Origin of the sequence: Chitinophaga barathri, from assembly GCF_003807585.1 — a bacterium.
GTDB lineage: Bacteria > Bacteroidota > Bacteroidia > Chitinophagales > Chitinophagaceae > Chitinophaga > Chitinophaga barathri.
Genome location: NZ_RMBX01000002.1, coordinates 576,543 through 634,213, shown reverse-complemented (window position 1 = coordinate 634,213; position 57,671 = coordinate 576,543). Strand labels below are relative to the sequence as shown.

Annotated in this window: 50 protein-coding genes (1 of these 50 only partly in view); 31 read left to right on the top strand and 19 right to left on the bottom strand. The window is 52.5% G+C overall.

Going from position 1 to position 57,671, the window contains the following annotated elements; all coding sequences use genetic code 11:
* On the bottom strand, nucleotides 1–1,117 hold the 5' portion of the coding sequence (guaA, locus tag EG028_RS05715) for a glutamine-hydrolyzing GMP synthase (protein WP_120515182.1). Its footprint begins 422 nt before the window's first position; the window shows 1,117 of its 1,539 coding nt (coding positions 1–1,117); the start codon lies at nucleotides 1,115–1,117; its stop codon lies beyond the left edge, outside the window.
* A gap of 134 nt (nucleotides 1,118–1,251) precedes the next feature.
* Between guaA and EG028_RS05710 the strand changes: the two genes are divergently transcribed.
* From EG028_RS05710 to EG028_RS05665, 10 genes are all read left to right on the top strand, one after another.
* A complete protein-coding gene (locus tag EG028_RS05710; RefSeq protein ID WP_162946265.1) occupies nucleotides 1,252–1,968 on the top strand; it encodes a head GIN domain-containing protein in 717 nt (238 codons plus the stop codon).
* A 57-nt stretch (nucleotides 1,969–2,025) separates the two neighbouring features.
* Nucleotides 2,026–2,952 (top strand): dialkylrecorsinol condensing enzyme DarA, encoded by a 927-nt coding sequence (locus EG028_RS05705; protein WP_123864580.1) that lies wholly within the window; start codon nucleotides 2,026–2,028, stop codon nucleotides 2,950–2,952.
* Nucleotides 2,953–3,136: 184 nt separating this feature from the next.
* A complete protein-coding gene (locus tag EG028_RS05700) occupies nucleotides 3,137–4,273 on the top strand; it encodes a beta-ketoacyl-ACP synthase III (protein WP_120515184.1) in 1,137 nt (378 codons plus the stop codon).
* A 103-nt stretch (nucleotides 4,274–4,376) separates the two neighbouring features.
* Nucleotides 4,377–4,799, top strand: a complete 423-nt coding sequence (locus EG028_RS05695; protein ID WP_120515185.1) for a hypothetical protein — start codon at nucleotides 4,377–4,379, stop codon at nucleotides 4,797–4,799.
* 9 nt (nucleotides 4,800–4,808) lie between these two features.
* A complete protein-coding gene (locus EG028_RS05690; protein WP_120515186.1) occupies nucleotides 4,809–5,807 on the top strand; it encodes a BtrH N-terminal domain-containing protein in 999 nt (332 codons plus the stop codon).
* A gap of 8 nt (nucleotides 5,808–5,815) precedes the next feature.
* Nucleotides 5,816–6,562 carry an ABC transporter ATP-binding protein gene (locus tag EG028_RS05685; RefSeq protein ID WP_241559057.1) on the top strand — a complete coding sequence of 249 codons (747 nt, stop codon included), beginning with the start codon at nucleotides 5,816–5,818 and terminating at the stop codon, nucleotides 6,560–6,562.
* A gap of 9 nt (nucleotides 6,563–6,571) precedes the next feature.
* A complete protein-coding gene (locus EG028_RS05680) occupies nucleotides 6,572–7,867 on the top strand; it encodes an ABC transporter permease (RefSeq protein ID WP_120515187.1) in 1,296 nt (431 codons plus the stop codon).
* 80 nt (nucleotides 7,868–7,947) lie between these two features.
* Nucleotides 7,948–8,205 (top strand): phosphopantetheine-binding protein, encoded by a 258-nt coding sequence (locus EG028_RS05675; protein WP_120515656.1) that lies wholly within the window; start codon nucleotides 7,948–7,950, stop codon nucleotides 8,203–8,205.
* Between the two features lie 18 nt (nucleotides 8,206–8,223).
* Entirely contained in the window at nucleotides 8,224–9,438 is a 1,215-nt protein-coding gene (locus EG028_RS05670) for a beta-ketoacyl-[acyl-carrier-protein] synthase family protein (protein WP_120515188.1), read from the top strand.
* The gene (locus EG028_RS05665; RefSeq protein WP_162946266.1) at nucleotides 9,428–10,447 is read left to right on the top strand and encodes a beta-ketoacyl synthase chain length factor; all 1,020 of its coding nucleotides are present in this window, start codon (nucleotides 9,428–9,430) and stop codon (nucleotides 10,445–10,447) included. The genes EG028_RS05670 and EG028_RS05665 overlap by 11 nt, the downstream gene beginning before the upstream one ends.
* A gap of 86 nt (nucleotides 10,448–10,533) precedes the next feature.
* On the opposite strand, the gene EG028_RS05660 is transcribed toward EG028_RS05665, so the two are convergent.
* The 7 genes from EG028_RS05660 to rpsT all read right to left on the bottom strand — a co-directional run bounded on the left by EG028_RS05660 (nucleotide 10,534) and on the right by rpsT (nucleotide 15,162).
* On the bottom strand, nucleotides 10,534–10,758 hold the full coding sequence (locus EG028_RS05660; protein WP_206614378.1) for a helix-turn-helix domain-containing protein: 225 nt from the start codon (nucleotides 10,756–10,758) through the stop codon (nucleotides 10,534–10,536).
* A 65-nt stretch (nucleotides 10,759–10,823) separates the two neighbouring features.
* On the bottom strand, nucleotides 10,824–11,291 hold the full coding sequence (locus EG028_RS05655) for a hypothetical protein (protein ID WP_120515190.1): 468 nt from the start codon (nucleotides 11,289–11,291) through the stop codon (nucleotides 10,824–10,826).
* The gene (locus EG028_RS05650; RefSeq protein ID WP_123864578.1) at nucleotides 11,288–11,752 is read right to left on the bottom strand and encodes a hypothetical protein; all 465 of its coding nucleotides are present in this window, start codon (nucleotides 11,750–11,752) and stop codon (nucleotides 11,288–11,290) included. The genes EG028_RS05655 and EG028_RS05650 overlap by 4 nt, the downstream gene beginning before the upstream one ends.
* Before the next feature lie 12 nt (nucleotides 11,753–11,764).
* Nucleotides 11,765–12,250, bottom strand: coding sequence for a hypothetical protein (locus EG028_RS05645; RefSeq protein WP_120515192.1), 486 nt, complete (start codon nucleotides 12,248–12,250; stop codon nucleotides 11,765–11,767).
* Nucleotides 12,247–12,489: a hypothetical protein gene (locus tag EG028_RS05640; protein ID WP_120515193.1), complete on the bottom strand. Its 243-nt coding sequence runs from the start codon at nucleotides 12,487–12,489 to the stop codon at nucleotides 12,247–12,249. The genes EG028_RS05645 and EG028_RS05640 overlap by 4 nt, the downstream gene beginning before the upstream one ends.
* Nucleotides 12,490–12,513: 24 nt before the next feature.
* Nucleotides 12,514–14,247, bottom strand: a complete 1,734-nt coding sequence (locus EG028_RS05635; RefSeq protein ID WP_120515194.1) for a M14 family metallopeptidase — start codon at nucleotides 14,245–14,247, stop codon at nucleotides 12,514–12,516.
* A gap of 660 nt (nucleotides 14,248–14,907) precedes the next feature.
* Nucleotides 14,908–15,162, bottom strand: a complete 255-nt coding sequence (rpsT, locus tag EG028_RS05630) for a 30S ribosomal protein S20 (RefSeq protein WP_120515195.1) — start codon at nucleotides 15,160–15,162, stop codon at nucleotides 14,908–14,910.
* 347 nt (nucleotides 15,163–15,509) lie between these two features.
* Between rpsT and EG028_RS05625 the strand changes: the two genes are divergently transcribed.
* Nucleotides 15,510–18,257, top strand: coding sequence for a 2-oxoglutarate dehydrogenase E1 component (locus EG028_RS05625; protein ID WP_120515196.1), 2,748 nt, complete (start codon nucleotides 15,510–15,512; stop codon nucleotides 18,255–18,257).
* A 37-nt stretch (nucleotides 18,258–18,294) separates the two neighbouring features.
* Entirely contained in the window at nucleotides 18,295–19,881 is a 1,587-nt protein-coding gene (gene odhB / locus EG028_RS05620; protein WP_120515197.1) for a 2-oxoglutarate dehydrogenase complex dihydrolipoyllysine-residue succinyltransferase, read from the top strand.
* A gap of 86 nt (nucleotides 19,882–19,967) precedes the next feature.
* Here the strand turns inward: odhB and EG028_RS05615 are convergent, their stop codons facing one another.
* The 7 genes from EG028_RS05615 to EG028_RS05585 all read right to left on the bottom strand — a co-directional run bounded on the left by EG028_RS05615 (nucleotide 19,968) and on the right by EG028_RS05585 (nucleotide 30,661).
* Nucleotides 19,968–21,377: a serine hydrolase domain-containing protein gene (locus EG028_RS05615; protein WP_162946267.1), complete on the bottom strand. Its 1,410-nt coding sequence runs from the start codon at nucleotides 21,375–21,377 to the stop codon at nucleotides 19,968–19,970.
* 213 nt (nucleotides 21,378–21,590) lie between these two features.
* On the bottom strand, nucleotides 21,591–22,991 hold the full coding sequence (locus EG028_RS05610; RefSeq protein WP_120515199.1) for an IPT/TIG domain-containing protein: 1,401 nt from the start codon (nucleotides 22,989–22,991) through the stop codon (nucleotides 21,591–21,593).
* A 24-nt stretch (nucleotides 22,992–23,015) separates the two neighbouring features.
* On the bottom strand, nucleotides 23,016–23,915 hold the full coding sequence (locus EG028_RS05605; protein ID WP_120515200.1) for a DUF4397 domain-containing protein: 900 nt from the start codon (nucleotides 23,913–23,915) through the stop codon (nucleotides 23,016–23,018).
* A gap of 3 nt (nucleotides 23,916–23,918) precedes the next feature.
* Nucleotides 23,919–25,478, bottom strand: a complete 1,560-nt coding sequence (locus EG028_RS05600) for a hypothetical protein (RefSeq protein ID WP_120515201.1) — start codon at nucleotides 25,476–25,478, stop codon at nucleotides 23,919–23,921.
* An 18-nt stretch (nucleotides 25,479–25,496) separates the two neighbouring features.
* Nucleotides 25,497–28,847, bottom strand: a complete 3,351-nt coding sequence (locus EG028_RS05595; RefSeq protein ID WP_162946270.1) for a TonB-dependent receptor — start codon at nucleotides 28,845–28,847, stop codon at nucleotides 25,497–25,499.
* 196 nt (nucleotides 28,848–29,043) lie between these two features.
* Complete coding sequence (locus tag EG028_RS05590) at nucleotides 29,044–30,000, bottom strand: FecR family protein (RefSeq protein WP_123864577.1); 957 nt, start codon at nucleotides 29,998–30,000, stop codon at nucleotides 29,044–29,046.
* Nucleotides 30,001–30,070: 70 nt separating this feature from the next.
* Complete coding sequence (locus tag EG028_RS05585) at nucleotides 30,071–30,661, bottom strand: RNA polymerase sigma factor (RefSeq protein ID WP_120515204.1); 591 nt, start codon at nucleotides 30,659–30,661, stop codon at nucleotides 30,071–30,073.
* Nucleotides 30,662–30,779: 118 nt separating this feature from the next.
* Between EG028_RS05585 and EG028_RS05580 the strand changes: the two genes are divergently transcribed.
* Both EG028_RS05580 and EG028_RS05575 read left to right on the top strand, forming a co-directional pair.
* The gene (locus tag EG028_RS05580; protein ID WP_162946272.1) at nucleotides 30,780–31,925 is read left to right on the top strand and encodes an RsmB/NOP family class I SAM-dependent RNA methyltransferase; all 1,146 of its coding nucleotides are present in this window, start codon (nucleotides 30,780–30,782) and stop codon (nucleotides 31,923–31,925) included.
* 27 nt (nucleotides 31,926–31,952) lie between these two features.
* Nucleotides 31,953–32,231, top strand: a complete 279-nt coding sequence (locus tag EG028_RS05575) for a hypothetical protein (protein WP_120515206.1) — start codon at nucleotides 31,953–31,955, stop codon at nucleotides 32,229–32,231.
* A 6-nt stretch (nucleotides 32,232–32,237) separates the two neighbouring features.
* Here the strand turns inward: EG028_RS05575 and msrB are convergent, their stop codons facing one another.
* From msrB to mnmA, 3 genes are all read right to left on the bottom strand, one after another.
* Complete coding sequence (gene msrB / locus EG028_RS05570; RefSeq protein ID WP_120515207.1) at nucleotides 32,238–32,690, bottom strand: peptide-methionine (R)-S-oxide reductase MsrB; 453 nt, start codon at nucleotides 32,688–32,690, stop codon at nucleotides 32,238–32,240.
* A 75-nt stretch (nucleotides 32,691–32,765) separates the two neighbouring features.
* Entirely contained in the window at nucleotides 32,766–33,377 is a 612-nt protein-coding gene (locus EG028_RS05565; protein ID WP_120515208.1) for a DUF4291 domain-containing protein, read from the bottom strand.
* 36 nt (nucleotides 33,378–33,413) lie between these two features.
* The gene (mnmA, locus tag EG028_RS05560; RefSeq protein WP_120515209.1) at nucleotides 33,414–34,505 is read right to left on the bottom strand and encodes a tRNA 2-thiouridine(34) synthase MnmA; all 1,092 of its coding nucleotides are present in this window, start codon (nucleotides 34,503–34,505) and stop codon (nucleotides 33,414–33,416) included.
* A gap of 513 nt (nucleotides 34,506–35,018) precedes the next feature.
* Between mnmA and EG028_RS05555 the strand changes: the two genes are divergently transcribed.
* Genes EG028_RS05555 through EG028_RS05535 form a run of 5 tightly spaced genes read left to right on the top strand, consistent with a single transcriptional unit; the run spans nucleotide 35,019 to nucleotide 40,891 of the window.
* The gene (locus EG028_RS05555) at nucleotides 35,019–36,485 is read left to right on the top strand and encodes a tagaturonate reductase (RefSeq protein ID WP_241559058.1); all 1,467 of its coding nucleotides are present in this window, start codon (nucleotides 35,019–35,021) and stop codon (nucleotides 36,483–36,485) included.
* Between the two features lie 11 nt (nucleotides 36,486–36,496).
* A complete protein-coding gene (uxaC, locus tag EG028_RS05550) occupies nucleotides 36,497–37,891 on the top strand; it encodes a glucuronate isomerase (protein WP_120515211.1) in 1,395 nt (464 codons plus the stop codon).
* Nucleotides 37,891–38,889, top strand: coding sequence for a sugar kinase (locus EG028_RS05545; RefSeq protein WP_120515212.1), 999 nt, complete (start codon nucleotides 37,891–37,893; stop codon nucleotides 38,887–38,889). The genes uxaC and EG028_RS05545 overlap by 1 nt, the downstream gene beginning before the upstream one ends.
* Nucleotides 38,890–38,893: 4 nt before the next feature.
* A complete protein-coding gene (eda, locus tag EG028_RS05540) occupies nucleotides 38,894–39,556 on the top strand; it encodes a bifunctional 4-hydroxy-2-oxoglutarate aldolase/2-dehydro-3-deoxy-phosphogluconate aldolase (RefSeq protein ID WP_120515213.1) in 663 nt (220 codons plus the stop codon).
* A gap of 39 nt (nucleotides 39,557–39,595) precedes the next feature.
* Nucleotides 39,596–40,891: an MFS transporter gene (locus EG028_RS05535; RefSeq protein ID WP_120515214.1), complete on the top strand. Its 1,296-nt coding sequence runs from the start codon at nucleotides 39,596–39,598 to the stop codon at nucleotides 40,889–40,891.
* A 181-nt stretch (nucleotides 40,892–41,072) separates the two neighbouring features.
* On the opposite strand, the gene EG028_RS05530 is transcribed toward EG028_RS05535, so the two are convergent.
* Nucleotides 41,073–42,719, bottom strand: a complete 1,647-nt coding sequence (locus EG028_RS05530; protein WP_120515215.1) for a UxaA family hydrolase — start codon at nucleotides 42,717–42,719, stop codon at nucleotides 41,073–41,075.
* Nucleotides 42,720–42,971: 252 nt separating this feature from the next.
* Here EG028_RS05530 and kduI point away from each other — a divergent pair, with 252 nt between their 5' ends.
* The 12 genes from kduI to EG028_RS05470 all read left to right on the top strand — a co-directional run bounded on the left by kduI (nucleotide 42,972) and on the right by EG028_RS05470 (nucleotide 56,962).
* Nucleotides 42,972–43,814 carry a 5-dehydro-4-deoxy-D-glucuronate isomerase gene (gene kduI / locus EG028_RS05525; protein WP_120515216.1) on the top strand — a complete coding sequence of 281 codons (843 nt, stop codon included), beginning with the start codon at nucleotides 42,972–42,974 and terminating at the stop codon, nucleotides 43,812–43,814.
* Nucleotides 43,815–43,976: 162 nt separating this feature from the next.
* A complete protein-coding gene (locus EG028_RS05520) occupies nucleotides 43,977–46,148 on the top strand; it encodes a glycoside hydrolase family 88 protein (RefSeq protein WP_123864576.1) in 2,172 nt (723 codons plus the stop codon).
* A 16-nt stretch (nucleotides 46,149–46,164) separates the two neighbouring features.
* On the top strand, nucleotides 46,165–46,935 hold the full coding sequence (locus tag EG028_RS05515) for an SDR family oxidoreductase (RefSeq protein WP_120515217.1): 771 nt from the start codon (nucleotides 46,165–46,167) through the stop codon (nucleotides 46,933–46,935).
* A 14-nt stretch (nucleotides 46,936–46,949) separates the two neighbouring features.
* Nucleotides 46,950–47,996, top strand: a complete 1,047-nt coding sequence (locus EG028_RS05510) for a LacI family DNA-binding transcriptional regulator (RefSeq protein ID WP_120515218.1) — start codon at nucleotides 46,950–46,952, stop codon at nucleotides 47,994–47,996.
* A 52-nt stretch (nucleotides 47,997–48,048) separates the two neighbouring features.
* Entirely contained in the window at nucleotides 48,049–49,236 is a 1,188-nt protein-coding gene (locus EG028_RS05505; RefSeq protein WP_206614379.1) for a glycoside hydrolase family 88 protein, read from the top strand.
* 145 nt (nucleotides 49,237–49,381) lie between these two features.
* On the top strand, nucleotides 49,382–51,631 hold the full coding sequence (locus EG028_RS05500) for a cation:proton antiporter (RefSeq protein WP_120515219.1): 2,250 nt from the start codon (nucleotides 49,382–49,384) through the stop codon (nucleotides 51,629–51,631).
* Between the two features lie 135 nt (nucleotides 51,632–51,766).
* Entirely contained in the window at nucleotides 51,767–53,983 is a 2,217-nt protein-coding gene (locus EG028_RS05495; RefSeq protein WP_120515220.1) for a heavy metal translocating P-type ATPase, read from the top strand.
* Nucleotides 53,984–54,004: 21 nt separating this feature from the next.
* Nucleotides 54,005–54,214 (top strand): heavy-metal-associated domain-containing protein, encoded by a 210-nt coding sequence (locus tag EG028_RS05490; RefSeq protein WP_120515658.1) that lies wholly within the window; start codon nucleotides 54,005–54,007, stop codon nucleotides 54,212–54,214.
* 344 nt (nucleotides 54,215–54,558) lie between these two features.
* Entirely contained in the window at nucleotides 54,559–55,083 is a 525-nt protein-coding gene (locus EG028_RS05485) for a hypothetical protein (protein WP_120515221.1), read from the top strand.
* A gap of 1 nt (nucleotide 55,084) precedes the next feature.
* Entirely contained in the window at nucleotides 55,085–55,465 is a 381-nt protein-coding gene (locus EG028_RS05480; protein ID WP_123864575.1) for a hypothetical protein, read from the top strand.
* Between the two features lie 34 nt (nucleotides 55,466–55,499).
* Nucleotides 55,500–55,745 (top strand): hypothetical protein, encoded by a 246-nt coding sequence (locus tag EG028_RS05475; RefSeq protein WP_120515223.1) that lies wholly within the window; start codon nucleotides 55,500–55,502, stop codon nucleotides 55,743–55,745.
* Between the two features lie 176 nt (nucleotides 55,746–55,921).
* A complete protein-coding gene (locus EG028_RS05470; protein ID WP_241559059.1) occupies nucleotides 55,922–56,962 on the top strand; it encodes a LacI family DNA-binding transcriptional regulator in 1,041 nt (346 codons plus the stop codon).
* Nucleotides 56,963–57,671 lie beyond the last annotated feature (709 nt).

Genomic DNA, 57,671 nt, shown 5'->3' with positions numbered 1-57,671 from the left:
GGCGCACCTCGTCTTTGAAGAGGAAACGGAGGGGCTCCACGAGTCCCATCTTCATCTTTTCAGGCAGGCCGCCCACATTGTGGTGGCTTTTGATGGTGGCGGAGGGGCCGTTTACCGATACGGATTCGATCACGTCCGGGTAAATGGTGCCCTGGCCCAGGAAGGCGATATCTTTCAGTTCGGCGGATTCCTGCTGGAATACCTCGATAAAGAGGCGGCCGATGATCTTGCGTTTTTCTTCAGGGTCCTTTATGCCGTTCAGCTGGCCGTAAAAAAGGTCTTTGGCATTTACGCCTTTTACGTTGAGACCCATGTGTTTATAGGAGTCCAGCACGGTTTCGAACTCGTCTTTCCGCAGCAGGCCGTTGTCCACAAACACACAATACAGGTTGGGGCCGATGGCTTTGTGGATGAGTTCCGCCGCTACCGTGGAATCCACGCCGCCGCTGAGAGCCATCACCACTTTTTTGTCACCCACCTGTTCTTTGATGCGGGTAACGGTTTCCTGCACAAACGCAGCGGGCGTCCATTCCTGCCGGATGCCGCAGATGTGTACGAGGAAGTTGCGGAGGATTTGTTTGCCTTCGAGGGAGTGCGTTACTTCCGCGTGGAACTGGATGGCAAGCAGCGGGTTCTTAGCCAGGGTATGGCTTTTGAAGGCCGCCACCGGGATATTTTCGGTGTGCGCGATGGGGATGAAGGATTCGGGCAGACGGGTAATTGTGTCCGCATGGCTCATCCACACCTGGCTTTTAAGAGAAATGTCGAAAAAGAGGGGCTCTTCCTTGTCGCTGTGCTCCATAAATGCACGGCCGTACTCGCGGTGGGCGCTTTTGGCCACTTCGCCGCCAAATACCTTGGCCATCAGCTGGGCGCCATAGCATACGCCGAGCACGGGTACTTTGTCGCCCATGGCTTTGATGTCCACTATGGGAGCCTGGGGATCGTTCACGGAAAAAGGAGAACCGGAGAGGATAATTCCTTTAATACTGTCTTCCCATTGGATGGGTTTGGTACATGGCTGTATTTCACAATAAACGTTCAGTTCCCTTATGCAGCGCGCAATCAACTGGGTATACTGGGAACCGAAATCGAGGATCAATATCTTTTCTGTCATGGTGGTGCAAAGATAAAGGAATTTCGGACTTTGGTTTTTGCTTTCGGCAGATATCACGCAAAATAGCGATGGACTTTGGTTTGCGGAATTCTTTGTATTTTCCGCCCCAGAACCGTACCCAAATTGACCTAAATATGAAAACGCAATTAAAATATCTCTTATCGCTTATGTTATTTGTCCCCTTCCTGGCAGCCTGCGATGGCGTGAGCGGGAGCGGCAATGTGACCAAAGAAACCCGTGAAGTAAGGCCTTTCAGGCAACTGGAAGTGTCCGGCTCCATGGATGTGTATGTGACCCAGGGCGGCAGCACCACCGTTACCCTGGAAGGCGAGGACAATATCCTGCCGATGATTGAGCTGGTGGAAGACGGCGACAAGCTGGAGATCCGCTATAGAAGGAATACGAACATCCGCACCCACAGGGACGTGAAAGTGTTTATTTCCGCCCAGGTGCTGGAAGGCGTGGAGCTTTCCGGCTCCGGCAACGTGGAGCTGACGGGCATCTATAACTCACCCGCCCCCGTGCACATCGGCCTGTCCGGCAGCGGGGACCTGAAAGGGGTGTTTAATGCGCCGGAGATCAGTATAGACCTTGCCGGCAGCGGCAATATCGAGCTGAAGGGCGAAACCCGTGATGTGGACATCAGCCTGGCTGGCAGCGGCAATTGCGACGCGAGTGCTTTGCTGGCGGAAACCGCCGAAGTGAATATCGCCGGGAGCGGGAACGTAGAGCTCCATGCAAGCCGTGCATTGAAAGCCAATACGATTGGCAGCGGAGACATATATTATAAAGGAGAACCGAGCCTGACAGTGAGCAAGATCGGCTCCGGCAGCGTAAAGAAGAGGGATTAACAAATTCGGAATCTTTCGTATGTTTACAGTTTTTATTGGAGTATCCGATACCTGAATATGAGTCAACTACCGAAGATATTAGTGGTGTATTACACACAAACGGGCCAGCTGAGGAGGATAATTGATCATGTGACCGGGCCCTTGAAAGGAAAAGCAGAGATTACGTTCGAGGAGCTGGTGCCGGTTCAGCCGTTCCCATTCCCCTGGTCCAAGCAGGAGTTTTTTGACGCCATGCCCGAAACCGTTCTGGCAAGGCCGCGCCACATCATGCCGCTGAAGGTGGACCCCTCAGCGGAATTCGACATGGTGCTGCTGGCTTACCAGCCCTGGTTCCTGAGCCCTTCCCAGCCTATAGCGGCTTTTCTTCAGAGCGAAGAAGGCAAAAAACTGCTGAAAGGCAAGCCGGTAGTGACCCTGCTGGGCTGCCGCAACATGTGGATCAATGCACAGGAAAAGGTAAAACGGTATCTCCAGCAGGCCGGGGCAAACCTGGTGGGGCATATTGCGCTGGTGGACAAACATCCGAACCTCGTATCGCTCATCACCATCCTGCGCTGGGCCACCAAAGGGAAAAAAGACGCATTTTTTGTCTTCCCGCCGGCCGGGGTACAGGAAAAGGAGATCAAGGAATCCGTGAAGTTCGGCGAGCCGATCCTCCAGGCGGTGGAGAAGAAGGAATATGACGGTCTGCATACACAATTACTGGCGCTGGACAGCGTTGAAATAAATCCGGGGCTGATCGTGCTGGAAATGAGAGGGGTAAAGCCTTTCCGCTTCTGGGCCAGCTATATCAGCGAAAAAGGCGGCCCCGGGGAAAGCATCAGGCAGGGCCGCGTGAGCATGTACCGGACCATACTGCTGCTGGCCATACCGGTGCTGACACCGTTCACGCTCGTAGCTTCCTGGCTGAAGCTGCTGCTGGGCCGGAAACAACTGAACAGAGACGTTACTTATTATAAAGGAATACAACTCCGTGAAGGATGATGAGCCTGAATCTGCGTAGATTTGTTACGGGAATGAATATCGACAGCACGACGTTATTTTAACGCTATCTGCCCGTCTATGTCATTTGATTATCCATGCAAAATTCTATATTTACGGCCGCTTAAACTTTTTGAAAAACATAAGTGTTGCATCAACCCAATAAAGGATAAACTATAACTGAATAATGAAAGAAGTATATATTACGAGGCTCTCCAAGTTTTTGCCGAACGAGCCGGTAGGGAATGATGAAATGGAAAGCATCCTCGGAATGGTGGACGGCAAGCCATCCAGGGCCAGAACTATGATCCTGGGTAACAATAAGATCAAGACCCGATATTACGCACTGGACAAAGAAGGAAAAAGCACGCACACCAATGCTGAAATGACGGCCGTAGCCGTAGAAAGCCTGTTCGACGAGAAGTTCCCCATCAACAAAATGGAGCTGCTCGCCTGTGGCACCACATCCCCCGACCAGTTATTGCCCAACCATGCCGCCATGGTGCATGGCATCCTGAAATGCCAGCCCGTGGAGCTCATAGCCGCCACCGGCGCCTGTGCGGCAGGTATGCAGGCATTTAAATACGCTTACATGTCCGTAAAATGCGGCAACACCGCAAACGCTGTAAGCACCGGTTCCGAAAAGTTCTCCGCGTGGATGCTCTCCCGCAAGTTTGAGCCCGAAACCGAAAACCTGAAATCCCTCGCGGAAAATCCCATCATCGCTTTCGAAAAAGACTTCCTCCGCTGGATGCTGTCCGACGGGGCCAGCGCCGCGCTGTTCCAGGACAAGCCGAACGAAGAAGGCCTCAGCCTCCGCGTTGACTGGGTAGAGATCGCTTCTTATGCAAACGACCTGGAGACCTGCATGTACGCCGGCGCGGTTAAAAACGCGGATGGCAGCACCAAAGGCTGGCCGGACATGACGCCCGAAGAATGGGGCGCAAACAGTGTGTTCTCCTTCAAACAGGACACCCGCCTGCTGGGCAAAAACATCGTGCCCTCCGGCGCGCAGATGTGGAAAGACATGGTGGAGAAACACAATATCGACCTGGATAAGATCACCTACTTCCTGCCTCACCTGTCTTCCGAATATTTCCGTTTTAAGATAGATGAGGAGATCAAAAGGCTGGGCGTATACATCCCGCAGGAGAAATGGTTTACGAACCTCACCCGCGTGGGCAACGTAGGTACCGCTTCCCCTTACTTTATGCTGGAAGAACTGCTGAACCAGGACCTCCTGAAGAAAGGGGACACGATCGTGATGATGGTGCCGGAAAGCGCAAGGTTCACCTACGCTTACGCACAGGTCACGGTGGTGTAAACGCCTGTCACATACACATTATTTCCATGCAGCAGAGGCCGTTCAATGCCGGTTCCTGCTGCATTTCAATAATAGGGACCCGTTCCTTTCAAAACTGCAAAACATGAAAAAAGATGAAGTTCCGCAGGATGGAGACAACCTGCATCACGGTACATTCAAACAGTTGTTCTATGCAGTGGATAACTCCGGCGACTACACGACCGCTTCCAGCGTAGGCTGGGAACCGGAGAACGTAGCGCTGGACCAGGCCTGGGAAGAAGTGGAAAAAAGAGTAGCTGAAACCCGCGCCAAAGTTGAGGCCGGTACCGTAAGCCCCATCGCGTATTATATGGAAAGGACCCTGCTGGACCTTCCGCTGCTGGCCAGTAAAGCCGGTAAATGGGGCTGGCAGGTAAAAAGGCATATGCAGCCGGGTGTATTCAAAAACCTCAGCACCACTATGATAGCGCGTTATGCGGACATCTTCGGGATATCCCCGGAAACGCTGCAAAAGGGAGAATTGCTGCCATTCCAGCGGCCCCAATAAATAAAAACAATGACACAATTCAGTCACACACAAACCGCCCATTGCGAAAGCGGCGTTATTTCCAACATGTTCCGCCACTATGGCCTTGAGATCAGCGAGCCGATGGCATTCGGCATCGGCGCGGGCATCTTTTTCGGCCACCTTCCTTTTGTGAAAGTGAACGGAGTGCCGGGAACTACCTACCGCATCTGGCCGGGCGCCATCTTCTCCCGCGTGTGCAAACGCCTGGGCGTAAAGATGGAATCGCACAAGTTCGGCAGTCCCGACAAAGCCATGCAGGCGCTGGACGAAGTGATCGCCAAAGGCATTCCCGTGGGCATGCAAAGCAGTGTGTACTACTTACCATACTTCCCGGCATCGTATCGTTTTCACTTCAATGCGCACAACCTCGTGGTGTACGGCAAAGAAAACGGCGATTACCTGGTGAGCGACCCCATCATGGACACCGTGACCACCATCGATCACGAAAATCTCGTGCAGGCGCGTTTTGCCAAAGGTTTTCCCGAACCCAAAGGGAAAATGTACTACCCGGTAAGCGTGCCCAAACAAGTGGATTTCAGGGGACCGATCAGGGCCGGTATCAAACAGGCCTGTTATTATATGCTGAAGATCCCCATGCCGATGTTCGGCGTGAAAGGTATCCGTTTCCTCGCCAAAAGAGTAAAGGATTACCCCGCCAAAGTGGGTGACCGCCGCGCGGGGCTTTACCTCGGGAATATCATCCGTATGCAGGAAGAGATCGGCACCGGCGGCGCGGGATTCCGTTTTATGTACGCCGCCTTTTTACAGGAAGCGGGCTTGCTGCTGAAAAATGAAGAGCTGAAGGCGATCGGGAAAGAACTGACCGCTGTGGGCGACCTCTGGCGAAACTTCGCATTCTCCGCCGGCAGGGTATGTAAGGCGCGCGCGGCGGACAATATGTCCTACGGCGACCTCGGCAATATGCTGCTGCACATCGCCGATGAAGAAGAAAAAGTGTTCCGCCGTTTATCCAAAGTAAAAATCTAAGCAGGGATATGAACAGCATTGCCGTGAATGATCTCCACAAAACTTACGCAGGCGCGCTTACGCCCAGCCTGCGGGGGCTGTCGTTTTCATTCCCGGAAGGTAAGATCGCGGGATTGCTGGGGCCTAACGGCGCGGGCAAAACCACGACCATCTCCATTCTCTGCGGGCTGGTGAAACAGGATGCGGGCAAGGTGCGGATATTCGATATTCCGCAGGAAGCCGGGCGCAGGGAGCAGATCAAACGTGTAGTAGGCATCGTGCCGCAGCAGATCGCACTGTTCCCGCAGCTCACGGCGTTGGAGAACCTCGTGTATTTCGGCAACCTGTACGGCTTTAAGGGCAAAGCCCTCAAAGATAAAGTGATGGGCCACCTGGAAGCATTCGGGCTTGAAAAGGCCGCCAATAAAGAAGTTGGGCGGTTTTCCGGGGGCATGAAAAGAAGAACGAACATTATCGCCGCCATCCTGCACGAGCCGGAGCTGCTGGTGCTGGACGAGCCCACCGCCGGTGTGGATGTGCAAAGCCGCAGTATGATCCTGCAGTTCCTGCGCGAATACAATGCAAAAGGCAACAGCGTGCTGTATACCTCGCACCTGCTGGAAGAAGCGCAGCAGATCTGTGAAGATGTGGCGATCATGGACGAAGGAAAACTGGTGGTACAGGGCAGCCCGGCGGACCTGATCAATGGGCTGGATGACTGCCGCAACCTGGAAGATGTATTCCTCCATTATACCGGCCACGCCGTGAGGGATTAAAAAGAAAGCATGTTAAGGCTCATTGCAACGATACGAAAGGAATGGTTACTGCTGAGGCGCGATAAAGCCGGGCTGACGCTGCTGTTTGCCATGCCGCTGGTGCTCATCACGGTAATGGCCCTCATACAGGACGCGCCTTTTAAGGATTACCAGGAAGTAAAATTCGATATACTCACCGTGGACAACGACCAGGGCCGCCTGGGCCGTTATATCCGCGAAGGGCTGGGCGCCAGCGGCCAGTTCAACGTGATAGATTCCTTCGGGCAGCAGCCGCTCACGGAAGAAAAAGCCCAAAGCCTCATCGCGGAAGGCGCGTACAAAATAAGCATCACCATCCCGAAAGGCGCTACGGCGGAGATCGTCAGCAATGCGAACAAGATCGTGAACGACATTTCCAAACGCATGGGCCTGGCCTCGCAACTGCCCGTAAAGGCCGTTGTGGCGGACTCGCTGGCCGTGCAGCTGTACTTCGACCCCGCGTCCAAAAAAGCATTCAAAAGCGCCATCCAGCAGGCATTGGATAATTTCCTGACACAGGTGCAGACGGACCTGCTGCTGGAACGGATCCAGATGCAGCTCAAAAGCAAAGACAGCGCCGCCGCACAGGATACCTTCCCCGCCATCAAACTGAAAGCTGTGGGGCTGAAGGAAACCGGCGTGGGAGCGGGAAAACAGATAGACGTGATCTCCAATTCCGTACAGCACAACGTACCGGCCTGGAGCATCTTCGCAATGTTTTTTATCGTTATTCCCATTGCGGGCAACATGATCCGTGAGCGGGAAGACGGCAGCCTGGTGCGCATGAAACTCATTCCCGGCAATTACGGTTCCATCCTTTCGGGAAAACTGCTGTTTTTTGTCGGCATATGCGTGGTGCAGTTTTACCTGATGATGCTCGTGGGCATTTACATCCTGCCGATGCTGGGCCTGCCGCGGCTGCAGCTGGGGGGGGACCATGCGGCGGGATTGCTTACGGCCGCCAGCATTGGCGTTACAGCCACCGCCTACGGCATCCTGATAGGCACATTGTTCAAAACGCCGAACCAGGCGCTTAACTTCGGCGCCATTTCCATCGTGATCCTGAGCGCCATCGGCGGCATATGGATACCGCTGGAGATCATGCCGGACACGATGCAAAAGATAGGTCGACTGTCCCCGCTCAGCTGGGGACTGGACGCCATCAATGATATTTACCTGCGCAACGGTAATGTCGGGTACATACTGCCGGACATTGCGAGGCTGCTGGGATGCGGCGCCATTATGCTGGCAATTGCCGCCATCGTGGAGCAGCGCAGGATCGGATAGGAAAACATTTTCTAAACAACCTTAAAACAGTTATTTTTACTCCCCTGGAATGCGCCTTGGGCGTAAAACCTACAACAATTATGGAAGCGTTAAAATTGAAACTGAAACAGCAGATCATCGAAGCCCTTAACCTTCAGGACACCAAACCGGAGGATATTGACGACAATGCCCCGCTGTTTGGCGAAGGTCTGGGCCTGGACAGCATCGATTCACTCGAGCTGATGGTGCTGCTGGAAAGAAACTACCAGATCAAAGTGGAAGATCCGCGTGAAGGCCGCAAGATACTTCAGAGTGTTCAGACCATGGCCGAATTCATCACGAGCAAACAAGTAGCTTAATTAGCTGTAAAGAACGGGATGGCTGAACGTGTGTTTATAACCGGCATGGGTATGATCTCCGCCATTGGCAACAATGTGGAGGAAAACTTCCGAAGCCTGCGTGCGCAACAAAGCGGGCTGGGCCATACCCGGTATATTGAAACCATCCACCGGGAAGTATTGCCGGTAGGAGAGGTGAAGCTGAGTACGGAAGAACTGGCGGAACGGGCCGGTAAACCCGGCTCTCCTGAATTTACCCGCACCACTTTACTGGGCCTCGCTGCCATGCAGGAGGCGCTGATGTCCGCCGGCATCAGCGATCCCCGCGAATTGCCTGCTGCATTTATCAATGCCTCCACCGTAGGCGGCATGTGCGATACGGAAAAAGTTTATTTCGATATACTGGACCCGGAGAAAGAAGGCACCTTCCTTAAATACATCGATACGCTGGATTGTGCGGACTGTACCCAGCGCATTGCCGATGAAACCGGCATCCGCGAGTACGTGACCACCATCAGCACCGCCTGCTCGTCTTCCGCCAACGCGCTGATGTACGGCGCCAGGCTTATTCAGCAGGGATTGGTGCAAAGAGCCGTTTGCGGCGGCACGGAAGCGCTCACGCGTTTTACCATCAACGGATTTAATTCCCTCAAAAATATCGACAAACAATTCTGCCGTCCTTTCGACCAGCAGCGCAACGGCCTCAACCTCGGAGAAGGCGCAGCGTACCTGGTACTGGAAAGCGAATCGCTGGTGCGTGCGCGCAAAGCGAGGGTAATGGCGGAGCTCAGCGGGTGGTGCAATACCAACGAGGCATTTCACCCTACCGCCCCTTCCCCGGAAGGAGACGGCGCTTTTGAAGCTATGCGCAAAGCGCTGGCCATGAGCGGCAGGGCCATTGCCGACGTGCAGTACGTCAATGTGCACGGCACCGCTACGCTCAACAATGATGCGTCCGAAGGCAAAGCGCTGGAGCGTTTATTTGGTACGGAAGTGCCGAAATTCAGTTCCACCAAACCTTTCACCGGCCATACCCTGGCAGCCGCGGGTGCTATCGAAGCGATCTTTTCCGTGCTGGCTATCAACCGGCAGATGATATTTCCCAATCTTAATTTCTCAGAAAAAATGGAAGAGCTGGGCATTACACCCGAAACCAAACTGCTGGAAGAGTATCCCGTGCGCAACGTGATCTCCAATTCCTTCGGTTTTGGCGGGAACAATGCCTCGCTGGTGTTCAGCAAATATGAAGGCTAAGTGTTACATAAGGGGTTGTGCCGCCATCTCTCCGCAGGAGAGTTTTGCAGGCCATTTTGCACCGCAGCTGCTCACGCTGGAGGGCAAAAGCATGATGCGCGTGAAAGAGCCTGACTACAGCGGTTTTATCCCGCCAAACAGCCTGCGCCGTATGAGCCGCGTGCTCAAAATGGGACTGGTGGCTGCTTTACAATGCCTTCGTAATAGCAATACTAGTGTACCCGGCGCCATCATCACCGGCACAGGCCGCGGCAGCCTGCAGGACACTGAAAAGTTCCTGCACAACATCCGCGACTACGCAGAAACCGCGCTGAATCCCACTCCCTTCATTCAATCGACGTACAATTCCGTGAATGGCCTCATCGCCCTGCAGCAGCAATGCACGGAATACAACAATACTTTCGTGCACCGCGGCTTTTCGTTTGAGCACGCCGTGCTGGACAGCATGATGCAGCTGGCGGAAGGCAATGCCACCGAAGTGCTCACAGGCGCTTTCGATGAAATGACGGATGAACATTTTTATATCAAAAGCCGCATCGGCTACTGGAAAAACGAACTGACGCAACCCGCGGAGCTGCTCGATTCCAATACCACGGGTTCTATATCCGGAGAAGGCGCCACCTTTTTCCTGTTTTCTTCAAAACCATCGGACATTTGCCTGGAAGGTATTAAGATGGTGTACAAACCATCTGGCGAAGAGCTGCAGCAGGCGCTTCAGGCGTTCCTGTCCTCACAGGATATCGCGGCGGAGGAAATCGATTTGCTGGTATCAGGCCGCAACGGCGATACGCAGTACGGTCATTTTTATGACGGGGTGGAAGGGGAGTTTTCCGATGCCCGCGTATTTTACTTCAAGCCTTATTGCGGGGAATACGATACCGCAGGGGCTTTCGGTTTGTGGGCGGCTGTGAAGGAGCTGGAGATCGGGCCGGCGAAAACTGTTTTGTTGTACAACAATTTTTATGGGGAGCAGCATACGTTTATGCTGTTGAGGAAAGCTGCGATTTAAGTGGTATACGTTCATGCTGATGGAGAAATAAATTCTGATGTAATTACAAGCTGATTGAAACCTTAACTCTGCCGCCTAACCCTATTTCAACTATTCTTTGTAAAGTGGAAGGATTTATTCTTCCCTACTTTCGCTGCAAGTTCTTCTTGTGTTAAGCCCTTAGCTAATCTTGCTTCGTGCAATATTGAGCCAAGTTTAAAAACCTCATATCCTGCCTCGAAATCTTCACGCTTTTTAGTTCCGCGTTTGCCATATTCTTTTTCAATAAACTGATCAAGATCTGTAAGATTATTATTTTTTGCCTTTTTCATATCAATAAGATACGGAAGTTTCCTCAAAAGGGCGACTATTTAATTGCGATTTAATACAGGCATATCTATCCTGTTGCTGGAAAATGATAGTTAAAAAACTGCACAGTCTCTTCAACTTTTTGCCCTGCCCAATCACTGGTCGGGTACTGCTGTAATATCAGTTTCCCTTTGTAATGAACTTTCAACTTATACATCATCCCCTCATTCGAATTTGTCCACGTCTGATAACTGAATTCGAAATATTCAGGACGGTCTGTTATATATTTCTCTTCGCCTTTTTTTAGATACCGGATCTCCACTTGCTCTGCCGTGATGCGGAGGTGGGTGATGTAATATTGGCTCCACTGTAAAATCATAGATGCAAAGCCTAAAACGATCGCTCCCATCAGGATGGTACCCTGCCAGGCGCCGAATACCAGTGGCAACCCAACGGGAATGAGGGCAACAATAAACGTCACCAGCCATACTTCCTGCCTGACATGCTTATAGCTTCTGCGCGGCGGAACTTTTATTTCGTAAGTGGCATTTGTCATGCAGGTATATTGTTAAGTAACTCCTTAAAATGCCGCTCCGCATTCAAAATCATCAATTCCGTCCAGTCCCGGTTGTGGTATTGCTGGATCTTTTCCCCGTTATGATAAATGACCAGTTTATATTTCCTGCCGGTCCGGTAGCCGTACCACGATTCTCTTGTGATCTCGATATGTTGGGGCACTTCTTCGATATATTTTTCCTCATCTTTTTCCAGGTAACGTATCCTGATCTTCTGCGGGGTTATGGTAAGCGAAGTAATAAAATACCGTTGTTTCCGTATGTCCCATATGTAATGCAAGAGGATGATCAGTGCTGCCGGTAGTACCAGTTTCCAGGAGCCACTCATGAGAGGGATAACTGCCAGTAAAGCAAAACCAATGAAGTACGCCGTTGGTACAGCGCGTTTTCTTTTCCGGTGATTGGCGGCGGATACATTTATTTCATAAAGAACATCTGTCATGCAATCATAGTATTAGTTGAGTGACCGATCACTCCCCACCTTCACAGAAAACGGCACCTGCGGCCCGTACCTGAAAAGGTCCAGCAGTTTCGGCCGGAAGTTCGATTCATAATGTTCGGATACCAGCACCCTGCAATATTGCCCGTGCTGGTCAAAAAACTCGCAGAGGAAAAGATTGTAGGCTGATTTCGTCACCGTGAAAGTATATTCTCCTTCTTCTGTTTCTTCCGGATCAGTTAATCTTTTTTTCAGATAGGCATAGTTCTCCGGGTTATATTCCACGCAAAGCAACACCGTCAGCTCCCGGACTTTGGTGACCGTATTGGTTTGTTTCCGGAGGGCTTTCAGCATGCCTTCTTCGTACAATGACTGGTTCGTCTCCTTGTGCCGGAGCAGTACCCGCACGATCAGTAGTGCTACTATCACGTAAAGGACCACCAGTGCTATGGCTTCGGGCGGGAATTCCTTCGGGACTTCATATGTATAGGTTTCCGTCATGATTTATTTTTCCCATTCTTCCGCATCACCCAATCCCCCAGGTACCCCACCAGTATACCCGGAAGTACCAGCACCATAGAACCTCCAATGACCAGTACCAAAGCGCAGAAACCCACTATCTGCTTCATGGTGGGCTCATGCAGCCGGTTGGGTTTTTTCTCCCGGGCGTCCACCGTGAGCAGGCGGGTGATCACAACCAGGTGAAACACGATCAGTGCGAGAGTCAGGAGTGTTATCATAGGTACAGGATATAAAAATTATCATCACTTCACCACCCTGTACACCGGGTAACGCATAAACCCCGGTTCGTTCCAGGGGGAATTGCGGTATACAAAGTTCAGCTGGGCGGACGCGCTTTTGGCAAAGGCGCTGTCTTTTGCGCGCTGCTGTTCCAGTTCTTTTTTCAGTTCGGGATGTTCCTTCAGGTAGTCCCCGGCCGTATCTTCGAACACATAGGTGGAATACCCTTCTTTCTGGCCGAGTATGGCGTCAAAGAAATTCCAGGCAAAAAAGGAATCGCCGCCCGTGGGTTCCAGCGTTTCCACCAGGTAACGGTTGGCCGTCTGGTTCATCGGGATGTAATAATCGCCTTTGAGGAACTTCAGGGTTTGTTTATTGCTGCTCACTTTTACGCCGTTGTGCAGGTAATGTTTTTCATACGGGCGCTGCGGCGTTTTATAATCTTCGATGCGGTAGGCTTCCACGGTAATGCTGGTATCCTGTGTGAAGCGGCGCATGGCCACGCGGTTGTTCTGCAACAGTTCTATCACGGCCCACCAGCCCTGCGGGATGATGTAGGCTTCGGGTTTGGTCACGAAGTCCGCGGGGAGGAAGGTGTTGAAGATCCTGATCTGTTTTTCGTAAGGTTTGGACCGGTCGTAAAAAAGACGGGGCAGGCCGGATATTTCGCTGGGTTTGTACCCGGCGGTGTATCCTTTAAAGGTGTACAGCTCGTGCTGGTTCATATCCGGGTTCCAGGCGAGCGGGAATTTGTCCTGCGATTTGACGGTGGCTTTCGTCTGCTCTCGCAGCTGCCGGATCTTTGCGCTGTTTTCGCTGGTAAAACGGATAAAACATTCCATGAGGGCATAAGTGGCTTCCACGCGTTGTTTGTAAGGCTTCAGCATATGCGTTTCCGGCACGAAACCGAAGGTGTGGAACAGCGTCGTGTAGCCGCTGGAATAACGGGGGCCGTCCACATAGGCTACCCAGCCGCTGTCCGGCGTGTTGCCGTAGTGGTTCACGTAGGGGAGAAGGTCGTAGCCTTTTTCTTTCATGAGGCGGTACAGTCCCGGCTCGAAGGTATCGTGGATAAAATCGCCCATGGGGCCGCCCATTTTGCCGTGCTGGGTGGTGAGCAGGGTCATAATGTGCTGGTAGTCAGCACCGTTGCTCACGTGGTTGTCCACGAACACGTCCGGGTCCGTAAGATGGTAGATCTGCTGGAAGGCGCGGGCGTTGCGGGAATCGGCTTTGATAAAATCGCGGTTGAGGTCCAGGTTCTGGGCGTTGCCGCGGGAGCCGAATTCGTCCGGGCCGTTTTGATCCACCCGGTAAAAAGCGCTCCGGTTCAGGGAGCCGCCGATGTTGTACAGGGGGATGATGGCGAGAACGATATTGCCGGGGAGTTTCTTTTTACCCTGGAGGATGTCGCGGGCGAGCATCATGCTGGCGTCCACACCGTCCGGTTCGCCGGGGTGGATGCCGTTGTTGATGAGTATCACGCGTTTATCTTTCTTTTTGAGGCTGGCGAAGTTAAAATCCTTGTCCTGGGAGAGGATGACGAGGTGAAGGGGATACCCGGCATCCGTAATGCCGATTTCGGTCATTTTAAGCTGCGGAAAACGTTTGGTGAGCATTTTCCAGTAAGCAATACATTCCTGGTACGTAACGGTCTCCTTGGTGCCGGTACGTTCGTATTTGGTGGTAAGGTCCTGGGCAGAAAGGGAAAAAACGGCGCAAAGCAGGAGCAGGATAACCTGGAGGGTCCTCGTCATTTGGTTTAAATTGTTGTAAATCAATGATATTTGGCTGAAATAAGCGGTTCAGGGGATAAATGTAAGAATTTAGGGCTGCCGGTGCAAGGGGCGACATATGGGCCCGGATCGGCATCCGTTCCTCCTGCAACCTGGCAAAAATCATTTTCTAACCGGCCTCTAACCTACGTCTAACCTAGGTAAAAACCCGGTCTAACCGGCCTCTAACCTACGTCTAACCGGCCTCTAACCTAGGTCGCCTTTTTTTCGTACAATCCCGGTCTTGTCCTGTTATAGGTTTACACTCGTTGTTAGAAAATACTGATATTGGTTTACAGTGGGTCCCGTCCTAAAATAGGTTTACAGTAGCCTGATAGTACCGAAACAGTATTAATACAGTAGTCTTACAGTAGTGATACAGTAGCCTAACAGTAATGACAAAGCAGGGTAAAAGCGTTCTAACAGTATAGTAAAAGCGTTCCAAAAGCAGGGTAAAAGCGTTCACACAGTAGTGGAGGGGTAGTTTCACAGGTATCAGCCGGGCAGACGGGAAATGAGATCGCCGGGCGCGTTATGCCGAGGAGATCGTGGCTGATAATCAACCACTTATTACTGAATCGAAATAAAAAAAGCCCTTCCCTTTTACAGGGAAGAGCCGAAAAATATTAAAACCAGCCAGGTTTACGCCAGGGTGTTCACCTTCTTGGAGAGCTTGCTCTTCAGGTTGGCTGCTTTGTTTTTGTGGATAATGTTACGTTTCGCCAGTTTGTCAATCATGGAGATTACTTCCGGTAAATTCTCAGAAGCTGCTGCCTTATCGGTCAGTTTCTTCAGATCCCGTATGGCATTACGGGTAGTTTTACCGTAGTAACGGTTACGCTCATTACGCTTTCTGCTCTGACGTACGTCTTTTTTCGTTGCTTTATGGTTTGCCATTGTATAAATTTCAAGTTTCGGACGGCAAAGGTATGTTTTATCTTTTTATAAACAAAAATAAAAAGCAGGTATTTGCAGGCGGACTAAATTTTTAGCCAGCTCAAAGATAACAAATTATACACATATTATACATGGGAAACCACGGGTTAAATCATAAAACAGCCGTGCTAAATACCTGAAAATCCCAAATCTTTATCGATATTTGCAATCCCGATTAACTCAAAATGAGTTATAAAAGCGCAGATTGAGTTATAAGGACAAGAGAATCAAAGATTTTAAGATCCCGGCACCCTTTTTTGGTGTTATTAGGGAATGAGAATCAAAGACCAAGCTTAAATTCGTTGTAAATGAAGGACTTTTCGTTTGTCACCAACTCGCACCCGGCGTATATTGAATCGTTGTACCAGCAATACCGCGCAGATGCTTCCTCCGTGGATCCTGAATGGATCAAATTTTTTGAAGGTTTCGATTTCGCGGTAAGCACTACCAACGGTAAAGCGGCGGCCCCGGCCTCCGGCGCCTCTTCTTTACCGGTGAGCAGCGATCAGCTAGTGAAGGAACTGGGTGTGTTCCGCCTCATCCAGGCATATCGCAAAAAAGGGCACCTGATTGCCAAAACAAACCCCATCCGTGAAAGGAAAGACCGCCAGCCAAACCTGGACCTGAAGTTTTTCGGCCTCGCCGACGCGGACCTGAAAACAGAATTTTTTGCCGGCCAGGTGATCGGCCTCGGCAAAGCCCCCCTTGAAAAGATCGTGCAGCACCTCCAGGAAGTATACGCTTCCAAAGTAGGGCTGGAATTTACCTATATCAACGACGCGGCCCGTATGGAATGGCTCCAGAAAGAAATGGAAACCACCATCCGCAAGCCCCTCACCGTGGACCAGAAAAAACGCATCCTGAGCAAACTGAACCAGGGCGTGATGTTCGAAAAGTTCCTCCACACCAAATACATCGGTCAGAAGAGATTTTCCCTGGAAGGCGGCGAAACCACCATTCCCGCACTGGACGCCATGATCAGCACCGCAGCCGAATACGGTGTGCAGGAAGCCGTGATAGGCATGGCCCACCGCGGCCGCCTGAACATCCTGGCGAACATCCTGGGTAAAACATACGAACAGATATTCTCCGAATTTGAAGGCACCGCCATCCCGGACACTACCATGGGCAGCGGCGACGTAAAATACCACCTCGGTTTCCGCGCCAGCATCCAGACGCCGGCCGGCAAAGAAGTGAACGTGCAGCTCACGCCGAACCCTTCGCACCTCGAAGTAGTAGACCCCGTGGTGATCGGGTTCTCCCGCTCCAAGGCAGACGTGATCTATAACAGCGATTACGACAAGATACTCCCCATACTCATCCATGGCGACGCCGCCGTGGCAGGCCAGGGTGTGGTATATGAAGTGGCGCAGATGAGCAAACTCAAAGGGTATTACACCGGCGGCACCATGCACTTCGTGATCAACAACCAGATCGGTTTTACCACGGACTTTGAAGACGCCCGTTCCTCCGATTACTGTACCAGCGTAGCTTCTATCGTGCAGGCGCCGGTATTCCATGTGAACGGGGACGATGTGGAAGCCACGGTGAAAGTAGCCGAGATCGCCACCCGTTACCGCCAGGAATTTAACTCCGATATTTATATCGATATGGTTTGTTACCGCAAGCATGGACACAACGAAGGGGATGACCCGAAGTTCACCCAGCCGAAGCTGTACTCCGCCATCGACAAACACCCGAACCCGCGCGAAATATATTCCCAGCAGCTGATCGCCAACGGCGATGTGGATGCCGCCCTTGCCACCGAAATGGAAAAAACCTTCTGGGCGGACCTCCAGGAAAGACTGGACGATATCAAACAGCACCCGCTTCCTTACAAATACCAAACACCGGACCTCTGGTGGAAAGAACTGCGGAAAAGCACACCGGAAGATTTTGCGGCATCACCCGCCACCGCTATTCCGCAGGCGGACCTTGACCAGCTGTTTGCTGCCATCATGGCCATCCCGCAGGGTTTTAAGCCGCTGCGTAAAGTGGAGAAGCTGTTGCAGGACAAACAAAAGCTGTTTACCGAACAGGGCTTGCTGGACTGGGCTTCAGGTGAACTGCTGGCTTACGCCAGCATCCTGAAAGACGGCCGCGACGTGCGCCTCAGCGGGCAGGACGTGAAAAGGGGAACTTTTTCCCACCGCCACGCCGTGCTGCGCAACGAAGAGACGGACGAAGAATACAGCCGCCTCAGCAATCTCAGCGACACACAGGGTAAATTCAGGATCTACAATTCCCTGCTCAGCGAATTTGCTGTGCTGGGCTTTGAATACGGATATTCCATCGCCAATCCTTACGCGCTCACCATCTGGGAAGCGCAGTTTGGTGACTTTATGAACGGCGCGCAAACGCTCATCGACCAGTTCATCACTTCCGCCGAAACCAAATGGCAGAAGCAGAGCGGCCTGGTGCTGCTGCTGCCGCACGGTTACGAAGGCCAGGGCCCCGAGCACTCCAGCGCCCGCCTGGAAAGATTCTTACAGCAGTGCGCGGAGCAGAACATCTTTGTGACGAACTGCACCACCGCCGCCAGTTTCTTCCATGCATTGCGCCGCCAGCTGGCATGGCCTTTCCGCAAACCGATGATCAACTTCTCGCCCAAAGCGAACCTGCGTCACGTACGCAGCTACAGCCCCGTGGCGGATTTTGTACAGGGAGGGTTTAAGGAAGTGCTGGACGATCCGTTTATCACAGACGCATCGCGCGTGAAAAAAGTACTGCTGTGCAGCGGCAAAATGTACTTCGACCTGAGCGAGAAACAAATGAAGGAAGACCGCAAAGACGTGGCGATCGTGAGAATGGAGCAGCTGTACCCGCTGCCGGTTGGGCAGCTGGAAGCTATCCAGCAGAAATACAAAGGCGCCACCTGGTTCTGGGTGCAGGAAGAGCCCCTGAATATGGGCGCTGCCGGTTTCCTCCAGATGAACCTCAAACAGTTCAACTACGGCGTGATCAGCCGGAACCCGAGCGCAGCCACTGCTACCGGGTATTCCAAAGTACACGCGCAGGAACAACAGGAAATAATTGATACGGCTTTTAATATTTAATTTTTAACTACTTACTTTTCACGGGAGGGTAATACTCATGATAATCGAAATTAAAGTTCCTACGGTAGGAGAATCCATCAGCGAGGTGTCCATTGCAAAATGGCTGAAGAAAGACGGCGATATTGTGAAGCAGGACGAAGTATTGTGTGAAATGGAATCAGAGAAGGCCACATTTGAACTGAATGCTGAGAAGGCAGGCGTTTTAAAGATACTGGCTCCCGAAGGCGCCACCCTGAAGATCGGGGATGTGGCCTGTACTATTGATACCGAAGGCGCAGGCGCCGCGCAGCCTGAAGCACCCGCAGCAGCTGCCCCCGCAGCCGCGGCACCAGCGGCACCAGCTGCACCAGCCGCCGCCCCCGCCGAAGCAGCCGCTCCCGCAGCCCCTGCCGTGAATAAAGGTACCGTGGATATTAAAGTGCCCACCGTTGGTGAATCCATCAGCGAAGTGACGCTGATCAAATGGCTGAAACAGTCCGGCGAATACGTGGAAAGGGACGAAGTGCTCTGCGAGCTGGAATCTGAAAAAGCCACTTTCGAACTGAACGCGGAAGAAGCCGGTGTGCTCAAAACCATCGCGAAAGAGGGCGATACCCTCAAGATCGGTGATGTAGCCTGCCAGATAGATACCGCCGCCGCCCGCCCCGCAGGCAAAGCAGCGCCCGCACAGCAGGCCGCCGCTCCCGCCCCCAAGGCCGCGCCCCAGGCACAACAGGCCCCTGTCACCTCCATCCCTAATGATATCAAAGCCACGCCCGTTGCCGCGGCCGTTATTGCGGACAAAAAGGTGGACCCCGCTTCCATCAAAGGCACCGGCGCTTATGGCAAGATCATGAAAGATGATGTGCTGGCCGCTCTCGAAAATCCCGGCGTTGCCATCGGCCACGAAATGTTCAGCCGCAACGAACGCCGCGAGAAGATGAGTAATCTCCGCAAAACCGTTAGCCGCAGGCTGGTGGAAGCCAAAAACACCACGGCCATGCTCACCACGTTCAACGAGGTGGACATGACCAACATCATGGCTATCCGCGCCAAATACAAAGAGACTTTCAAAACCGCCCATGGTGTGAACCTCGGCTTTATGAGTTTCTTCACCAAAGCCGTATGTTTCGCACTGCAGGAATTCCCTGCCGTAAACGCTTACATCGACGGGGAAGAACTGGTATACCACGACTTCTGCGACATCTCCATTGCCGTATCCGCTCCCAAAGGGCTGGTAGTACCTGTGATCCGCAACGCGGAAAGCATGAGCATGGCGGACATCGAAAAGAAAGTGGTGGAACTGGCCACCAAAGCCAAGGAGAGCAAGCTGACCATGGAAGAAATGACCGGCGGCACCTTTACCATCACCAATGGCGGGGTATTCGGCTCACTGATGAGCACGCCGATCATCAACATCCCGCAGTCCGCCATCCTGGGCATGCACAAGATACAGGAGCGCCCCATGGCTGTGAACGGCCAGGTGGTGATCCGCCCCATGATGTATGTAGCAGTCAGCTACGACCACCGCATCATCGACGGCCGTGAATCCGTGAGTTTCCTGGTACGTGTGAAAGATATGCTGGAAAACCCCGAACAGCTGCTGTTTGGCAAAGACCCGGTAAAAGCATTACTGAAAGTATAGTCTACCCGTAACGTATATCAGAAAAGGCCATGACGGTTGTCATGGCCTTTTGTATTTGTAGCCGTATTAATGCGGATAAATGGGGATCAGGGCTGGCGTTTGAAGGTGATGGATCCCTGGCCTTCGCCAACAGTGAAGTCACCGTTCACCAGCTTCAGGTGGCCCCGTTCTTCCATCAGCACAAAATCGCCTGTGGTGGTGTAATACATGCGCATGGGAGCGCCGTCACGCACGGTCGCGTATAGTTTTCCTTCTTTGGCTTCCACCAGCAGGGGTACATCCCGGAATTGGTATTTGCCTACGTATTGCTGCACTGAATCTGCGGGCAAAGGAGCGGAGGTTACTTTCTCCGGCTTGTAAAAGTCATTCTCCCAGCCGTAAGTGATCCCAATACTGCGTGTTACCTCCTCTATCACATTGAAGTCGTCCGCATTCACCATTACCACAAGACCATTGCCGCCGTCCAGGCTGCCGTAGTACACGCAGCGGAAACCTTCGTTGCCGCCGTTGTGATTAAAATAACGTTGGTCGATGATGATAAACGCCCCGAGCGCGTTGTTTTTACCGACATAAGGTGTGAGCCTGGTTTGGGTCATGGCCTGGTTCAGGACTTTGGCGGATTTTCCCTGCAGGGCCAGCTGCGTTTCGATAATGTATTTGGAAAGGTCGGTGGGATTTGTCCAGAGGCCGGCGGCGGCCATTTCAGGATAGACGTGATATTTCCCTTTATAGGCCTTTCCTTCCCGGTTGTAAGCGGTGGCCAGTAAAGCTCTTTTGTTTTCAGGAGCGGGCTGTGTGTAAAAACTGCCTGTCATGCCCAGCGGGTTCAGCACTTCTTTTTGCATGAACTGGTCGTAGGGAATGCCCGTTACGGTGGTTTCTATCAGTTGCGTAACGGTAGTGCCGCCGCCGGAGTACTGCATCTTTACACCGGGTGCGAACAGCGGTTTTACCTCGCGTGTATTGGCGGGCCTTTCCCCGCGAAGGATCTGCTCCACGGTGGGGATGGTATCGCCCATTTCATAACCGGGGAATCCATGTACGCTGAGGCCCGCGGTATGGCTCAGCAGGTGGGCGATGGTGATCTTACCGGAATCGGCGGAAGGATGCCATGTTTTGAGATAGGTATTGATGTCCGCATCAAGGCTGAGCTTGCCTTCCTGGACCAGTTTGAGGATACCCACGGCATTCAGTGATTTACTGATGGAGGCCGCTTGGAAAAGGGTTTGCGGGGTCACGGGGATATTTGCTTCTTTGTCCGCATATCCGTAACCTTTGGCCCATTCCAGCTTGTAATCGCGGATGACGCAGATCGTGAGGCCGGGCACATTGTGGACTTTCATCCGTTCTTCGATGGTCCAGCGCGTGGGTGCTTCGTTTTCGATATTCACCCAGCCGGCAAGATTGTTCTCCACTTTGCGGATATTGTCCGCCGTGCTTTGGGCGCAGGCAACGGCGGGAAGGGCTAATAATAGCAATAAGGAATAGAGGCGCATAGTATTCAGGGTTTGGTCATATAATTTACAAAATAAACACGGAACGGAGCAGGAAAGCGCGGCTTGTGACAAATACCGGCTTTTATGGGATAAAATGCCCGTTCCGCATGATGTAAAGACGAAGGGGGGCCGGATAAGTTGCATTCCCGGACCGTAAATACAACAAAGGCCATGAAGTCGTTCATGGCCTTTGTTGTATTTCTGCAGGTGTATTTACTGTTGAATGTAGTAAGTATCGAACGAACTGACGCCCTGGCCGTTCACCGTGATGGTCACGAGCCCGTCCTGGGCGCCCTGGGGAACTGTAACGTACACAAAAGAATATCCTTCCCCGATCGTATTGGTGGCGTCTACTACTTTATGGGCGGTACTTACCGCTCCTCCGCCCCATGTAATGACATTTTTCTCCGGCGTGCGGCTGGCGCACAACACCATGAACATAAATTCCTGCCCGACTGTTGCATTGAGGTCATAAGAGCCTATTTCCTGCGGGGTTTCGCAGAGGCCGGTGATCTCAAATGCAGTATTGCTGCGGGTGGTAATGCCGTTTGCCGTGATGCTTATCTTGCCTGATTTTGCACCCTCCGGTACGATCAGCTTCAGCATGTTTCCACTGGCATAGGTCACCTGCGCGCGGGAGAATTCAAGATACACGGTATTGGCGCCCGGAGTGAGGCCAAAATGCTCGCCCTGCACCGTCACTTCCGTGCCCGGAGGGCCGGATACGGGGGAGTAGGAGGCAATGACGGGGAACTGGAAAACGGTCAGCTCCTGCGTAGTGCTGATTTCTTTTCCATTCACTTTAACGGCGATCTTATCCGTTGCCGCTTCCCCGGGGATCTCTACCCTGAGTTGATTGCTATCGGCCTGTGTTACCCTTGCGTTTTTGCCGCCGATGGTGACCAGGTTTTCTTCCGGCCGCCTGCTGAAGTGATGGCCGCGTATGATAATAACGTCCCCCGCTATGCCTTCCTGCGGGGCAAACTCCGTTACCTCCGGGGCCGGTGCGGCGGGATCTTCTACCGCGAATGCCTGTTGTGACGATACAGCGCGGCCTTCCACCGTGATGGTAATGGCCCCTGTAATGGCACCCTGTGGCACTTTTACGGTCAGGCTGGTGGAATCTGCCGTTACGACGGTGGCCACTGTTTCATTGAACAGCACATTGTTCTGCGCCGCCGCCGTGCTGAAGTGATGGCCCGTGATGGTAATATCAGCGCCGGCCGCGCCGCTTGCGGGAGAAAAGCTGGTAATGACAGGTGCGCTGCCAGTGGCCTGTTTCACTACAAAATCGGAAGGAGATTCCGCGAAAACATCGTTCAGCTCCACCTTTACCTTGCCGGTGGCGGCGCCCTGGGGCACTACGGCTTTTAGCTCAGTAGCAGTGCTGCTGCTTACGATGGCCTCGATGTTATTAAAATACACATGGTTCTCTCCGGCCACGGCGCTGAATTGTGTGCCGGTGATGGTTACGGTTTCGCCGGGAAATGCTTCTGCCGGAGATACACCGGTGATAATAACACCGGAGGGCGCGGGATCGTTCTTTTTGCAGGATGGGAGCAGGATAAACCAGGCGCCCATTATAAAAAAGCAGAGGATGAATATTTTTCTCATACTGATAAAGTATTGTTTTGCTGATCAATAGCTGCGCCGCACATAACCTGCCAGCGTAGCTTCAAAATTGATGGTTTCGTATTCCACAGTGCCGGACTGGCTGCGGCCGGTCGGATTTTTAATAGCGTGTTTTCCCTTAAACCCGTTGATCACAATGACGTAGGAAGTGCCCGGCTCAGCCGGAACGGAAGTGGAAAGGAGACTGGACAATGTATCCGCGCCCTGGAAATAATGCAGCACCAGCCGCTGGTTGATAGCTCCGGCCGTATCCAGTTCTGCGTACGGCGATGCGGCGCCATAAGTGATTTCGGCAGGCAGGCCGCTAAATAGGCGGTTATTGTTCGCGTCCATACGGTACATTTTGAAATTGCCGGCATCGGGGCTGAGATGTACAAATCTTACGCGCACCTTTCCCGCCGGCTGCCTGCGGTCTTCTTCCACGCGCAGCACGTTGTAGGTAGCAAGACTGTCTGATGCCGGGATGCCGTCTGCCAGGTATAACTGATGCAGCGTGCCCGCGGGGAAATCCGAACTGATATCGCCTGCTTTGAATTTTGCGGCATTCGTGAATGTGAATTCGTGACTGCCCGCCTGCAGCCGCATATAGGGAATGCCTGGCACGGTACCGGGCGCCAGGGTTTCCACGGGGTATTCCAGTGGCCGGCCGGACTGGTAATTGAAGTATACATATTGTGAGCCGGTAGTATCGTACCCGTCCACGTATATTTTTTTCTGGTCAAAAGGACCGGTGGCCTGTATAACCTGGGAGGCGTTAAATAAATTGACGGCCGCGTCCGGCGGAATATCGTTTGCCGGTTGCAGTTTTTTACAGGCGCCGCCTGTTATGCACAGGATGCCGGCCATCACACAAGATGTAATAAGACGGCGCTTTCCGGGCTTATGGTATATAGCGGAGATGTACATGACTTATTTTTTTTCTGTTTTAAGTATTTCCCTTGCCGTGGCGGAGAAAATATACAGGTGCCCCTGCTCATCATAGTTCAGCACGGGATCCTCGATGTAACTGCCATTGTCGAAAAGGCCCCCTTCATCCAGGAGAGGCGCGTAAGGCGAAGCGGTATGGCTGGAGAAGTTCAGTACGGTGGTTCTGTGCTCCGATAAATATTGGAACCGGTTCAGCAACAGCAACAATCTTTTGCCGGGCAAGGGGAAATGACTGTAGAAATTGCTGAAGCCGTGCTGGTCCCTGAAAGTAAGCGAGCTGAAAGGGCCTTCCAGCACCCAGTTGCCGGTTTCTTCCTTTGGTGTGAAACTGTTCAGAAGGTCGCCGGTTATCAGGTCGTACATTTTATAGCCGCTGTTGGTCCAGCCCACCGGTGATATCTGGTATAGTAATTTTTCGTTGGGCGATATGCGGTACTTGTCTCCTGCAATGGATACGCCGGGAACGTTGCGGGTATTCTTTAAGCCGCCGGAAGCGGGATCGTAATACTGGAAGTTGTAGTCCTGGTTTTTGAACTGGTATTTCAGAGCCCCGTCTGCCCGCAGATTGGCTATGATGTTCAGCCGGTTGTTCAGGGGGGTGGGTTGATGGATGAAATGTTGCATGGCCAGTACAACGTTGCCGGAGCTATCCGGGAAAATACCGGTTACCGCCTGTAGTTTCGCCGCTGATATGTTGCCTTCGTAAGGAAGGAAGGCGCGCTCCAGGGTGGCCATATTGGGATCTTTCGGAATGAGCGTGCGGTTCAGTGCTTTCAGTTCCTGCGTTTCCATATCATAACGGCACAGGCGGAAGATGTGATTGCTGGCCGCTTCAGTACTGTTTTCCTCAGTGAGGGCGGAAAAATACACGTAACGTTCATGGAAGTCCGCCCCGCCGCCGTACAGGGTATGGATGGTAAAACTGCCGTACTGGTCCGTGAAATCGGTTACAATGGCGGAAGCTCTGCGGTTGCGGATCGCTTTGATGATGCCGGATTCGTAAAGGTAGATGCTTCCTTTCCCATTCACGCAATAGAACAGTTTTGTACCGGCTTCCGGCATGTAATAATACAGGCCCAGCCGGAGTGCGTAGTTGAAGGAAGTGGTATCGGGGGAAGTAAGCAGGATGTCTACAGCAGGTCCTTCGATGGTAAGGCCCCCCGAGGTGATGTGTACCTGTCTTTCTTCTCCGGCGCCCATGGCGGAAGTGATCTTGAGTTTCACTTCGTCGAGGCCGTTCGCAAAGATGCTGCCGCCTACGCCCAGCGAGTCTTTCGGGATGTTCCTCCATGCCAGCATCGGCGCGGCTGCATTCCCTATCCTTACTTTGAAATCGCTTTTGGAAGGGTTCAGCCGGCCATACATCACCATGGTGTCTCCCACCAGGTAGGAGCCTTTGTAAATGAACCCGCTGCCCAGCTCAAGTTCAGGGATGTCCAGCAATTTGTCATACGCCCGGTCCGCCTTTTTGCAGGAAGCGGCCAGCAGCAGCACCAGGAAAAGCACTGCGGGCTTACGGTATATTGATGTGTTTATTTTCATGTCTTGTTCTGCTTATCGTTAAAAGGAATAAATGAAGTTCAGCACGTAGTACCGGCCGGGATTGAAGTTCAGCGCTTTGGTATCGCCGGTGATGTTCCCCTCACTGTCCCATCCGCCTTTCGTGTATTTGAAATTGCCGTCAAAATCTTCCGCCATCCTGATCGGCTCGTTCAGCAGGTTCTGAATAGTGGCTTTTATTTGCAGCGACCTGAAAACGCGCTGGCTCACAGTGAAGTCCAGCAGGTGACGGGGCAGTTCGAACAGCGAGCCCCTGTACAGCGAACCGGGGAACTGGGCGGACCGCAGGAAAGAGGGCCCGGCCGCATAGATGCGCGTACCGGCAACATTATATACCAGGGTCACTTTGGTGCCGCTGGCCGCATTGTCGTAATACACGCCGGCGTTGATGATGTAGGGAGCCTGCCCCTGCAGTTGCCTGCGGATGGTATCCGAAATTCCCGCGATGGCGGTGGGATCTTTTTTTACATCGTTGCTATCTTTCACCACCTGGCTGTTGATAAGCGTGAGGTTGCCCATGATGGAAAAGTTTCGGAAGAACTTACCGGGCAGCACGTTCAGTGTTTTACGCAATTCTATTTCAAGGCCTTTCACTTCGGCCCGCCCCGCATTCTGAAAGGAGATGGCGGGAAGGCCGCTGCCCACCCTCGTATCGGTCCTGATCCTTTCAATCGGGTGGTTCAGGTGTTTGTAAAAAATACCTGCGCTGAGCACATCGCCCTCATCGTTTGGATAAAATTCCAGGCGGGCGTCTACGTTTTGAATGTCCGCCATCACTACGTAAGGGTTGCCGGTGATGCTGATACCGTTGATATAGTCAATATCCCGGTAAGGCGCGATCTCCCTGAATTCGGGCCTGTTCACCGTGCGGCCGTAGGCTCCCCGCAGCGACAGTTTGCTGATGGGGCGGTAAGTGATATTCACGGAGGGAAGAAAATGTGTTTTCCGGTTGTCGATGAACACAGGTACCGTAATGTGCTCCTGGCTGTGAAAGATGGCGCCGGCCAGCTTCTGGCGGCTGTATTCCACGCGAAGGCCCGCATAGATATCGAGCTTGTTTTGCAGGGGGGTGAGGCTGGCCGCGAGGTAACCGGTGTTCTGCTGTTCGGTGGCCTCGTAGGTATCGCCGCCATTGGTACGGTCGAATACTTTCAGGCCGCTGGTATTGTCCCGCAGGTATTCGGTGCTCCATACCTTTCCCAGATCCTGCTCGCCAAAAAATACAATGTAAGGATCGATATAATCGCCGTAGCCGCCCGGGCCTATCAGCTGGTCATTGCCGCCGCTGCCCCGCACATCGCCTTCCTGCACGAGGTATACGCGCCTGAATACATTTCGTTCCTTCCACTGGTGAAAAGTACCCGCGCGCAGGGTAAGCCAGGGCGCCAGCAGGCGGGAATAGTCCGCCATACCGTTGTACACGCTTTCCTTGTTCCTGATCCATACCCTGGACATAATGCCGTAAAAAGGGTCTGAAGAAGCGTTTTCTGTAAAGGACCGGACGCGGGCCCTCCATTCCACTTCCCGGTTAAAGGCGGGCGCAGGATAATTGCTCAGCCGGCTGGTTTCCTGCTGCAGGCGTATCAGCCGCTGATCGGGGATCGTCTGGTTGCTGTAGGTGTACCCGGCGTTCCATTGCAGCTGGTTGCGTTTTGCCCCGCCGAAGTAATGTTTGCCCCCCAGGTTGCCCGCGTACAAAAAACGCTGGCTGTAGGAAAGCGTGATGTTTTTGTAAAAAGGTTTGAACATGCCGGTTTCAAGCAGCTCCGGCGTCCATTCCGATGGCTGGCTTTGGCTGATAATGGTGGACTTCTGGCCCTGGTTCAGCAGGAAATTCTTGAACTGTATGCTACCGCTGTCGCGCAGGGGAAAGGTAAAGTTCTGCAAAAGGCTCAGCTGCGCATTTTCAATGCCCTGCTGGTCATAAAATATCCTGTCATCCGGCGTACCGATGCCGGGGTTGCCGACGCCCTGGGCGCGGAAAATATCGTTTACCTGGTCTTCATGTTTGTAGCTGAAGGAGGTGAGCCAGGATACACGGCGTTTACCCAGCCTGAAATAGTCAAAATAATTGGCTGTTACCTGTAAGTTCGGCAGGGCGGTGCGCTTGCCGTATTGCAATACCGGGCTGAAGTTTTTGGCATATGCTTCCTGGCTGATGTTGGTTTTGGTAAAATCCCCGTAACCAGGCACAATAGCAGGCAGCTTGCGTGCGCCATCGTCGAACCCCATGAAGTCGTATTGCCCGCCCTTATAGGATAACATGTCCTTAAAAGCACTGTTTGCCCGGTAACCTGCCTGCACTTCTATATCGAAATGCCGTACCAGCTTCGCGTCCTTGGTGTATATCTTTACCGCGCCGCCTGTCATGTCCGCCAGCATTTCAGGATTGGCGGACTTGTATACCAGCACACGGTCGATGATCCTGCTGGGCACCAGGTCCAGGGAAAAATCGCGTGTGTATAATTCTGTGGAAGGGGCCACGTTGTCGTTCAGGTAGGTGAGATTGTAGCGTGTATCCATCCCCCGCACGATCACGAACTTTTCGTCTTTGATGGTAAGGCCGGACACGCGTTTGAGCGCTTCCGCCGCATTGCGGTCGCCGGTTTTGCTGATCTGCTCGCTGGAAATGCCGGATACCACCATCCGTGAGGCTCTTATTTCGGTCACCAGGTCTTTGATGCTGGAGTAAGCAACAGGCGTTTTGGTCCTGGTACGGCTGCTGCTGATCACTACTTCCGCCAGCACAGACCCTTTCAGCCTGATGTCCGTCACAGTTTCCTTTCCTTCCCGTACATCCACACCGGGCACGCGTTCTTTCTGGAAGCCGATCATAGACACCAGCAGCACGTGTTTCCCCGCGGGCACTTCCGTAAGCCGGTAATATCCCGCCGCATCGGACACTGCTCCGCGCGAAGCGCCTTCCAGCAAAACGGTTGCGCCGGGAATGGGCGCGGAGGTTTCGAACTCCACGATACGCCCGCGGATGCCGCCATTGGCCCGCTTAACGCCGGCGGCAGGCAAAGCGGCGGACTCCTGTGGCCTGATCAGCACATGGGTAGCGTCCGGCTGCGTCAGCACTATTTTGTAACCTGCCAGTAATTGCTGCAAAACTGTTGCGACCGCCAGGTTTTTTGCATCGATGCTTACTTTCCGCCTGGGATCTATCTGGTTGGAATTGTAACCGATGGAAAGACCGGTTTTCTGTTCTATCACAGCGAAAGCCTCTTTGAGCGGCAGGTTGTTAAAGCTCACGGTGACCAGGGTTTTGCGGATATCCCCTGTGGTTTGAAAACCCATTGCCTGCTTACTGTAAAGATGGGTACAGGCGATGGTTATAATAAGGAACATCCGCCGGGCAAAAAGTTTCAGAATAGATAAATAGGGAAACAAGCCTTTGGCGGGGCTCTTCTTTTGGTAAAAAAGTTGCATTTTTGAACAAAGATTTTAATGACTAGAGCTTATTAATGTCTTTGCGCTTTGGCGCTTTAAAGCGGGGAATGTTAGTAGCATTTCCCGTCTTTTTTTGGTCCTTTCTGTTACATGTCTAATTACAGGTTTGAGGGTTTATAATGATTTTTTTGCCTTCTGTTTTGTAGGTGATGCCGCTGAGGCTTGCCAGTACGGAGAGTACCTGCGGTAAAGCCTGCTGTTTGAAACTGACCGTGTAACGGCAGCCTGCCGGTACAGGGCCCGTCAATTGCAGGTCTGCATTATAATGCCTGGCAAGTGCCGCCACTATTTCGCTGAGCGGAGTTTCGTCGAAGAATAATTCGTCGTTTTTCCAGGCGGCGGATTGCTCCGCCTTGCAGGGTTTTATCTCATACTGGCCGGTCCGGTTATGATAACTGAGGGATTGGTTGCCGGTAAGGCCCGGCGTAAGCACGGTGTTTTCTTTCAGAATACTGACCTTTCCCGTACGCACAGCCACCCTGATGTCGCCGCCGGGGTATGCGTGTATGTCAAAGGAAGTACCGAGCACATGGGTGCGCAGGCTGCCCGTGTGCACGATAAAGGGATGCCCCGGGTCTTGCGCCACTGTGAAAAAACCTTCCCCGCTAAGCCATACTTCTCGTTTTTGCTGTGAAAAGTCCGCGTTTATCCGCATCTCCGATGCGGCGTTCAGGAATACGCTGGTGCCGTCCGGTAAAAGGAACTCCCGTCTTTCACCCATGGCGGTAACAAAGGTTTGTGTGGCTTTGGGAATGAGCAGGTATACGAGCGTACCGAGCGCAAAGATCGCCACGGCCGCCGCGGCGCGTAACAGGTACACCTGGCGGCGCGGTCTGGCAGGCCCGGTTTTTTTCTCCTGTATCCCCTGCATGATGCGTGGCATCAGTTGAGAAACGGAACGGTCCATCTCGTCTTCCGCCGGCAATGCGGCATCATGGCCCATGGCTTCGAACCACCGGCGTACCAGTTCTTCTTCTTCCGGGGTACATTGCCGGTTTTTGTATCGCTGGAGCAGCAGTCTGGCTTGCTCCTGGCCGGTTAGTTTTGTCATCACCAGTATAACCGGCAAAACGGAGGCATGGTACCGTTACCAAAATGTTAAGTAAAATAAAAGCCGGTATCTACAGGTAACCGGCCATCCAGAATCCGGAAGTGATAAAAAGGGGGAGTTTATTGCGGTCGAGGCTGACGCGCAGGCGCTGCATGGCAAGGGTGATATTGTTTTTTACGGTTTGCTCGGACAAGTGCAGCTTTCCGGCAATCTCTCTTACAGACAGGTATTCGTAACGGCTCAGGCAGAAAACGGTCCGCATGGTTTGGGGCATACGGGCTACGGTACGGTCAATTTCCCGCCGGAGGTCCTCCGTCTCTATTTCCTGTGAGATGGAGGGTTGTATATGGTCTTCCTGTGACAGGAGGCTTGTTTTAAAGGCGATCTCTTTACCCGCACGCAGGGTATGGTCCACTACTTCGTAAATGGCGGCCTGGTAGAGGTAAGGGAATAAGGATTGTTTGACGGTGATGGTATGCCGGTTTTTCCATAAGGAGATAAATATCTCCTGTACGATATCTTTTGTTATATCATCGTCTTTAACTCTTTTGTAAATAAGTTTGTAAAGGTCTTTGCTGTACCTGTCCACCAGCCCTGCAAAAGCAATTTCGTTGCCGTCAACGACCAGTTCCATCAGGTCTTCGTCGCTCAAATGGTTCATACGGCTGTTGTTAGTGCTGTAAAGTTAAATAAACACCAAGGGCCGCAAAAAAAGCAATATTATCATTTGGTTAACTCGGTCTATGGGCCGGCAGCCGGTTTGTTTTATCTTTGCCCCCATGACGCGTTGGGAAAATTACATGAATGCCGCCGCCGGGATCATAGATGAATATGACGGCAGCCTGCCTTTGCATCACTTCCTGAAGAGTTTCTTCAAAGCCCGCCCTCACATGGGCAGCCGCGACCGCAGGCGCATACAGCAGCTGGTGTACCAGTTTTACCGCCTCGGCAAATGGCAGGAACAAATGCCTGTGCAGGAAAGAATGCTGCTGGGCGCTTTCCTCTGCGAACAATCTTCCGACGCGTTGTTAAACTTCTTCAAGCCCGAATGGAATGAACGTATAACCGATACTGTTAGTGACAAGCTGAATTTCCTGGAGCTGAGCTGGGATGCCGCTGAGGTTTTTCCTTTCCTGTCTCACCTTTCAGAAGGCATAACACCCGGGGCATTTACTTTATCTTATCTGCAACAACCCAAATTATTCATCCGCGCCCGCCCCGGCAAAAAAGCAGCTATCCTGCGTTTGCTGGAAACCGCCGGTGTGGAATACGAAACAATCGGCGAACATACCATTGCTTTGCCGAACGGCATCAAAACAGAGCAGATACTCCCGGACAAAAATACTTACGAGATACAGGATCTTTCCTCCCAGGAAACAGGTCAGCGTTTTCAACCCAAAACCAAAGAACGCTGGTGGGACTGCTGCGCAGCCAGCGGTGGCAAGTCCATCCTGCTGCATGATACACAACCTTCCATCCAGCTTACGGTGAGCGATGTGCGCAGCAGCATCCTCGAGAATCTGCGTAAACGTTTTGCAGACGCCGGCATTAAGAACTACGATGCCCGCGTACTGGATCTTACCAAACCCGTCACCGGCCTGCGCCCGTTCAACGGCATCATCCTTGATGCGCCTTGCAGCGGCTCCGGCACCTGGGGACGTTCTCCCGAAAATTTGTATTATTTTTCAGAGAAGAAGATCGCGGAGTATGCGGCTTTGCAGAAACAGATCGCGAAACATGTAACGCCTTTACTGGAGCCGGGCGGAAGACTGGTATATATCACCTGCTCCGTTTTTAAGGAAGAAAATGAAGATGCCGTAGCTTTTTTACGAAACGAATGCGGGCTGGAGATAGAAGAGAGTGGCGTGATCAAAGGGTATGACCGGGAGGCGGATACGATGTTTGTGGCAGTAGGGAGGAAGTAATTAAATTGTTGTTTAAACCGATGGCATATGAAACTAACAGATGTAATTGATGATCTCGGCAATTTAGATGAAGAGCTCATCATCTTCCTGGAAGATGCAGCAGATGCTGATGCGGACATTCTCCTTGCCAAAGGGGTAGACGGTGACGGAGGGGTAAAAGTTGAAAATGGCAGGCAGTATACTTACCTGATAGAGGTATCCCTCGCCAAAGAATTCCTTGATGATTGGAAAACCGGCCTGGATTATGTGCCGGGGAAAGACGAGATGGCAAAAAGGCTGTATGAGTATGCGGTCAATGATGCATAGAAACAGTTATGCCTCCTTCATCACAAGCCTCAAAGATTCCGAATTAATACAATACCGCAGCCCGCTCGGCGCCGGTCCATCGGGGAACACATGGCCCAAATGCGCATCGCAGGTATTACACATCACTTCCACCCGTACCATCCCGAAAGATTCATCCTTCTCATATTTGATGGCGTTTTCTTTGATGGGCTGTGTAAAGCTCGGCCAGCCTGTATTTGAATCAAATTTGATCTCAGAATCGAACAGTTCCGTATCGCAGCAGATGCAGTTGTATTTCCCTGGCTCGTAACGGCTGCAGAGTTCGCCGCTGAAGCGCGCTTCAGTGCCTTTTCTGCGCGTGATCCGGTATTGCTCGGGCGTCAGTAAAGCCTTCCATTCTTCTTCGGTTTTTTCCACCCTTTTATCGGGGACGGGGTTGCCTTTGGTGGCGAAGTTCAAAACATCATTCCAGTTCAGCATGGCTTTCTTTTTTAGAAATGGGAATTTACGCAAATTTTAGGGGAATCGTTATGTGGAAGTACTTGCGGATGGTGTTTAATTCGCTTCTCCGGGATCGTCTGCCTGCAGCATCATACCGATCTCCGTCGGCAGGGGATACACCGTTTCAACCGGCAGCAATGCTTTCGCTTCGCCGATTTGTTTTTTCTCCACCAGTTGACGGATAACTGTACACTGATCCGTGATATCCTCAATGCCGGTGATCCACTCATTCACATATTTTTCAACGGCAATACCTGACAGGCCGATCTGGATAGACCGGTAGGGCAGATTCTGCAAATGAATATCCTTCTCCGGGTCCCATTGTACCCGTACCAGGGAGTTGTGCAGCCTTGTTTTCCAGCCTTCATGAGACGCATCAAACACGGGGTCATAATGCGAAAGGCAGGAATTCTGCAGCGCCCATTCAAAACCTTCCCTTTTGATTTGAATAGAGAGTATCCGTTCCTGGTTTTCTTTAGTACCCCATCCTGCGCGGTACATCATCCACAAAAAGGAGGGTTTGATCCAGGTCATTCTTTCTTTTTTGAAAGGGGGCGATACAAACGTCTTGTTCTTTACGGCTGAGTTTGCAATGGCGGGGTTATACGCCTGGTACACGGTAATGGTCTCCTCATTCCAGAGGGCTCTTATTATTCTTTTTTTCATAGTAAATAGGGGTGTATGGGTAAGGGAAATTCTCCCTTACCGCCTGATAATCCCCCCCGCCAGCACATCATCCCCTTCATAAAACACGGCGGACTGCCCCGGTGCAATGCCTTTCACCTGGTCGTAGAAATGCACTTTCACGGTATTGTCTTCCTGGTTATAGACATTGGCGAGCGTGCCTTTGTCCTTATACCTGATCTTTACGATGGATTCCATGCCTTCCGGCAGGTGGTCATATTTTACGAAGTTGAGGCCGCCCACTTTCATTTCGCTGCGGTTCAGTTCTACTTCGTCTCCCAGTACCACGGTATTGGTTTCCGGGATAATTTCCGTTACAAATACGGGCTTGCCCAGGGCTATATCCAGCCCTTTACGCTGCCCGATGGTATAAAAGGGATATCCTTTGTGTTTGCCTACGATAGTACCGTCCGCCAGTACGAAGTTCCCTCCGTTCACTCTTTCTTCCAGCCCGTCCACTTTGCGTTTCAGGAAGCCGCGGTAGTCGTTATCCGGCACAAAACAGATCTCATAACTTTCCGCCTTTTTGGCCAGCTCCGGGTACCCGAAGTCGAAGGCCATCTGGCGGATCTCTGTTTTGCGGTAGGTGCCCAGCGGCAGCAGGGTGCGTTTCACTACGTCCTGGTCCAGACCCCAGAGCACATAACTCTGGTCCTTGGTTTCGTCCACGCCCTTGCTGATCACACCACGGCCGTTTTCCATCCGGAGACGGGCGTAATGGCCGGTGGCGATAAATTCACAATCCATGGCGTCGGCCCGTTTCATGAGGGCGCGCCATTTGATATGGGTGTTGCACAGTACGCACGGGTTCGGCGTGCGGCCGGCAATATATTCGTCCACGAAGTTATTGATGACAAAATCCCCGAATTCGTCCCGTATGTCCAGTATAAAGTGCGGGAAGCCGTGGTGTACGGCGGCGGCGCGGGCGTCGTTGAAAGAATCCAGGTTGCAGCAGCCGGTTTCCTTTTTGGAAGGGCCGGCGGAGGCATAATCCCAGGTCTTCATGGTGATGCCCACCACTTCGTACCCCTGCTCATGCAGCATGAGGGCCGTGACAGTACTGTCAATCCCCCCGCTCATGGCTACCAGCACTTTTCCATGCTTGCTCATCAGATTATCGATTAAGACCGCAAATTTACTGAAATCCGGGCAAAAGGGGGGTATTTGCTTATAGATACTGCCGATAGGGCCATAGGTGAGTGAGGAGCCTGATGCGATATTAACCGCGTTAACCCCGGATCAACTCCGCCTCATCTCCACCTCATGTCCGCTTTCCTTATATCTCTCCTATATCTACCATGGCTGCTTCCCGGTTAATCCAGGGTACATCGGCGGTCCTTTCCGGGTAAAAGGCAAAATACTATCATATCGGACCGGCCTATGCCGCCAGCAGGGCCTTTACCGGTATTTTACCATGGGAAACAAACATCAGCCGGGGTAAATGAAGGCGCTACCCGGAAAATTATAAAACAAGGATTTACAACGATTGATTTACACAATTCACATAAAATAATTAGCATTTTATCAAAAAATTGGAATGCTAATTATATATTTATTGCAAATTAGCTATGTTATTTAATAAAATATCCATGCATGCTTCCGAGATTGAATAAGCAACACGTTATGAACAACCCCCAATGGGGCATTACACCTGACTATCTGCAATTTCCTGAAAAAGTTCTGCAATTCGGTACCGGCGTGCTTTTACGCGGACTGGTGGACTTCCTGGTAGACAAGGCGAACAAACAAGGCGTATTTAACGGCCGCATCGTAGTGGTAAAATCCACCGATGGCGATGCCGGAGCATTCGACACACAGGACGGACTTTTTACCACGCATATCAAGGGAATCTCCCAGGGACAGCCTGTGGATCAGCACCTTGTGAACGCTTCTATTAGCCGTGTTTTGCAATCGAATGCAGAGTGGGAGGCCATACTTGAAGCCGCTTCGCAGCCAAGCCTGGAAATTATCGTTTCCAATACCACCGAAGTAGGTATCCAGTACGTGGAAGAAGATGTAGCGGCCGGCGTGCCCGCGTCTTTCCCCGGTAAACTCCTGGCCATCCTCCATGAGCGTTACCGCCGCAAACTGCCGGGTTTTGTCATTATCCCCACAGAACTGATTGTAGATAACGGGAAGATCCTGAAAGAAATCGTCATCAAACTGGCCGGGTTCAACAAAATGCCGGAAGGTTTTATCCAGTGGATAGGGCAGGGCAACCGCTTCTGCAACTCCCTGGTGGACCGCATCGTGCCCGGCAGGCCGAAAAATATCGCCGAAAGCTGGGAAAAAGCCGGCTATGAGGATGAACTGTGGATCGAATCCGAGCCTTTCCTGCTCTGGGCCATCGAAGGAGACGCGGGCGTAGCCCAGAAGCTGTCCTTCCACCAGGCGGACGACCGGATGCTGATCGCTCCCAGCATCACTCCCTACCGCGAGCAGAAGCTCAGGCTCCTGAACGGCAGCCACACCGCCGCCGTAACCCTCGGGTATCTCTCCGGCCTCAACACCGTGTACGAATGTATGCAGGACGGCTATATGCGCCGGTTCTTCGAAACCGTGGTGCTGGACGAGATCCTGCCCACCCTCGAAAACCTGGGCCCCCAGGCAGCCGTTTTTGCAAAAGACGTACTGGACCGTTTCGCCAATCCTTACATTGAACATAAACTGATCAGCATCACTTTCCAGCAAAGCTCCAAAATGAACGCCCGCAACGTGCAGACCCTGCTGCGTTACCGGGAGGCAAAAGGCCTGCTGCCGGAAAAGATGCTGCTGGGCTTTGCCAGCACCCTGCTGTTCCTCAAACCGGCCAGGGAGCAGAACGGTAAGTTCCAGGGGCAGCGCGGAGACGCATTTTATGATATCACGGACGAGAACGCGGCTATTTTTGCCGCGCACTGGAAATCGGTTGCGAAAGCCGGTTACCCCGAAGTATCGGCCATGGTAAGGGACATTTGTTCAGACGAACGCCTCTGGCAGACGGACCTCAATAAACTTCCCGGGTTCGCCGATACCGTTGCCGATCACCTGATGGGCATGTTGCAAAACGGTGTGAAAGAGTATATCACCAACCATTCCAAGGTTCTTTAAGCCACACGTTCATGAAAACATTTTTGTCAGAAGACTTTATACTACAGACCGATACCGCGCGGAAATTATATTTCGACTACGCGAAGGATATGCCCGTGATCGATTATCACAACCACCTTCCGCCGGATGAAATTGCGTCAAACCGCAGTTTCAGTACCATCACGGAAGCCTGGCTCAAGGGCGATCACTATAAATGGAGGGCCATGCGCGCCAATGGCGTGAATGAAGACCTCATCACCGGTAACGCGGACGACTTCACCAAGTTTAAGGTATGGGCCGAAACCGTGCCTTATACCATGCGCAACCCGCTTTACCACTGGACGCATATGGAGCTGCTTAATCCTTTCGGTGTAAAGGACCTGCTCAGCGGCAGCAGCGCCGCAAAGATCTACGAGACCTGCAACGCGCAGCTGCCCAAACTCACCACGCAGACGCTGCTGCAGCATTTCAACGTGGATGCGCTCTGCACAACGGATGACCCGGCCGAACCACTGGATCATCATATCGCTATCCGCCAGCAGGGCTTCAAAGTGAAGGTACTCCCCACTTTCAGGCCGGATAAGGCCATGGCGGTGGAAGACCCCGCAGCGTTCAACGCCTATATGAAAAAACTGGGCGCCGCGGCGGATATTGAGATCAAAAGTTACAAGACCCTGCTGGGCGCGTTAAAAAAACGACACGATTACTTCCATGAGAATGGCGGCCGTCTGTCCGACCACGGGCTGAACTATTTCGTATACGCGGACTATACAGAAGCAAGGCTGGAAGAGGCTTTCCAATATGTAGCCGCAGGCAAAAAAGTGACGGACGAAATAGCGGAGATGTTCAAAGCCGCCACCCTGCACCAGATTTGCCTCTGGAACCATGAAAAAGGCTGGGTGCAGCAGTTCCACGCGGGCGCCATCCGCAACAACAACTCCCGCCTGCTGAAACGCCTCGGCGCCGATGCCGGTGTGGACTCCATCGGGGACTGGCCGATGGCCGAAGCCATGAGCCGTTTCTTTGACAGGCTTGACAAAGACGGCAAACTCGCCAAAACCATCGTATACAACCTGAACCCCGCCTACAACGAAGTGTACGCCACCATGGTGGGCAACTTCCAGGATGGCAGCGTGGCCGGCAAAATGCAGTTCGGCTCCGGCTGGTGGTTCATGGACCAGAAAGACGGGATGGAAAAACAGATGAACGCGCTGAGCAATATGGGCCTCCTGAGCCGTTTTGTGGGCATGCTCACGGACTCGCGCAGTTTCCTCTCTTTCCCGAGGCATGAGTATTTCAGGAGAATATTGTGTAATTTGATCGGCAACGATGTGGAGAACGGCGAGCTGCCGGGTGACGTACCATGGTTAGGTAAAATGGTACAGGATATTTGTTATAACAACGCCAAAGCCTATTTTAATTTCTGATGCAACCTGTATCTGTAATCACTTTCGGAGAAATATTATTAAGACTGAGCCCGGAATGGGCGCAACAGCGAGCCGCGTTGTTCGTAGGCGGTGCGGAGGCCAATGTGGCCGCCGCGCTGGCTACCTGGGGCAACAAAGTAGCTTATATCAGCAAAACGCCGGAGAACGGCCTCAGCCGCCAGGTACTGGCCCAGCTGCAGGCTATCGGTGTGCAGACGGACCGTATGCTCTGGGGCGGCGACCGCATCGGCGCTTATTATCTCGCGCAGGGCTCGGACCTGAAACATGCGGAAGTAGTGTACGACCGCAAGTATTCCAGCTTTTCGGAAATCAAACCCGGCACGGTGGACTGGGACTTACTGCTGGGCGATGCGCAATGGTTTCACTGGAGCGCGATCTCGCCGGCATTAAACCCTGACGCGGTGATCATTTGCAGGGAAGTGCTGGAAGCAGCCACCCGCAAAGGCATGACCATTTCAACCGACCTCAACTACCGCAGCAAACTGTGGCAGTACGGCCGGAGCCCGCTGGAAATAATGCCCGAGCTCACCCAATACTGCCATGTGATCATGGGCAATATCTGGGCGGCGAACATGATGCTGGGTACGCCGCTGAACCAGGAGCTGATCGCCGCTGAAACAAAAGAAGCATACCTGGCAGCAGCGAAAGAATCCGCTGCGGCCATCATCAAACAATACCCGAAATGCGACAGGGTGGCTTTCACCTTCCGCTTTTCCGCCGCGCCCACGCACAACCTTTATTACGCCGTGTATTATACCGGCGGGGAGCTGTACGTGAGCAGGCAGTATGAAACGAACGAAGTGGTAGACCGTGTAGGGAGCGGGGACAGCTTTATGGCCGGCCTCATCCATGCGAACCTGAACGGGCTGGACAACCAGGACACTATCGCTTACGCCGCCGCGGCAGCCTATTCCAAGCTGTTCCGCACCGGCGATTTTAACCTGACGGAGAAAGAATCGATCACACAACTGATGTAAAGCAATGAGACCACACGCAGATACGATATTAAAAGCATTTGAGGACACGAAAGTAGTGCCTGTATTTTATCATGAAGACCCCGCAGTATGCGTGGAAGTGATGAAAGCCTGTTACGAAGGCGGCATCCGTGTATTTGAATTTACCAACAGGGGAGAGCATGCCCGTCACAACTTCGCGGCGCTCCGCGATGTAAAAACCGCTTCCATGCCCGATATGTACCTCGGCATCGGCACCATCAAAAATGCCGCTGACGCAAAGGCTTACACGGATATGGGCGCGGACTTTATCGTATGCCCCGTGGTGGATCCGGAAACGGCGGCGTATTGCAAAGAGCAGGGTATCCTTTGGGTGCCGGGCTGTATGACGCCAACGGAGATCTCCATTGCGGAGAAAAACGACGCACAGCTGGTTAAATTATTTCCCGGCAGTTCACTGGGCCCGGGTTTCGTAAAAGCGATCAAACCTTTGTTCCCCTCACTCCGCTTTATGCCAACCGGGGGAGTGGAACCTGAAAAAGATAACCTGCAGCAATGGTTTGATGCAGGGGTGGTATGTGTGGGTATGGGATCAAATCTCATCTCTAAAAATGCCATTGAAAAGCAGGACTGGAAAGGACTGAGTGCAAAAATCAAGCAAACGTTTGCATTTATTGAGGCATTACAGTAATTTGTCCTTACAATTCGATTTATCCTAAACAATCAACTAATGAATTCCACCGTAATCGGCCGGTACCGCTGGCGAATTTGTGCACTGCTTTTTTTTGCAACTACCATTAACTATATAGACCGGCAGGTGATCGGCATCCTGAAACCAGTACTGGAGAAGGAGTTTAACTGGACGGAAACGCAGTACGGCGAGATCGTGATGATCTTCTCCGCCTGTTATGCTTTCGGCCTGCTCGTATTTGGCCGGTTTGTGGACAAAGTGGGCACCAAATTAGGTTACACCGTTTCTATCGTAGTATGGAGTATCGCGGCGGTAGCGCATGCATTTGCTAAATCCACCTTCGGTTTTGGCGCGGCGCGCGCCGTTCTGGGCCTGGGCGAAGCGGGCAACTTCCCCGTAGCCATCAAATCCGTGGCGGAATGGTTCCCTAAAAAAGAACGCGCGCTGGCAACCGGTATATTTAACTCCGGCGCAAATATCGGGGCAGTGGCCGCACCGGCTTTAGTGCCCTGGCTGGCCTCCGCTTACGGCTGGCAGGAAGCCTTTATCTGGACCGGTGTGATAGGTTTTGTATGGCTGATATTCTGGATCATCATGTATGAAGTGCCCGCCCGTCATAAAAAGATCACCAAGGCTGAATACGATTACATCCACAGCGACAACGTGGACGAATCCGCTTCCAAACGTAAAGTGCCCTGGCTGAAACTTTTCGGCATCCGCCAGACCTGGGCGTTTGTGTTCGGCAAGCTGCTGACGGACCCCATCTGGTGGTTCTTCCTTTTCTGGCTGCCTTCCTACTTCTCTACTACCTTCAACCTGAATATGAAAAGCCTCGGCCTGCCGCTGATCATCGTATACACTGCCACCACTGTGGGCAGCATTGGCGGCGGATATCTTTCCAGCTATTTCATCAACCGTGGCATGCCTGTATTCAAAGCGCGTAAAACTTCCATGTTGATTTTCGCGATATGCGTACTGCCGATCATGACCGCGCCGTTTGCCACCAATATGTGGGTAGCGGTTGCGCTGATCAGCCTGGCCGCCGCGGCACACCAGGCTTGGTCCGCAAATATTTTCACCACCGCATCGGACATGTTCCCGAAGTTCGCGCTGAGCTCCGTGGTAGGTATCGGCGGTATGGCTGGTTCTATCGGCGGTATGTTGTTCCCGATCGTGGTAGGTTCGCTGCTGGATCACTACAAAGCGCTGGGCAATATCGGCACAGGTTACAGCATTCTTTTTGTGATCTGTGGATTTGCATACCTGCTGGCCTGGGGCGCTATGCACTTCTTTGCTCCCCGTATGGAGCAGGTGGAAATTCCTGAAGAAGCATAATTCATTAAGTGTAATAAATCAAACGGGCCGGGTCTTTTGATCCCGGCCCGTTTTTGTTTTGGGAATATGTAATGCGGGTTTGCACCAATGCCCGGTATATTCCGGCAAGTAGGTGCAAAAACTAAAAGCGGCGTGCAACCTGCACACCGCTTTTGTATTTTTACTAAACCACTTGTAATTTTTACAGGCTCACACCTCGTTTCCAGGGGATAAAGTCATCCTGGTGCAGGTCTTCCGCTTTGGTCCGGATCTCTCCGCTGGCCACTTTCACCACATAGTCAAGAATGTCTTCGCCCATCTGCTCGATGGTTTTCTGCCCGCTGATAATAGCGCCGGTATCGATGTCGATAATGTCGGGCATACGTTGTGCGAGGCGTGAGTTCGTAGCCAGTTTCACCACAGGGGCGATCGGGTTGCCGGTGGGGGTGCCCAGACCGGTGGTGAACAGTACCACGGAAGCGCCGGAACCTACTTCGGCTGAAGTGGATTCCACGTCATTGCCCGGAGTGCAAAGCAGGTTGAGACCGGGTTTGGTTACATATTCGGTATAATCCAGCACGTCTTTCACCGGGGAGGTGCCGCCTTTTTTGGCCGCGCCCGCCGATTTGATGGCGTCCGTGATCAGTCCGTCCTTGATATTGCCGGGGGAGGGGTTCATATAAAAGCCTGAACCTACCATCTGTGCCTGGTTTTCATAAGCCCGCATGATGGAAATGAACTTATCGGCCGTAGTATCGTCTTCGCAACGGTTGATCAGTTCCTGCTCCACCCCGCACAGCTCGGGGAACTCGGAAAGAATGGTTGTACCGCCGAGCGCCACCAGCAGGTCTGAAGTATGACCGATGGCGGGATTGGCGGAGATGCCGGAAAATCCGTCCGAGCCGCCGCACTCCAGCCCGATCACCACTTTGGAGAGTGGGGCGGGTTTGCGTTCCAGCTTGTTTGCTTCCACCAGTGCCAGGAAAGTATCCTTAATGGCGTTGGAGAGCATACTGAATTCGGAGCCGCTTGTCTGCTGTTCGTATACCAGTACGGGTTTGGAGAAGTTTGGATTCAGTTTTTTCAGCGAATCCTGGAGGATGGATACCTGCGCATGCTGGCAGCCAAGGCTCAGCACAGTAGCGCCTGCCACGTTTGGATGGTGGATATAACCGGCCAGCAGTGCGCAAAGCGCATCCGAGTCCTGGCGGGTGCCGCCGCATCCGCCTTCGTGGATGAGGAATTTCACACCGTCTATATTCGGGAATACAGGATTGCGTTTGGCTGTTTTGGCCGCTTCTTCCGGTTTGTAGGTTTTAATGGCGTCCAGGTTGCCGCTTTTGTAGAGGCCCACCAGGTCCGCCACCTGTTCGTTGTACACTTCCGTGGGCGCAAATCCCAATCCTCTTTCAAAAGCTGTTTTGATCACGCTCACATTCCTGTTTTCGCAGAATACCATCGGTATCACCAGCCAGTAATTGCGGGTGCCTACCTGCCCGTCTTCCCGGTGAAAGCCGTTGAAGGTCTGCTGCTTCCAGCGGCTCACATCGGGCCGGTGCCAGTCCAGGCTGGCATCTTTCTCGTGAAAAGCGTTGGCATCGTGCTGAAGGTTCTTGACCGTAATGGGTTCGCCTTCCTGGATGTCTGTCACAGCTTTGCCTACCAGTACGCCGTACATCAGCACGGGATCGCCTGCGGTGAGCGGTTTGAGCGGGAATTTATGTTTAGCGGGAACGTTCTGTTTTAATTGAATTGTTGAGCCATTAAACTGAATTTGCTGCCCTGCCGGTAGGTCCTGTAAAGCCACCAGCACATTGTCTTTCGGATGAATCTGAAGATACGTGTTCATGATTTGCAAAATAGCGCATTTGAAAACGCCGCGTTAATACAATAATCTGTTTTTTTGATTGGATATTAACCGGCACAAAGGTACGGAAGTACCGGCTTAAAACCACCTCTCAGACCGCGGAAACACTGAGATCAGACTGTTTTATGGCAATTGAATGCAAACGTTTGCATTTTTCGCTATTTCGTGGTATCTTTCCACTTATTATCAAACTACTTTTACTAGCTTACGGAACATTTTAAAATCCACATTTTGATGAACACGTCTATTGAAACCAGATACGCCAGCAGCCCGCAGGAGGCTAAAACCTGGGATACCGCTCAATCCAGGGAGGCCCTGCTGATCACCCCCCTTTTTATAGAAGACCGGGTGAAACTGGTATACAGCCACTACGACCGCTTTATTACCGGCGGCATTATGCCCGTGAAACAGTCCGTTAAGCTGGAGACCGTGGACCCGCTGAAAGCCAGCTATTTCCTCGAACGCCGCGAGCTCGGCATCATCAATACCGGCGGCGCCGGCACGGTAAGCGTGGATGGTGAAGTTTTCGAGATAGGGTTCAAAGAAGCGCTGTATGTAGGCAAAGGCAAACAGGAAGTGATCTTCTCCAGTAAAAACAGCGCGGAGCCCGCCCGTTTTTACCTGAATTCCACCCCCGCCCACATGAGTTATCCCACCCGCCGCATCACCCGCGCCGAAGCGGACGTCGTGACGCTGGGCGCGCAGGAAACCTCCAATCACCGTACTATCAATAAACTGCTGGTGAATTCCGTACTGCCCACCTGCCAGCTGCAGATGGGAATGACAGAACTGAAATCCGGCAATACCTGGAATACAATGCCCGCGCATACGCACGACCGCCGCATGGAAGTGTACTTCTATTTCGAGGTGCCGCAGGGGCAGTCCGTATGCCACTTCTGGGGCCAGCCCCAGGAAACACGCCACATCTGGATGCAGAACAATGAAGCGGTAATCTCTCCGCCATGGTCCATCCACTCCGGCGCAGGCACCAGTAACTATACCTTTATCTGGGGCATGGCTGGCGAAAACCTTGATTACGGCGATATGGACCACTGCGCCATTCCCGACCTGCGTTAAATCACGCCGGCCCCCGCCAGCGGTAAATAACGTATTCGACCTGGAAAGTGAGGCGACCGCACTGCCGTCAGCGAATTCCCGGAGAGCACGCAGCCCCCGCCAACAGGGGCGGCACTGTGCTAACGGTTATGTATATACTGAAATAACTGATACATAAGATCCATGAAGAAATTCACTCAATGGTGCATATGCTACTGCATATCGCTGGGCATGGCGTTTTCCGCCGGCGCCCAGGAACGTCTTCTTCCAGACTCCATCATGGCTTCCATGAAAAGGGTAGTCAGCTGGCAGTTCCGCCACCTCGAAAGGGAAGGATGGGACCATGCCAAGACCGACTGGACCAACGGGGCGCTGTATGCGGGCGTATATGCGTTTGCGGAACTGGCGAACGAACAGCAATATTTTCAGCACCTGGTCAATATCGGGAATGAGAATAACTGGGATGCCGGCCGCCGCCGCTATCATGCGGATGATTATTGCGTGGGGCAAACGTATTCGCAACTCTACAGCGTGTATGGCAACGATTACATGATCAGCCGCTGGCGCACGCTGGCGGACAGCATTGTAGCGGAGCCACATACCGCCAGCCTGGAATGGAAAGACAATATCCATAACCGCGAATGGGCCTGGTGCGACGCACTCTTTATGGGGCCGCCCGCTATGGCTTATCTCTCCACCGTTACCGGCGACCCGAAGTACCTGCAAACTGCGGTAAAACTTTGGTGGAAAACATCGGATTTCCTTTACAGCAAAGAGCATAAACTTTACTTCCGCGACGGCCGTTACTTTGATCAGAAGGAAAAGAACGGGCAACCCGTATTCTGGAGCCGTGGCAATGGCTGGGTAATGGGCGGCCTGGTGCGGATGATGAATAATATCAAACCGGGCGACCCCATGCGCGCCGCTTTCGAAAAACAGTTCAAAGAAATGGCCGCGAAGGTGGCTTCCCTGCAAAACGCGGATGGCACCTGGCATGCGGCTTTGCTGGACCAGGACAGTTATCCCGCGAAAGAAACCAGCGGCACAGCGTTTTTTCTGTACGCCATCACCTGGGGGATCAACAATGGTTTGCTGGAAAAAGAAACTTACCGCCCCGTGCTCGTAAAAGGCTGGGCGGCCCTTCAATCCTGCGTGCAGCCAAATGGCAAGCTGGGTTTTGTGCAGATGATCGCGGCGGCGCCAGGCAAGGCCACGGCGGACGATACCGAAGTATACGGCGTAGGCGCTTACCTGCTGGCCGGTTCGGAGTTGGTGAAGCTCAGCCTGAAAGAACAGGTATGGCCCATTACCGTCGAGCTGTATAATCCCGCGGGCGCTCCCGCCGGGCTCATAGAACTGGACTACAAAGAGGTGGCAGACAAGTGGAAACCCTTGCGCAGAGGACCTTTTAAGATTACCAATACCATCACCGGGCAGGAATATCCCTACCAGTTGATATATGAAGGCGCCAAAGAACCCGTAAAGATATTGGTAGACGCACCGATGGTGGCGGGCGCCAAAGTAATGGCAACCTTCGAGGAAGGCCTGCCGGAGCCGGCAGTGAAAAGAACATATGGCCGTTATGTGCCTGAAAGAAAGGATGACTTTGCCTGGGAAAACGACCGCGTGGCTTTCAGGATGTATGGCAAAGCGCTGGAGGCGACACCTAAGGAAATGGCCTATGGTGTTGACTTCTGGAATAAAAAGACCGACAACCTCGTGATCAACAAGTGGTACAAACGCACCAATTATCATAAAGACGACGGCGACGGCCTGGATTATTATCATGTGGGCCTGATGCTGGGCGCAGGCGGCATTGCACCGTATGTGTCCGACAGTATCTGGCATTCAAGGAACTATACCCGGCAGCGGATCATAGACAGCGGCGCGCTGCGCACCACTTTCGAACTGGGGTATGAGCCCTGGAACGCGAACGGGAAGCAGGTGAACGTAACCAAAACCGTATCCATAGACGCGCATGCACAGCTGAGCAAAATGGAGATCAGGTATACGGACAGCCTGCCGGTGGCTATTGGTATCAGCAAACGTAAAGAAGCCGGCACCATCCTGCTGGAAGAAGGCACAGGCGTAATGGGTTACTGGGAGCCCCGCCATGGTGAGGACGGCACTACCGGCATCGGCTGTGTGATACTGAACCCGGTAAAGGAAATGAAAGTGGAGAAAGGTCATATCCTGACCGTTTCCGCAACGGATAAAAACAAATCTGTAACTTACTACACAGGCGGGGCCTGGGATAAAGCCGGCGTTATTACCGGCGCGGACCAATGGTTCGTTTATCTCCGGCAGCAGGCAATACGCCTGCAAAAGCCTGTGAGGGTTAAAATTTACAAGTAAAAAATAATCCCGCACAATGAGCGTACTCGATCTTTTCAGCCTGAAAGGCAAAACCGCACTGGTCACCGGATGTAAAAGAGGTATTGGCAAAGCCATGGCAGTGGCCCTGGCAGAGGCCGGAGCGGACATCATCGGCGTATCCGCCTCCCTGGAGCTGACCGGCAGCGACGTGGAAAAAGCAGTGCTGGCCACGGGCCGCCAATTCAAAGCCTACCAATGTGATTTTGGGAAGCGCGAAGCATTGCATACTTTTATTGCTACGGTCCGGAAGGATTTTCCGGTGATTGACATTTTAGTGAACAATGCAGGCACCATTATGCGCAAACCCGCCGCCGAGCACCCGGACGAATACTGGGACGAAGTGATTGCGATCAACCAGACGGCCCAGTTCATCCTCACCCGCGAGATCGGGAAAGGCATGCTGGAGAGAGGCAGCGGCAAAGTGATATTCACGGCATCATTGCTCACCTTCCAGGGCGGCATCAACGTGCCGGGCTATGCAGCCAGCAAAGGCGCGGTGGGGCAGCTTACCAAAGCATTTGCCAACGAATGGGCTTCCCGCGGGGTGAACGTGAATGCCATAGCGCCGGGTTATATTTCCACGGATAACACGGCAGCTTTACGGGCGGACGAAAAGCGCAGCCAGAGCATCCTGGAGCGCATTCCCGCTTCACGCTGGGGCGAGCCGGAAGATTTTACAGGACCGGTTGTATTTCTGGCCTCTGACGCATCCAGTTATATGCACGGCACCGTGATGACGGTGGACGGCGGCTGGATGGGCAGGTAAATCAATTAACCAATATGTCTGTACGTTCCGAGAAAACGATCGTAGATATCGCGGAAGAGCTGAACCTCTCCGTGTCTACAGTATCCCGCGCCCTGAATGACCACCCTAACATCAGCGCCAAAACAAAAGACAGGGTAAAAAAGATGGCCCGCAAGCTGGGTTATCGCCCGAACGCCATGGCCGCAGGTTTACGCAACAACAAAAGCAAAACCATCGGCCTCATCGTTCCGCGTATATCCATGTTTTACCCCGCCACCATCAGCACCATCATCCAGAACAAACTGATGGAATACGGGTATAACCTCATCATCTGCCAGAGCAACGACTCCCTTGAACAGGAAATAGCCCTGGCCAATACCCTGTATTCCGCGCGGGTGGACGGACTGGCCGTTTCAGCCACGTTGTACACCACAGATTTTTCTCACTTCGACATATTCAAACAGCAGAACATCCCCCTCGTTTTCTTCGACCGCGTACCCACCAAGGACTACAACGTAAAAGTGATCAAAGGGGACGATTTCCTGGGTGGCTTCCTGGCCACGGAACACCTGATAGAACAGGGCTGCAAAGACATCGTGCACATTTCCGGCCCTCTCACCTGCAACCTCTACAAGGAAAGGCTGGCAGGCTACAAGGAAGCATTACAGAAATACAAACAGCCTTTCAAAAAGCCGCGCGTGTTTTTCCATGAGCTTACCCGTGAGAACGCATGGGCCACGGCCGAGAAGATATTCTCCCAGAAACCCATTCCCGACGGGATCTTTGCCACGAACGACACCACGGCCATCACCCTGCTGGAGTACTGCCGCAAAAACGGTATCAATGTACCCGAGGAATGTAAGATCGTGGGGTATTCAAACGATCCCCGCACGGAGATCGTAACACCGGCCATCACCTCCGTAGACCAGTACCCCGCCACCATGGGCGAAAGGATCGTAGCGGCGCTGATGGACCTCATACAGGCGAAACATCCGCCCGCATACAGGCACTCACAGGAGATCGTGCCTATCCAGTTAATTGCAAGGGAAAGCTCGGCCGGGGCTTCCAAAAAGAAAAAGTAACCGGCAAGCGAAGCTCCGCGGGAGCTTCCCAACAGAAAAAATGATCCACTTTATGAAAAAGATTGTCTTTTTATTACTCGCCTGCGGGGCCATCCAGGCGCAGGCGCAGACGAAGTTGTCCGTAAAACAGATGAAGGGGCTGGCGGACGAAAGCCTCCGGTTCTCTGCAAAACAGTACAAACACATGATGCAGAGCCTGCCCGATTCCCTCTTTCCCCGCTCTACGAACAAAGACGGCAGCCTGATGACCGCAAAGTTCAACTGGTGGACCGGGGGTTTTTATCCCGGCAGCTGCTGGTATCTTTACGAGTTCACCAAAGACCCGGCCTTCAAACAGGAAGCCCTCAAACGCCAGCAATACCTGCTGCCGGACCAGTACCGTACGAACACGCATGACCTCGGGTTCCTGATGTATTGCAGCTTTGGCAACGAACTGAGGCTGGAAGGCAACCAGGCGGATAAAGATATCCTGATGACCAGCTCCCGCTCCCTTATCCAGCGGTACAAGCCTACCATCGGCGCCATCCGCAGCTGGGACCACACCGGCTGGAAGTGCCCCGTGATCATAGACAATATGATGAACCTGGAAATGCTGTGCTGGGCCACCAAAAACAGCGGGGACAGCACTTTCTACAAGATCGCGGTGAACCATGCGAACACCACCATGAAAAATCACTTCCGCGACGATTACAGTTCCTACCATGTAATTGATTACGATACTATTACCGGCCAGGTATTCGCCAAAAAGACCCACCAGGGCCACTCAGACGCCTCCGCATGGAGCCGCGGCCAGGCCTGGGGCCTCTATGGCTACACCATGATGTACCGTGAAACAAAAGACAAAAAGTACCTGGACCAGGCACGCCATATTGCAGACTACATGCTGAACCATCCGCGTATGCCCAAGGATCTGGTGCCGTATTACGACTACGATGCACCGGAGATCCCGAACGCCATCCGTGATGCCTCCGCCGCTGCCGTGATGAGCTCCGCCCTGCTGGAACTGAGCCGGTATACGGGCAAAGCCGAAAGCAAACGTTACTGGAATGCGGGAGCGGACGCGCTGGCGAGCCTCGCGGGCCCGGCTTACCGTGCAAAAGAAGGGGAGAACAACAACTTCATTCTGATGCACAGCACGGGTTCCATGCCCGGCAAATCCGAGATAGACGTGCCTTTGTCTTACGCTGATTATTATTTCCTCGAAGCATTGCTCCGATACAAACAATGGGCGGGCAAATAATTTTAATAGGATTTTAATATAGAGGATTTGACCTTTATTGACAAGGAATGCAGCCACCGTGCTGCATTCCTTGTTCTGTATTAACCTCCTCTCCCGGTTTTTTTTGTTATTTTAGCCAGAATAGATAACGAAAACGACAGGGAGTATGATTCATTTACCAAATCTTATTATGGACCTCGCCCTCATCCTGGGGGCGGCGGCAGTTACTACGCTGATCTTTAAAAAACTGAAGCAGCCATTGGTGCTCGGCTATATCATTGCCGGCATCCTGGTAGGCCCATACTTCGATTTGTTCCCCACCGTACAGGAAAAGGATAATATCCTGATCTGGTCGGAAATAGGGGTGATCTTCCTCCTGTTCAGCCTTGGGCTTGAATTCAGCTTCAAAAAACTCATGAAGGTAGGCGGTTCCGCGTCCATCACGGCCTTTGTGGAAGTGGTGGTGATGCTGGGTTTGGGTTACGCCACCGGGATGCTGCTGGGCTGGAATGCAATGGACAGTATTTTCCTTGGCGGCGTGTTGTCTATATCTTCTACCACCATCATTATCAGGGCGTTCGAGGAATTGGGGGTGAAAGGGCAGAAGTTTGCCGGGCTCGTGTTTGGCATCCTGGTAGTGGAAGACCTGATAGCGATCGTGCTGCTGGTGTTGCTGTCCACCCTGGCGGTGAGCCAGCAGTTTGCCGGGCAGGAAATGCTGATCTCCGTAGTGAAACTGGTGTTTTTCCTGATCCTCTGGTTCATTGGCGGCATATTTTTTATACCCACCCTGCTGAAGAAAACAAAAAAGCTGATGAGCGAAGAAACCCTGCTGGTGACTTCCATCGCTTTGTGCCTGCTGATGGTGGTGCTGGCCACGCAGGTGGGTTTTTCCGCGGCGCTGGGCGCCTTTATCATGGGGTCCATCCTGGCTGAGACCACGCAGGCGGAGAAGATCGAGCACCTTGTAAAATCTGTGAAAGACCTTTTCGGCGCTATATTTTTTGTATCGGTAGGTATGCTGATAGACCCGGAAATGTTGCAACGGTACCTGGGCCCGGTGATCCTGATCACGGTGATCACGCTGGTGGGTAAAACGCTGAGTACCACGCTGGGCGCGGTATTGTCCGGTCAGCCGCTGAAATCTTCTGTACAGGCCGGTATGAGCCTTGCGCAGATCGGGGAGTTTTCGTTTATCATCGCCACGCTGGGGCTCACGCTCAAAGTGACCAGCGATTTCCTGTATCCCATTGCGGTGGCCGTTTCAGCTGTTACGACCTTCACCACGCCCTATATGATCAAAGTGGCGGAGCCGTTTTACAACTGGCTGGACAAACGCCTCCCTGAAAAATGGAAAACGTCGCTGGCCCGTTACAGCAGCGGCGCCCAGACCATCTCCCAGGCCTCGGACTGGCAGGTGGTGCTGAAAGGCTATCTCACCAATACGGTCGTTTGTTCCGTGATCCTCCTGGCTATCGGATTGCTGAGCTCCATTTACATTCTACCCAAAGCCAATGACCTCGTAGGAGTGAAATCCGGTAAGATCGTGACTGCCGCAGTCACCTTTCTCGCCATGGCGCCCTTCCTCTGGGCGCTGGCAGTAAGGCAGGTGCAGGGAAAGGCGTACTCGAACCTGCGGGCGCAAAACAAATACAAAGGCCCCCTGGCGCTGCTGCGTATTGCGCGCATCACTCTCTCCGTGTTCCTGATCGGGTTTATGGTGGGCCGGTTCTTTTCATTCGGTGTAGCCTTTACCGTTACCCTGGCCATCGTGGCCGTACTGATCATATTCTCCCGGAAGATCCAGGTGTTTTACGACCGGCTGGAAGCCCGCTTTTTCTCCAACTTCAATGCCCGCGAAGCCGCCGCCGAAGCGCAAAAGAAAAAAGAACCCGTACTGGCGCCCTGGGACGCTCACCTTGCTTCCTTCAACGTGCACGCGGACTGGGATGGTGTGGGCAAAACCCTTGAAGAGCTTGGCCTGCGTGAGAAATACGGCGTTAATATCGCGCTGATAGAAAGAGGAGAAAGGCTGATACCCATCCCGCCCAAATCCGAAAGGCTCTATCCCGGAGACCGTTTGCAGGTCATCGGTACGGACGACCAGATCACCGCTTTCCGCAACTATATCGAATATCATGTGCCCGCGCTGAAGCAGGCCCGCTCCGAAGTGGAACTGCGCCGTTACGAAGTGCAGCCCGGCAGCCAGGTGTTTGGCAAAACCATCCGCCAGAGCGGTATCCGCGAGCTGGCGCACAGTATGGTGGTGGGCATCGAACGGGGGGAGGAACGTATCCTGAACCCCATATCGGACATGCAGCTGGAAGACGGCGATGTGGTTTGGGTGGTAGGCAACCCCAGGCGCACGGCCGCCCTGTTCAGGGCCAAAGGCGAGGCGCCTAAGAAGACGGTATAGCTGACCTTTCTGTCTGCCCCCGTCTTTCCCGGCTGGAAACGCCGGGAAGAAAATCATGTAAATCTTTCCCCTAATTGTATAACGGCCGCGGGGCCGTTCCGGCGGACCTTTGTATCATCAAAAAGAAACAAAAAGATGGATACAAAGGAACAAACGGTTAAACAGAATTTTCCGGTCACAGGTATGAGCTGTGCCGCCTGTGCCGGCTCCGTGGAGAGCATGCTGGCAGCGCAGCCCGGCATCCTGTCCGTGGCCGTGAATTTTGCCAATAGCTCCGCCCTGGTGGAATATACCCCTTCCGCCGCCAATCCCGCCGAATGGAAAAAAGCCATCCAGTCCGTAGGTTACGACCTGCTCACCGATAACATGGCCGAAAGCCTGGAAGACCACCAGCGCGCCCATTACCGTTCCCTGAAACAAAAGACGCTCTGGGCCGTGGTCTTTTCCATCCCGCTGGTGATCATCGGCATGTTCTGGATGGATATGCCTTATGCCAATTACATCATGTGGGCGCTTTCCACGCCGGTAGTGCTGGTGCTGGGCCGCCAGTTTTTTATCAACGCATGGAAACAGGCCCGTTTTGGCAAAGCGAACATGGACACGTTGGTTGCCCTGAGCACCAGCATCGCCTATATCTTCAGCGTATTCAACACGTTAAACCCTGAATTCTGGCACAGGCGCGGCCTGCACGCTCATGTATACTTTGAGGCGGCCGCAGTGGTGATAGCCTTTATTTTACTGGGCAAACTGCTGGAAGAAAGAGCTAAAGCCTCCACTTCCTCCGCCATTAAAAAACTGATGGGCCTGCAACCCAATACGGTTACGCGCATCAACGGGAATGGCACGGAAGAGGTAGTACCCATGGCGGACGTGCAGGTGAACGACGTACTGCTCGTGAAACCCGGCGAACAGGTACCCGTGGACGGCATCGTGATACAGGGCAGGTCTTATGTGGACGAAAGTATGATCACCGGCGAACCGGTGGCGGTGGCAAAAGAAAACGGCGTGGATGTGTTTGCCGGCACCCTGAACCAGAAAGGCAGTTTCCGTTTTAAAGCGAAACAGGTGGGTAGCGATACGCTGCTGGCGCAGATCATCCGGAAAGTACAGGAAGCGCAGGGCTCCAAAGCTCCCGTGCAGAAGCTGGTGGACAAAGTAGCCGGCATTTTTGTACCGGTGGTGATCGGCATCGCCCTGCTGGCCTTTGGTGCCTGGATGATCTGGGGAGGGGAAAACGGGCTTACGCAGGGCCTGCTGGCGCTGGTGACGGTGCTGGTGATCGCCTGCCCCTGCGCCCTTGGCCTTGCCACGCCTACCGCCATCATGGTGGGGATGGGCAAAGGCGCGGAGAACGGCATCCTGATCAAAGACGCTGAAAGTCTCGAAAAGGCGTACCGCATACAAGCCCTCATCCTGGACAAGACGGGCACTATCACCGAAGGAAAACCGGCCGTAACCGGTGAGTCATGGAGCACTGAACAGGAACGCCTGCAATACACAGGTGTGCTGTACGCCCTGGAAAAAGAATCGGAGCACCCGCTGGCCGACGCTATCGTAAAACACCTGGATGGTATTTCCCCCGCTGCGTTGCAACATTTCGAAAGCATCACCGGCAGGGGCGTAAAAGGCACTTCCGGCAATAAAACTTTCTACGCCGGCAACCGACAGCTGATGGATGAACAAAACATCTCCGTGCCGGCGCCGCTGCAAAAACAATCGGATACCTGGCTGAACAGCGCACATACCGTGATCTGGTTCGCAGACGCAAAACAGGCCCTGGCCGTGGTAGCGATCGCGGACAAGGTGAAAACAGGATCGGCGGCCGCCGTGAAACGCCTGCAGGATATGGGCATTGAAGTATACATGCTCACCGGGGACAACCCGCGGACTGCCGCCGCCGTGGCGAAAGAGACAGGCATCAGGCATGTGAAAGCGGGCCTGCTTCCTTCCGGTAAAGCGGATTTTATCCGGCAATTACAGCAGGAAGGCAAAACCGTGGCAATGGTAGGCGACGGCATCAACGACAGCCATGCGCTGGCGCAGGCGGACGTGAGCATTGCCATGGGCAAAGGCACGGACATCGCGATGGACGTGGCTATGATGACGCTCATCTCCTCCGATCTGCAACAAATACCCAAAGCCATCCGCCTTTCACGGAAAACAGTACGCCTCATCCGCCAGAACCTTTTCTGGGCCTTTATTTACAACGTGATCGGCATACCCGTGGCGGCCGGGCTGCTCATACCCATCACCGGCTTTGCGCTGGACCCAATGCTGGCGGGCGCGGCCATGGCGCTCAGTTCCGTGTCCGTAGTGAGCAATAGCCTGCGTTTAAAACTTTCAAAAATTTAAATGGATATAAAAACCGGAATCATGAAAACGTTAAAATTCAAGACCAACATCAATTGCAGCGGATGCATCAGGTCCGTAAGCCCCCACCTGGACAATGAAAAAGAGATCGCGCACTGGGAAGTGGACATCACGAACCCGGACAAGATACTGACCGTTTCCACCATCACCCTTTCCGCAGAAGAAGTGGAGGATACGGTGAAAAAAGCAGGTTTTAAGGCAGAAGCGATATAAACGGGAATACATGCATATGCGGGCGGTTGCGGCTTTCGGGCTGCAACCGCTTTTTTTTGTGGGGATCGCTTTAATATTGTGGCGGGGGGAAATGTGCTGAGTACTTCGGGCCATCAACCTTGTGGCGTACTATTATACATAGAGTAAGGAGTGTGCAGGTTTATTGGTGAATTTAAGGTGTTATTTCCGGCAGATCATTAGTGATTGAAGCATGATGTTGTTAAGGGAGCTTTGTTTAAATTTAAGCTGCAAAATGCATTTTTGTGAAGATGAATTCCATGGAAGACAAGGAGAGATTCGTATAATAAGGAAAACTGCATCAGTATGTTATATAACTTTATACTATGATCCGCGTCGTATTACTATTTATCCTCGTTCTACAATGTTCCTGTACTGGCCTTAATGAATGGAGAGAACGAAAGCAGAAGGCAACCTGGGAAAGGAGGGTAGCGGAGTTTGAGAGGGGACAGCAACAGTATGTGATACTGCCCGGGTTAACCGGGTATATTTACCGACCGGAAGAAGTGGAAGAAAGAGTTGGGGAAGACGAAACACGCAAGATCGCTCTTTCACTTGCCGATGTGCTGGAAACGGAAAAGTATATGCGCGAACAGATGGTCCGGATTGATACCCCACGCACCTTTTCATCGCCTCATGTTCATCAGAAGCTTTCGGGCTATGGCCGGCAGTACGTCGGCTATATGAACGTTGCCGGGGAAAGAATTGTTTGGGTGAATGCAATATGGGGTGGGTTTCCGCTACACCGTGGTATTGAGTCAGTGAAGGATGGCGGTGATTATTACTGGAATGTTAAAGTGAACCTTACTAGGAAAAAAGTATACGATCTCTACATAAATGGTGAAGCCTAAAATGAACCAGCTTATTCTATTGGTTTTCTTATTCGCATTTGCCGCCTGCAATACAGGCAGGCAAACCCTATCCCCCGAAGAAACCCGCTTCCGGAAAGAACTGGCGGAGGAATGCGGTTGCGAAGTAACCCTTGCCCCGGACGAATATGCGCTGCAGAATGATAACAGCACAGGGACGTTTAAAGTTAGTTTCATTAACTCTTCTGTATATTACTGCGAGAGTGATTCTGCGGAACTGGCGCGTATTTCCGGGAACATTGCCCGGCGGCTGGCGGTTATTATGTCCAACAAAAAAAATTACAGCAACGTGGAGTTCACCTTCATGCAGATCAGCAAGGAGGAAATAACGTGTACCCGTCACATAATGGTCCGCCGCCCATGACCTTTCTTCGTACCTTTGGTACAAATCCATCGGTATGAAAGTCATCTATAAAAAACTGGGAAGAGAAAAAGCCTACGGGATGTCTGATTACGGTATCAATACTATTGTGATAGACAGCCGCCTGCAGGGCCGTAAGCACCTGGAGGTGAGCCTGCACGAATCCCTGCATGTCTATTTCCCCGAAAAAAGCGAAACGTTTATCAAAAATACCGCCCGGAAGCTGGCCAACATTTTGTGGCGGATGAATTACCGGCGGGTGGATAACTCGTTGGGTATCTAATGTAAGTAAAGGCATGGGAGAAGCCGCCGGTACAGCCGGCGCGGGATTGTTTTGAAATGCAATAATATTGCCCAGGCCCCTGAATTCCCGGTTTTTTGCTGTAAATTCCGCTTTTGAAGAAAAAATCAACCTCGATCGAGCCGCACCCGGCCAACCTAAAATTGTAGCAGTATATCATGAAAGATATGAAAGGCCAGGAAATGAAGCGATTATCCCTTAAAGATGTAGCAAAAATGGCGGGAGTAGCCCCTTCCACAGTGTCGTTTGTGTTAAATGGAAAAGCACGCCAGATGCGCATCAGCGACGAACTGGCGGAAAAAGTGATGGCCGTGGTCAAAAAGACCGGTTACCAGCCGCACTCAGTGGCTGTCAACCTGAGAACCGGCCAATCCAAAACCCTCGGGCTTATCGTGGAAAGTATCTCCGGCAGTTTTTTTGCGGCATTGGCAAGAGTGATCGAAACCGAAGCAGACCGTTTCGGGTATAATATTGTTTATTGCAGCACTGAAAACAATGCCCAGAAAGGCAGTGACCTCATCCGTATGCTCAGCCGCCAGCAGGTGGACGGCTATCTCATCACGCCCGCGGCCGGTATGGAGAAGGATATTCAGCAGCTGCTGGCCCATAAACGCCCTGTAGTACTGATGGACAGTTATTTCCCGGGTCTTTCCGTGCCCTATGTGCTGATAGACAATCTAGGCGGCGTAAAGCAGGGCATGGAGCATTTGCTGGACAAAGGATATAAGAAGATCGGGTTTGTGACCGTGGATATGGAGCTGGTACAGGTGATGGACAGGCTGCAGGGTTACAAGGAAACCCTCCGGGACCACGGCATCAGCGTAAAGAACAAACAGATACTCAAACTCGCATACAACAGCCCGCGCGAAGAATCCATCCTCAGCATACAGCAGTTCATACAGGAGAACAAGGGGATGGATGCTATCTTTTTCTCCACGAACTACCTCGGCATACTCGGCCTTGAAAGCATTGCAGGTTTGGGTTTGAAGATCCCCGACGATGTAGCGATGATCTGTTTTGATGATCACGACATTTTCCGGTTGTATCCTCCCGGCATTACGGTTGTTCAGCAGCCGATAGAAGAAATTGCCAAAACTGCTATAGGTTTGCTGATGAACCAGCTGGATAAAAGCCAGCGTTATACACGCAAGAACCAGGTGCAGGTGCCCGGGAAATTTATTAAGCGTGGATCGGCGTGAGGGAGGAAGTAGAAACTATTAGGTTAACCGGTTTAGCAAAGCGGTCCGTTGATGAATGAGGTTTTACGCGTTACAGCATTATCTTTTACCCAGCCTTATTTTGACATACCCATTATTAAGAGTGTTTTGTACACCATAAACATTACGTGTTTATAATTTCTCCGGGCCCGCGCATACAAGTTTATCATTATCAGTTGCAAACCATTGCTGCGGCAACATCCTGGTGATGGGGCAAATATTTTTTGCTTAAAATAGTGTTAAATTCCACAAAATATTTATACATTTATGGTGTGCCATCGTTCCCGGGAATACGGGAAAAAGTCCTTCGGGTCTTTTTTTAAAGAGTAATGCTAAATCGATTTTGCATTTAGCAAACCGGAAACGGGCCACAGCAGGGTTATTCATATCAATCAATATAACGTAACCTAACTATTTGAGACAGTAATAGCGCTCCACGGGCAGTGGCTGCAACCACCGCCGCAGGGAGCATAATCATTTAAAGTGAACAGGCCGGTATCAACCCAATATACCGGGGTAGGGAAGGAAACGTTATCGAAATATCATTTAGCCAACTCGGATGTCAATTGAAAAGCCAACTGGAGCTTTCCGGTGAAAACCGGGAATTTCCTTTAAACAGTGAAACTAAAAGGAAGTCGCTGATACACTTCCCAAAAAACAACGCTAACAATTAAACCAGGTGGAAGCCACA

Coding starts and splice junctions, on each gene's coding strand:
- EG028_RS05710 (WP_162946265.1), top strand. CDS start 1,252: ATGAAAACGCAATTAAAATATCTCTTATCGCTTATGTTATTTGTCCCC.
- EG028_RS05705 (WP_123864580.1), top strand. CDS start 2,026: ATGAGTCAACTACCGAAGATATTAGTGGTGTATTACACACAAACGGGC.
- EG028_RS05700 (WP_120515184.1), top strand. CDS start 3,137: ATGAAAGAAGTATATATTACGAGGCTCTCCAAGTTTTTGCCGAACGAG.
- EG028_RS05695 (WP_120515185.1), top strand. CDS start 4,377: ATGAAAAAAGATGAAGTTCCGCAGGATGGAGACAACCTGCATCACGGT.
- EG028_RS05690 (WP_120515186.1), top strand. CDS start 4,809: ATGACACAATTCAGTCACACACAAACCGCCCATTGCGAAAGCGGCGTT.
- EG028_RS05685 (WP_241559057.1), top strand. CDS start 5,816: ATGAACAGCATTGCCGTGAATGATCTCCACAAAACTTACGCAGGCGCG.
- EG028_RS05680 (WP_120515187.1), top strand. CDS start 6,572: ATGTTAAGGCTCATTGCAACGATACGAAAGGAATGGTTACTGCTGAGG.
- EG028_RS05675 (WP_120515656.1), top strand. CDS start 7,948: ATGGAAGCGTTAAAATTGAAACTGAAACAGCAGATCATCGAAGCCCTT.
- EG028_RS05670 (WP_120515188.1), top strand. CDS start 8,224: ATGGCTGAACGTGTGTTTATAACCGGCATGGGTATGATCTCCGCCATT.
- EG028_RS05665 (WP_162946266.1), top strand. CDS start 9,428: ATGAAGGCTAAGTGTTACATAAGGGGTTGTGCCGCCATCTCTCCGCAG.
- EG028_RS05660 (WP_206614378.1), bottom strand. CDS start 10,758: ATGAAAAAGGCAAAAAATAATAATCTTACAGATCTTGATCAGTTTATT.
- EG028_RS05655 (WP_120515190.1), bottom strand. CDS start 11,291: ATGACAAATGCCACTTACGAAATAAAAGTTCCGCCGCGCAGAAGCTAT.
- EG028_RS05650 (WP_123864578.1), bottom strand. CDS start 11,752: ATGACAGATGTTCTTTATGAAATAAATGTATCCGCCGCCAATCACCGG.
- EG028_RS05645 (WP_120515192.1), bottom strand. CDS start 12,250: ATGACGGAAACCTATACATATGAAGTCCCGAAGGAATTCCCGCCCGAA.
- EG028_RS05640 (WP_120515193.1), bottom strand. CDS start 12,489: ATGATAACACTCCTGACTCTCGCACTGATCGTGTTTCACCTGGTTGTG.
- EG028_RS05635 (WP_120515194.1), bottom strand. CDS start 14,247: ATGACGAGGACCCTCCAGGTTATCCTGCTCCTGCTTTGCGCCGTTTTT.
- rpsT (WP_120515195.1), bottom strand. CDS start 15,162: ATGGCAAACCATAAAGCAACGAAAAAAGACGTACGTCAGAGCAGAAAG.
- EG028_RS05625 (WP_120515196.1), top strand. CDS start 15,510: ATGAAGGACTTTTCGTTTGTCACCAACTCGCACCCGGCGTATATTGAA.
- odhB (WP_120515197.1), top strand. CDS start 18,295: ATGATAATCGAAATTAAAGTTCCTACGGTAGGAGAATCCATCAGCGAG.
- EG028_RS05615 (WP_162946267.1), bottom strand. CDS start 21,377: ATGCGCCTCTATTCCTTATTGCTATTATTAGCCCTTCCCGCCGTTGCC.
- EG028_RS05610 (WP_120515199.1), bottom strand. CDS start 22,991: ATGAGAAAAATATTCATCCTCTGCTTTTTTATAATGGGCGCCTGGTTT.
- EG028_RS05605 (WP_120515200.1), bottom strand. CDS start 23,915: ATGTACATCTCCGCTATATACCATAAGCCCGGAAAGCGCCGTCTTATT.
- EG028_RS05600 (WP_120515201.1), bottom strand. CDS start 25,478: ATGAAAATAAACACATCAATATACCGTAAGCCCGCAGTGCTTTTCCTG.
- EG028_RS05595 (WP_162946270.1), bottom strand. CDS start 28,847: ATGTTCCTTATTATAACCATCGCCTGTACCCATCTTTACAGTAAGCAG.
- EG028_RS05590 (WP_123864577.1), bottom strand. CDS start 30,000: ATGACAAAACTAACCGGCCAGGAGCAAGCCAGACTGCTGCTCCAGCGA.
- EG028_RS05585 (WP_120515204.1), bottom strand. CDS start 30,661: ATGAACCATTTGAGCGACGAAGACCTGATGGAACTGGTCGTTGACGGC.
- EG028_RS05580 (WP_162946272.1), top strand. CDS start 30,780: ATGACGCGTTGGGAAAATTACATGAATGCCGCCGCCGGGATCATAGAT.
- EG028_RS05575 (WP_120515206.1), top strand. CDS start 31,953: ATGAAACTAACAGATGTAATTGATGATCTCGGCAATTTAGATGAAGAG.
- msrB (WP_120515207.1), bottom strand. CDS start 32,690: ATGCTGAACTGGAATGATGTTTTGAACTTCGCCACCAAAGGCAACCCC.
- EG028_RS05565 (WP_120515208.1), bottom strand. CDS start 33,377: ATGAAAAAAAGAATAATAAGAGCCCTCTGGAATGAGGAGACCATTACC.
- mnmA (WP_120515209.1), bottom strand. CDS start 34,505: ATGAGCAAGCATGGAAAAGTGCTGGTAGCCATGAGCGGGGGGATTGAC.
- EG028_RS05555 (WP_241559058.1), top strand. CDS start 35,019: ATGAACAACCCCCAATGGGGCATTACACCTGACTATCTGCAATTTCCT.
- uxaC (WP_120515211.1), top strand. CDS start 36,497: ATGAAAACATTTTTGTCAGAAGACTTTATACTACAGACCGATACCGCG.
- EG028_RS05545 (WP_120515212.1), top strand. CDS start 37,891: ATGCAACCTGTATCTGTAATCACTTTCGGAGAAATATTATTAAGACTG.
- eda (WP_120515213.1), top strand. CDS start 38,894: ATGAGACCACACGCAGATACGATATTAAAAGCATTTGAGGACACGAAA.
- EG028_RS05535 (WP_120515214.1), top strand. CDS start 39,596: ATGAATTCCACCGTAATCGGCCGGTACCGCTGGCGAATTTGTGCACTG.
- EG028_RS05530 (WP_120515215.1), bottom strand. CDS start 42,719: ATGAACACGTATCTTCAGATTCATCCGAAAGACAATGTGCTGGTGGCT.
- kduI (WP_120515216.1), top strand. CDS start 42,972: ATGAACACGTCTATTGAAACCAGATACGCCAGCAGCCCGCAGGAGGCT.
- EG028_RS05520 (WP_123864576.1), top strand. CDS start 43,977: ATGAAGAAATTCACTCAATGGTGCATATGCTACTGCATATCGCTGGGC.
- EG028_RS05515 (WP_120515217.1), top strand. CDS start 46,165: ATGAGCGTACTCGATCTTTTCAGCCTGAAAGGCAAAACCGCACTGGTC.
- EG028_RS05510 (WP_120515218.1), top strand. CDS start 46,950: ATGTCTGTACGTTCCGAGAAAACGATCGTAGATATCGCGGAAGAGCTG.
- EG028_RS05505 (WP_206614379.1), top strand. CDS start 48,049: ATGAAAAAGATTGTCTTTTTATTACTCGCCTGCGGGGCCATCCAGGCG.
- EG028_RS05500 (WP_120515219.1), top strand. CDS start 49,382: ATGATTCATTTACCAAATCTTATTATGGACCTCGCCCTCATCCTGGGG.
- EG028_RS05495 (WP_120515220.1), top strand. CDS start 51,767: ATGGATACAAAGGAACAAACGGTTAAACAGAATTTTCCGGTCACAGGT.
- EG028_RS05490 (WP_120515658.1), top strand. CDS start 54,005: ATGAAAACGTTAAAATTCAAGACCAACATCAATTGCAGCGGATGCATC.
- EG028_RS05485 (WP_120515221.1), top strand. CDS start 54,559: ATGATCCGCGTCGTATTACTATTTATCCTCGTTCTACAATGTTCCTGT.
- EG028_RS05480 (WP_123864575.1), top strand. CDS start 55,085: ATGAACCAGCTTATTCTATTGGTTTTCTTATTCGCATTTGCCGCCTGC.
- EG028_RS05475 (WP_120515223.1), top strand. CDS start 55,500: ATGAAAGTCATCTATAAAAAACTGGGAAGAGAAAAAGCCTACGGGATG.
- EG028_RS05470 (WP_241559059.1), top strand. CDS start 55,922: ATGAAAGATATGAAAGGCCAGGAAATGAAGCGATTATCCCTTAAAGAT.